The 57,671-nt window shown below is 65.6% G+C and carries 40 protein-coding genes, 1 tRNA gene and 16 pseudogenes (2 of these 57 cut by a window edge); 18 read left to right on the top strand and 39 right to left on the bottom strand.

Features of this window, described 5'->3' with window-relative positions; genetic code table 11:
• Positions 1–894, top strand: partial view of an aromatic ring-hydroxylating oxygenase subunit alpha gene (locus T428_RS0120225; RefSeq protein ID WP_025737923.1) — the 3' portion only. The gene continues 258 nt to the left of window position 1, outside the view; 894 of the gene's 1,152 nt are visible here — the last part of the coding sequence; its start codon lies beyond the left edge, outside the window; it ends in the stop codon at positions 892–894.
• On the opposite strand, the gene T428_RS0120230 is transcribed toward T428_RS0120225, so the two are convergent.
• Entirely contained in the window at positions 877–2,229 is a 1,353-nt protein-coding gene (locus T428_RS0120230; protein WP_025737924.1) for a lipocalin-like domain-containing protein, read from the bottom strand. The two genes, T428_RS0120225 and T428_RS0120230, sit on opposite strands and share 18 nt — an antisense overlap.
• A gap of 101 nt (positions 2,230–2,330) precedes the next feature.
• Here T428_RS0120230 and T428_RS29730 point away from each other — a divergent pair.
• Positions 2,331–3,803, top strand: a pseudogene (locus tag T428_RS29730) (aldehyde dehydrogenase).
• On the opposite strand, the pseudogene T428_RS29735 reads toward T428_RS29730, so the two are convergent.
• The 8 genes and pseudogenes from T428_RS29735 to T428_RS0120265 form a co-directional block, all read right to left on the bottom strand.
• Positions 3,792–4,252, bottom strand: a pseudogene (locus T428_RS29735) (MaoC family dehydratase). The pseudogenes T428_RS29730 and T428_RS29735 sit on opposite strands and share 12 nt — an antisense overlap.
• Complete coding sequence (locus T428_RS0120245; protein ID WP_025737925.1) at positions 4,249–4,722, bottom strand: FAS1-like dehydratase domain-containing protein; 474 nt, start codon at positions 4,720–4,722, stop codon at positions 4,249–4,251. Before T428_RS0120245 ends, T428_RS29735 begins: the two are co-directional and overlap by 4 nt.
• 69 nt (positions 4,723–4,791) lie before the next feature.
• Positions 4,792–5,217 (bottom strand): nuclear transport factor 2 family protein, encoded by a 426-nt coding sequence (locus T428_RS0120250; protein WP_025737926.1) that lies wholly within the window; start codon positions 5,215–5,217, stop codon positions 4,792–4,794.
• Between the two features lie 61 nt (positions 5,218–5,278).
• A pseudogene (locus T428_RS29740) lies at positions 5,279–6,809 on the bottom strand (AMP-binding protein).
• Complete coding sequence (locus T428_RS32320; protein ID WP_084298815.1) at positions 6,722–7,006, bottom strand: AMP-binding protein; 285 nt, start codon at positions 7,004–7,006, stop codon at positions 6,722–6,724. The pseudogene T428_RS29740 and the gene T428_RS32320 overlap by 88 nt, the downstream one beginning before the upstream one ends.
• A gap of 3 nt (positions 7,007–7,009) precedes the next feature.
• Complete coding sequence (locus T428_RS35550) at positions 7,010–8,005, bottom strand: AMP-binding protein (protein ID WP_281173966.1); 996 nt, start codon at positions 8,003–8,005, stop codon at positions 7,010–7,012.
• Positions 7,906–8,580, bottom strand: a complete 675-nt coding sequence (locus T428_RS35555) for an AMP-binding protein (RefSeq protein WP_281173967.1) — start codon at positions 8,578–8,580, stop codon at positions 7,906–7,908. Before T428_RS35555 ends, T428_RS35550 begins: the two co-directional genes overlap by 100 nt.
• Positions 8,577–10,520: a fumarylacetoacetate hydrolase family protein gene (locus T428_RS0120265; protein ID WP_025737927.1), complete on the bottom strand. Its 1,944-nt coding sequence runs from the start codon at positions 10,518–10,520 to the stop codon at positions 8,577–8,579. The genes T428_RS35555 and T428_RS0120265 overlap by 4 nt, the downstream gene beginning before the upstream one ends.
• A gap of 176 nt (positions 10,521–10,696) precedes the next feature.
• On the opposite strand from T428_RS0120265, the pseudogene T428_RS29750 reads away from it, so the two are divergent.
• Positions 10,697–11,812: pseudogene (locus tag T428_RS29750) on the top strand (S-(hydroxymethyl)mycothiol dehydrogenase).
• 285 nt (positions 11,813–12,097) lie between these two features.
• On the opposite strand, the pseudogene T428_RS29755 reads toward T428_RS29750, so the two are convergent.
• Positions 12,098–12,472, bottom strand: a pseudogene (locus tag T428_RS29755) (nucleotidyl transferase AbiEii/AbiGii toxin family protein); the annotation flags it as partial.
• Between the two features lie 582 nt (positions 12,473–13,054).
• Here T428_RS29755 and T428_RS32920 point away from each other — a divergent pair.
• The 4 genes from T428_RS32920 to T428_RS0120295 all read left to right on the top strand — a co-directional run bounded on the left by T428_RS32920 (position 13,055) and on the right by T428_RS0120295 (position 15,140).
• Entirely contained in the window at positions 13,055–13,726 is a 672-nt protein-coding gene (locus tag T428_RS32920) for a hypothetical protein (protein WP_156943011.1), read from the top strand.
• Between the two features lie 137 nt (positions 13,727–13,863).
• Positions 13,864–14,316 (top strand): DUF4145 domain-containing protein, encoded by a 453-nt coding sequence (locus tag T428_RS32325; RefSeq protein WP_084298816.1) that lies wholly within the window; start codon positions 13,864–13,866, stop codon positions 14,314–14,316.
• 54 nt (positions 14,317–14,370) lie between these two features.
• The gene (locus T428_RS36195) at positions 14,371–14,712 is read left to right on the top strand and encodes a DUF6602 domain-containing protein (RefSeq protein ID WP_425412059.1); all 342 of its coding nucleotides are present in this window, start codon (positions 14,371–14,373) and stop codon (positions 14,710–14,712) included.
• Between the two features lie 14 nt (positions 14,713–14,726).
• The gene (locus T428_RS0120295; RefSeq protein WP_025737931.1) at positions 14,727–15,140 is read left to right on the top strand and encodes a hypothetical protein; all 414 of its coding nucleotides are present in this window, start codon (positions 14,727–14,729) and stop codon (positions 15,138–15,140) included.
• A gap of 112 nt (positions 15,141–15,252) precedes the next feature.
• Here T428_RS0120295 and T428_RS0120300 read toward each other — a convergent pair.
• Positions 15,253–15,326 (bottom strand) — tRNA-Ile (locus T428_RS0120300).
• A 226-nt stretch (positions 15,327–15,552) separates the two neighbouring features.
• On the opposite strand from T428_RS0120300, the gene T428_RS0120305 reads away from it, so the two are divergent.
• Together T428_RS0120305 and T428_RS29760 are read left to right on the top strand one after the other, a co-directional pair.
• Positions 15,553–15,855: a hypothetical protein gene (locus tag T428_RS0120305; RefSeq protein WP_245605005.1), complete on the top strand. Its 303-nt coding sequence runs from the start codon at positions 15,553–15,555 to the stop codon at positions 15,853–15,855.
• Between the two features lie 107 nt (positions 15,856–15,962).
• Complete coding sequence (locus tag T428_RS29760) at positions 15,963–16,334, top strand: EthD family reductase (RefSeq protein ID WP_025737933.1); 372 nt, start codon at positions 15,963–15,965, stop codon at positions 16,332–16,334.
• Here the strand turns inward: T428_RS29760 and T428_RS29765 are convergent.
• From T428_RS29765 to T428_RS0120325, 3 genes and pseudogenes are all read right to left on the bottom strand, one after another.
• Positions 16,295–17,151: pseudogene (locus T428_RS29765) on the bottom strand (carboxymuconolactone decarboxylase family protein). The gene T428_RS29760 and the pseudogene T428_RS29765 sit on opposite strands and share 40 nt — an antisense overlap.
• Positions 17,152–17,167: 16 nt before the next feature.
• Positions 17,168–18,541: a TldD/PmbA family protein gene (locus T428_RS0120320; RefSeq protein ID WP_025737934.1), complete on the bottom strand. Its 1,374-nt coding sequence runs from the start codon at positions 18,539–18,541 to the stop codon at positions 17,168–17,170.
• Positions 18,538–20,055 (bottom strand): TldD/PmbA family protein, encoded by a 1,518-nt coding sequence (locus tag T428_RS0120325; protein ID WP_025737935.1) that lies wholly within the window; start codon positions 20,053–20,055, stop codon positions 18,538–18,540. The genes T428_RS0120320 and T428_RS0120325 overlap by 4 nt, the downstream gene beginning before the upstream one ends.
• Positions 20,056–20,114: 59 nt before the next feature.
• Here T428_RS0120325 and T428_RS29770 point away from each other — a divergent pair, with 59 nt between their 5' ends.
• The 3 genes from T428_RS29770 to T428_RS0120340 are packed head-to-tail and all read left to right on the top strand — an operon-like array spanning position 20,115 to position 23,135.
• On the top strand, positions 20,115–20,990 hold the full coding sequence (locus T428_RS29770; protein ID WP_036468540.1) for a carbohydrate ABC transporter permease: 876 nt from the start codon (positions 20,115–20,117) through the stop codon (positions 20,988–20,990).
• Positions 20,977–21,801, top strand: coding sequence for a carbohydrate ABC transporter permease (locus T428_RS0120335; RefSeq protein WP_025737936.1), 825 nt, complete (start codon positions 20,977–20,979; stop codon positions 21,799–21,801). Before T428_RS29770 ends, T428_RS0120335 begins: the two co-directional genes overlap by 14 nt.
• Positions 21,798–23,135 carry an ABC transporter substrate-binding protein gene (locus T428_RS0120340; protein WP_025737937.1) on the top strand — a complete coding sequence of 446 codons (1,338 nt, stop codon included), beginning with the start codon at positions 21,798–21,800 and terminating at the stop codon, positions 23,133–23,135. Before T428_RS0120335 ends, T428_RS0120340 begins: the two co-directional genes overlap by 4 nt.
• Here the strand turns inward: T428_RS0120340 and T428_RS29775 are convergent.
• The 3 genes and pseudogenes from T428_RS29775 to T428_RS0120355 form a co-directional block, all read right to left on the bottom strand.
• Positions 23,132–24,549: pseudogene (locus T428_RS29775) on the bottom strand (APC family permease). The gene T428_RS0120340 and the pseudogene T428_RS29775 overlap by 4 nt on opposite strands.
• 28 nt (positions 24,550–24,577) lie before the next feature.
• Positions 24,578–25,813, bottom strand: a complete 1,236-nt coding sequence (gene rocD / locus T428_RS29780) for an ornithine--oxo-acid transaminase (RefSeq protein WP_036468542.1) — start codon at positions 25,811–25,813, stop codon at positions 24,578–24,580.
• Positions 25,810–26,289, bottom strand: a pseudogene (locus T428_RS0120355) (dimethylarginine dimethylaminohydrolase family protein); the annotation flags it as partial. The gene rocD and the pseudogene T428_RS0120355, both read right to left, overlap by 4 nt.
• Here T428_RS0120355 and T428_RS29785 point away from each other — a divergent pair.
• Positions 26,279–26,725, top strand: a pseudogene (locus T428_RS29785) (Rv2324 family transcriptional regulator). The pseudogenes T428_RS0120355 and T428_RS29785 overlap by 11 nt on opposite strands.
• 152 nt (positions 26,726–26,877) lie before the next feature.
• On the opposite strand, the pseudogene T428_RS29790 reads toward T428_RS29785, so the two are convergent.
• The 4 genes and pseudogenes from T428_RS29790 to T428_RS0120380 form a co-directional block, all read right to left on the bottom strand.
• A pseudogene (locus tag T428_RS29790) lies at positions 26,878–28,515 on the bottom strand (sulfatase-like hydrolase/transferase).
• Positions 28,508–28,959 (bottom strand): annotated as a pseudogene (locus tag T428_RS29795) (SRPBCC family protein). Before T428_RS29795 ends, T428_RS29790 begins: the two co-directional pseudogenes overlap by 8 nt.
• 23 nt (positions 28,960–28,982) lie before the next feature.
• Positions 28,983–29,837 carry a CbiQ family ECF transporter T component gene (locus T428_RS0120375; RefSeq protein WP_025737939.1) on the bottom strand — a complete coding sequence of 285 codons (855 nt, stop codon included), beginning with the start codon at positions 29,835–29,837 and terminating at the stop codon, positions 28,983–28,985.
• Complete coding sequence (locus T428_RS0120380; RefSeq protein WP_025737940.1) at positions 29,834–31,801, bottom strand: ATP-binding cassette domain-containing protein; 1,968 nt, start codon at positions 31,799–31,801, stop codon at positions 29,834–29,836. The genes T428_RS0120375 and T428_RS0120380 overlap by 4 nt, the downstream gene beginning before the upstream one ends.
• Positions 31,802–32,000: 199 nt before the next feature.
• Between T428_RS0120380 and T428_RS0120385 the strand changes: the two genes are divergently transcribed.
• Together T428_RS0120385 and T428_RS0120390 are read left to right on the top strand one after the other, a co-directional pair.
• Positions 32,001–32,480 (top strand): MarR family winged helix-turn-helix transcriptional regulator, encoded by a 480-nt coding sequence (locus tag T428_RS0120385; RefSeq protein WP_025737941.1) that lies wholly within the window; start codon positions 32,001–32,003, stop codon positions 32,478–32,480.
• 46 nt (positions 32,481–32,526) lie between these two features.
• Complete coding sequence (locus tag T428_RS0120390) at positions 32,527–34,986, top strand: ATP-binding cassette domain-containing protein (RefSeq protein WP_051465296.1); 2,460 nt, start codon at positions 32,527–32,529, stop codon at positions 34,984–34,986.
• Here T428_RS0120390 and T428_RS34965 read toward each other — a convergent pair.
• Genes T428_RS34965 through T428_RS0120400 form a run of 3 tightly spaced genes read right to left on the bottom strand, consistent with a single transcriptional unit; the run spans position 34,958 to position 36,800 of the window.
• Positions 34,958–35,323, bottom strand: a complete 366-nt coding sequence (locus tag T428_RS34965; protein WP_245605006.1) for an esterase-like activity of phytase family protein — start codon at positions 35,321–35,323, stop codon at positions 34,958–34,960. The two genes, T428_RS0120390 and T428_RS34965, sit on opposite strands and share 29 nt — an antisense overlap.
• Positions 35,266–36,078, bottom strand: coding sequence for an esterase-like activity of phytase family protein (locus T428_RS29800; RefSeq protein WP_245605007.1), 813 nt, complete (start codon positions 36,076–36,078; stop codon positions 35,266–35,268). Before T428_RS29800 ends, T428_RS34965 begins: the two co-directional genes overlap by 58 nt.
• Positions 36,078–36,800: a VIT1/CCC1 transporter family protein gene (locus T428_RS0120400; protein ID WP_025737943.1), complete on the bottom strand. Its 723-nt coding sequence runs from the start codon at positions 36,798–36,800 to the stop codon at positions 36,078–36,080. Before T428_RS0120400 ends, T428_RS29800 begins: the two co-directional genes overlap by 1 nt.
• Before the next feature lie 106 nt (positions 36,801–36,906).
• On the opposite strand from T428_RS0120400, the pseudogene T428_RS29805 reads away from it, so the two are divergent.
• Positions 36,907–38,838: pseudogene (locus T428_RS29805) on the top strand (acyl-CoA dehydrogenase family protein).
• Positions 38,839–38,847: 9 nt separating this feature from the next.
• On the opposite strand, the gene T428_RS29810 reads toward T428_RS29805, so the two are convergent.
• Positions 38,848–40,290, bottom strand: coding sequence for an MFS transporter (locus tag T428_RS29810; RefSeq protein ID WP_245605008.1), 1,443 nt, complete (start codon positions 40,288–40,290; stop codon positions 38,848–38,850).
• A 62-nt stretch (positions 40,291–40,352) separates the two neighbouring features.
• Complete coding sequence (locus T428_RS0120415) at positions 40,353–40,826, bottom strand: LppP/LprE family lipoprotein (RefSeq protein ID WP_025737944.1); 474 nt, start codon at positions 40,824–40,826, stop codon at positions 40,353–40,355.
• Between the two features lie 339 nt (positions 40,827–41,165).
• Between T428_RS0120415 and T428_RS0120420 the strand changes: the two genes are divergently transcribed.
• Positions 41,166–45,362 (top strand): bifunctional nitrate reductase/sulfite reductase flavoprotein subunit alpha, encoded by a 4,197-nt coding sequence (locus T428_RS0120420; RefSeq protein WP_036468569.1) that lies wholly within the window; start codon positions 41,166–41,168, stop codon positions 45,360–45,362.
• Between the two features lie 101 nt (positions 45,363–45,463).
• Positions 45,464–45,682, top strand: a complete 219-nt coding sequence (locus T428_RS0120425; protein WP_025737946.1) for a hypothetical protein — start codon at positions 45,464–45,466, stop codon at positions 45,680–45,682.
• 61 nt (positions 45,683–45,743) lie between these two features.
• On the opposite strand, the gene T428_RS0120430 is transcribed toward T428_RS0120425, so the two are convergent.
• From T428_RS0120430 to T428_RS0120490, 13 genes and pseudogenes are all read right to left on the bottom strand, one after another.
• Positions 45,744–46,073: a YbaB/EbfC family nucleoid-associated protein gene (locus T428_RS0120430; protein WP_025737947.1), complete on the bottom strand. Its 330-nt coding sequence runs from the start codon at positions 46,071–46,073 to the stop codon at positions 45,744–45,746.
• A gap of 87 nt (positions 46,074–46,160) precedes the next feature.
• Positions 46,161–46,754 carry a hypothetical protein gene (locus T428_RS31380; RefSeq protein WP_025737948.1) on the bottom strand — a complete coding sequence of 198 codons (594 nt, stop codon included), beginning with the start codon at positions 46,752–46,754 and terminating at the stop codon, positions 46,161–46,163.
• A gap of 55 nt (positions 46,755–46,809) precedes the next feature.
• Positions 46,810–47,124, bottom strand: coding sequence for a type VII secretion target (locus tag T428_RS29820; protein WP_025737949.1), 315 nt, complete (start codon positions 47,122–47,124; stop codon positions 46,810–46,812).
• A gap of 106 nt (positions 47,125–47,230) precedes the next feature.
• Positions 47,231–48,373, bottom strand: a complete 1,143-nt coding sequence (locus T428_RS0120445; RefSeq protein WP_025737950.1) for an EspA/EspE family type VII secretion system effector — start codon at positions 48,371–48,373, stop codon at positions 47,231–47,233.
• 274 nt (positions 48,374–48,647) lie between these two features.
• The gene (locus tag T428_RS0120450) at positions 48,648–49,130 is read right to left on the bottom strand and encodes a CAP domain-containing protein (protein ID WP_036468575.1); all 483 of its coding nucleotides are present in this window, start codon (positions 49,128–49,130) and stop codon (positions 48,648–48,650) included.
• Between the two features lie 17 nt (positions 49,131–49,147).
• Positions 49,148–49,735 carry a hypothetical protein gene (locus tag T428_RS0120455; protein ID WP_025737952.1) on the bottom strand — a complete coding sequence of 196 codons (588 nt, stop codon included), beginning with the start codon at positions 49,733–49,735 and terminating at the stop codon, positions 49,148–49,150.
• The gene (locus tag T428_RS0120460; RefSeq protein WP_025737953.1) at positions 49,732–50,328 is read right to left on the bottom strand and encodes a hypothetical protein; all 597 of its coding nucleotides are present in this window, start codon (positions 50,326–50,328) and stop codon (positions 49,732–49,734) included. The genes T428_RS0120455 and T428_RS0120460 overlap by 4 nt, the downstream gene beginning before the upstream one ends.
• Before the next feature lie 15 nt (positions 50,329–50,343).
• Positions 50,344–51,783, bottom strand: a pseudogene (locus T428_RS29825) (MCE family protein).
• Positions 51,765–52,930 (bottom strand): annotated as a pseudogene (locus T428_RS29830) (MCE family protein). Before T428_RS29830 ends, T428_RS29825 begins: the two co-directional pseudogenes overlap by 19 nt.
• Positions 52,927–54,254, bottom strand: a pseudogene (locus T428_RS29835) (MCE family protein). Before T428_RS29835 ends, T428_RS29830 begins: the two co-directional pseudogenes overlap by 4 nt.
• Entirely contained in the window at positions 54,251–55,372 is a 1,122-nt protein-coding gene (locus T428_RS0120480; RefSeq protein WP_036468547.1) for an MCE family protein, read from the bottom strand. The pseudogene T428_RS29835 and the gene T428_RS0120480 overlap by 4 nt, the downstream one beginning before the upstream one ends.
• 44 nt (positions 55,373–55,416) lie before the next feature.
• Positions 55,417–56,445 (bottom strand): annotated as a pseudogene (locus tag T428_RS29840) (MCE family protein).
• 24 nt (positions 56,446–56,469) lie between these two features.
• Positions 56,470–57,671: the 3' portion of an MCE family protein gene (locus T428_RS0120490; RefSeq protein WP_084298817.1), read on the bottom strand. The gene runs 28 nt beyond the window's last position; the window shows 1,202 of its 1,230 coding nt (coding positions 29–1,230); its start codon lies beyond the right edge, outside the window — the gene reads right to left on this strand; the stop codon is at positions 56,470–56,472.

Consider the following 57,671-nt stretch of genomic DNA (forward strand, 5'->3'; position numbering starts at 1 on the left):
TCGGTCCGCGCCTTCGACAATGTCTGCCTGCACCGGCAGTCCCCGGTCGCGACGGGCTGCGGCACCGCGAAGCGATTCAGCTGTCCGTATCACGCGTGGACCTACGACAACACCGGAAAGCTGGTCGGTGTGCCGGGCCGCGAGGGATTCGCGGATACGACGGTAAAATCCGACTCGTTGACCGAACTCCCCGCCGCCGAGTCCGCCGGGTTCCTCTGGGTGGCACTGGACAAAGACGCCACCCTCGACGTCGCCGCGCACCTGGGGCCGCTCGCCGACGAGCTCGACTCGTGGGGCATCGGCCGCTGGTCTCCGCTGGGTGAAAAGGTGCTCGACGCGCCGATCAACTGGAAGTTGGCCGTCGACACCTTGGCCGAGAACTACCACTTCGCCACCGTGCACCGGGACACCTTCGCCACGATCGCCCGCAGCAACTGCACAGTGTTCGATTCGTACGGACCACACCATCGGTTGATCTTCCCGCTCAACGGGATCCTCGAGCTGGAGAGCGTTCCCGAGGAACACTGGGACCCGTTCCACAACATGGTGGTGATCTACGCCCTGTTCCCCAATATCGTGATCTCGGTGACGATCGCCAACGGCGAGTTGTTCCGCATCTACCCCGGCGACGAGCCCGGCAGGTCGATCACCGTGCACCAAAACTCCACGCCGCTAGACCTTTCCGAGGAATCCGTGGCTGCCGGTGCTCAAGCCGTGTTCGAGTACGCCCACGCCACGGTGCGCGACGAGGACTACAAGCTGGTCGCGGGCCTGCAGGCCAATCACAACTCGGGCGCTCGCGATCACCTGGTGTTCGGTCGCAACGAGCCGGGATTGCAGCACCGTCACATCGCGTGGGCCGAGGCGCTGGCGGCGTCAGCTGCCGCCGGCTGATTCCGCCTCGCCCAGCACGGCGATCAGATCGTCGAGAAGCGTTGCGACCGTGCCGTTTTGCACCGGACGCGTCCCGGCCAGCAGTTCAGCCGCCGACCGGCGGCGGCCGGCGGCCACCAATCCCACCAGCTGGTCGACCATCGACTGCAAGCCGGGTTCGGCGTCGGCCACGGTGGTGGCCAGCACCTCGACCAGCTCCCAGTCCCGGTACAGCGCCAGCGAGCGTTCGTTGAACGCGAAGCCGCTCACCGGCCTACCCCACAAGGTCCCCTGGTAGCGGTACGGGCCCTCCATGTACTCGATGGGCAGACCGTGCGCCGGCGCCGGCACCAGCGGTTCGCCGACCAGATCCAGTTGCAGTGTGGCGCAGGTGATTCGGTGACGGTCGGGCATGTACCGGGCTCGGGCCGGGGGGCGTACCAGGGGCCGTACCGTCTCCGGCCATTTCACATAGCTGGTGACGGTGACCTCCACGTCTTCGGCGCACTGGGGCGCGATGGCGGGGTCGGGATGGCTCGTCGTGATACCGGTGAAGGGTTGCAGCGCATTGCCATTCGCGCGGTCGAACTGGCGCCAGATGCTCAGGTCGACCCCGTTGTCGAAATTGATGGTGCGCCATTCGTGCGAGCGGGCGCGCGGGTCTCCCCCGGTTCCGCCGCCGCCCGCATACTTCCGAGACCACTGTCGGTCGACGTGTCCGGCACTGCCGGATACCTGCTCGACGGTCTCGCCCCAGCGCACTGTTCCGGTCATCGACATGCCGGTCTGGAAATACGAATACGTGTCGTTTTGGCCGAAGCATGCGATCTTCCCGTTGAAGGTCGACGCACCCACCGGTGTCGGCGCGCGCGTCGGAGTGACGACCAAGTCCAACCGCATGGATCGGCCTTGGTGGTCGCGGCCCACCAGGCTGACCCGATACGTGTAGGGCAGCAATTCGCCGTCGCCGTCACGGCACGTGGTCCACGATGCGGTGCCGGCACTGCTGTCGTAGCTGACGTCGAGATAGCCTGTGGCCATGGACATTTTGCGCCGCGCACCCGGCTCCATGTTCTTCGGCGGCATGTCGTAATCGGTGTAGGTGCCGTAGTCGCCGTTGTCGAGGTCGAACAGCGCCATCGTGTAGAAGTCGGCGACGACCGCGCCCCCGGGTCGGTTCTTGTTGAAGATCGTCAGGAACGCAAACGACCGGTCGTTCTCGACGGCCTGTAGTTGGCCGCCGATGAACCACGTATCCGATTCCTGGTCGGGATGCTCACCCTCGGCCTCGGGGAAATCCAGCTGCCTGTCGCCGGGCACCAATTGATACGGGTAACTGCGCCAATTGGTACTCATCTCGGCTTCTCTGCCACAGCGCTATCCTTATTCTTTGTTATGTTAGCGTCAATAGCGAAGTTACGGTCACGGCCTCGTCCCCGCCCCAAGGAAGTGCCCCGATGACAGAAACATCCGAACATCGGACCTACGCCGAACTGTTCATCGGAGGGCAGTGGCGCAAGCCCGCCAATCCGCAGCAGCTCGCCGTGATTTCGCCACATTCGGAGGAACCGGTCGGACACGTCCAGGTAGCCGGGCCCGAGGATCTCGACGCCGCCGTCACCGCCGCGCGACAGGCTTTCGACCACGGGCCATGGCCGCGCATGACGCATGCCGAGCGGATGGCCAAGGTCGAACAGCTGGCCGGGATCTACGGCGGCCACATCGACGAGATGGCCGACCTGATCACCGACGAAATGGGATCCCCGCGGACCTTCAGCCGGCTCGGCCAAGCGGCGGCCGCGGCGACGATGATGCATCTCGCGCTGGCGGACGCCCGCACGTTTCCCTGGACCGAACGTCGCCAAGGCGTCCTCGCTGAGGTACACCTGCGCCGGGCGCCGGTCGGGGTGGTGGGTGCGATCGTGCCGTGGAACGTTCCCCAATTCCTGATCATGCCCAAGTTGATCCCGGCCCTGATCGCGGGATGCACGGTCATCGTCAAGCCCGCGCCCGAAACACCTTTGGACACTTTATGGTTGGCCGAAATGATCGAGCAGCTTGAACTGCCCGAAGGCGTGGTGTCGGTGCTGCCCGGGGGACCGGACATCGGCGAGGCGCTGGTGCGGCATCCCGGCGTGGACAAGATCGCATTCACCGGTTCCAGCGCCGTCGGGCGCCGCATCGCCGCGTTGTGCGGCGAGCAGCTCAAGCGAGTCAGCCTGGAATTGGGCGGCAAGTCCGCGGCGATCATTCTCGACGACGCCGATATCGACAAGACGGTCGCGGGGCTGAAATCGGCCGGCCTGATTAACAACGGCCAGGCCTGCGTCACCCAAACCTGAATCCTGGTCAGCGACAAGCGTCATGACGACGTCGTCGGCGCACTGGCCGGCATGATGTCGTCGCTGACCGTCGGCGACCCGGCCGACGAGGCAACCGACATCGGTCCACTGGTCGCCCAACGGCAACAGCGCCGGGTCCAGGACTTCATCAAGTCCGGGCAGAGCGAGGGCGCACGCGTGGTGCTCGGCGGCGAGGACAGCCCGTCCGATCGCGGATGGTACGTGCGCCCAACGCTATTCACCGACGCAACCAACGACATGCGCATCGCCCGAGAGGAGATCTTCGGCCCGGTCTTGACCGTGCTGCGCTACCGCGACGAGGCCGACGCGATCCGGATCGCCAACGAGACCGACTATGGGTTGGCCGGTTCGGTGTGGACGTCCGACATTGCGCACGGCCTGGAGGTCGCGGCGGGCGTGCGCACCGGCACCTACGGCATCAACATGTACACCCTCGACATCGGGGCCCCGTTCGGCGGTTTCAAGCAGTCGGGCATCGGACGCGAGTTCGGCCCGGAGGGGCTGCACGAGTACGTCGAGCTTCAGACCCTGGTGTGCAAGGGGCAACTGCCGCCGTTAGCCGATTGACAATGAACCACTTTCGGGCAGCTGCAAGGTGAGCTCGACCGGGCAGCACAGGATGCCGTGCTGGTTGGTCACTTCGATCGTGATGTCCACCAGGCAGCGCGGCGGCTCCACCGAGGTGTCGCGCCGCTTGGCCACCGCGCGGCCCCGGCCGATCATCGTGTCGCCGGCGTAGATCGACCCAGCCAGCCGCAGTGAGCGGCGCACCACCCGGCTGCTGGGGCCGGCCCACTCGGTCGCGACGCGGTCGGCGAACCCCGCGAGGTGCATCGTGTTGAGGTAAATCGTTGGGTTACCCTGCTGTTGGCGTATTCGGGATCGAAATGGCCCGGGAAATAGTCCCACGTCGCTCCGGCGTTCTCCACCACCCGCTGGTAGCTGATCTCGTCGACCACTGCCGGCAGCTCGATGGGAACGGTGATCGCGTCCCAATTCAATTCCGCGCCGGTCATACCCGCGCCGCCGGGGTGAAGCGGAACAACGTATTCCGCGATCGGGCGACGACGGTCCCGTCCTGGCGGCGATAGGTCTCCAGCGTCTCGATGAAATGGCCCATGCCGAGTCGGGTCGTCTTCTCCGGTGACACCGACACCAACTCCTCGACACTGGTCAGCACGTCACCCTCGACGATGGGTTCGGGGAACTCGACGTCGTTGGCGGCGTTGATGAATGTAGCGCCCGGCAACGGCACTCGCAAGATCAGCGACGTCGCCGGGCGTCGGCCGCCGGGCTCCCACGGCGGCGGGATCAGCCATCCCATCAACAGACCCGGCGGTGCCAGCAGGCCTCCCCACTGCTGCCGGGCGAATTCCGGATCCCAGTAGGACCGATTGCCGTCGTGAATCATCGAGGCATACAACTGAATTCGCGCTCCGCTGACCGGCGTCGACGCGGTGCGCGGTTCGCTTGTCGCGCCGACCATGCGCAGCGCATCTTCGTACGTGCCGAAGGCTAATCGTAGCTGAGATCGGAATCCACGTATCGGTGCCGCTTACATGACAAGCGGGTGCCGGTTCGGCACCACGTCCCAGCAGAGATTGCACGAGGTGTAGTACCAGCCGCCGCGCTCGTAGATCAGCTCGTCCCGGTAGGTCCCGGTGACACGCAACGTGGTCTCTCCGAAGGCGGCGGAGAAAAGCAGGGCGACACAGCGCTGCATCGCGTGCACGCCGTCGACGGCGATCTCGTGGTCGACGGTCACTAGGCGGTGTCCTTCGCCTCCGTCGAATGCCGAGCGCAGGTCGTCGAACGCTTCGCCGTCGCGGACAAAGCTGGCACCGGAATGACGAAACGTCGCGATCCAGCTATCGCGGTCGCCGTCGGAGTAAGCGCGATTGTGCCGGGCGTTCAGGTTCAAGATCGCGTGGCGGCCGGTCGCAGCGTGCAGGAACTGCTCCTGCTGGTAGGACATCGTCATTTCTACTCGCCAGCCTCTCCCCCGAAGGAAAAAAGAACCAACTTTGTAACATCGACTTTACTTACCGCTTAACAATATATCCGTGTTGTTCTCGATCCCAGGCCTTCGAAGTTAATCCCTTGGCTCGCAATAATTCTTTACGCACCCGCCCGATAACGTTCTTCGGGAGTTCGTTGACCTGCTCGACATAGCGCGGGACGCAGAAGTACGGCATCCGGTCGGCGCAGTAGTCGAGCAGCTCGGCGCAGTCCAGCACGGCGTCGGGGCGCACCGCCACCACGAGCAGGATGTCGTCCTCCCCCAACTCGCTGGGCACCCCGATCGCCGCCGCTTCGGCGACCGCGGGATGGGGCATGACGACGCGTTCCACCTCGACCGAGGAAATGTTCTCTCCGCGCCTACGCAGTGAATCCTTGATCCGGTCCAGATACGTGAGGTTCTGATCGGAGTCGAGCCGGCCGAGATCACCGGTGCGGAACCATTCCGGATGCGGAACCAACCGCGCGTCTTGGCCGATGTAGCCCTCGCTCATCACGTGTGGGTGCCGGGGCCGGCAGGCGATCTCGCCCACGGTGCCGCGGGAACCGGGTCGCCGTCGTCGTCGACGATGCGCACGTCGAAGTTGGGATTGGGTCGACCCGACGTTCCGGGGACGCCCTCGTCGGTCACGCCCTTGACCGCTATCGGGAATGCCTCGGTCATCCCGTACATCGTGACAATGCGGCACCCGTAACGCTTTTCGATGTCGTGATAGGAACTCGCGTCGATCGGTGCGGCCGAGATGAACCGCAGTGGCAGCTGCGCGTCACGCGTGTCGGCCGGCAGGTTGCAGAGCATCGACACCATCGCGCCGGCTCCGGCGAAGCCCACGGCACCGTGGGCGCGGATGTCGTCCCACACCTGGGCGGGGTGGAACGATTGCGCCAGCACGGTCGTTCCGCCGACCAGCATCGGGACCAGCACGCTCGGCGCGGCGCTCAGGTGGAACAACGGCATCGCCGTCCACAACGCCTCCCTCGACCGCAGCTCCCAGGACGACGCTACGGTCGCCGCGACCGAGAACAAGTAATTCCAGGTCGTGGCAACGGCTTTCGACGGCCCGGTGGTGCCCGACGTGTAGAACAGCGCCCCCAGTTCGCCGGGCTTGGCGGGGTCGTCGGTACAAACGGCACCGCGCTCCAGCCGGCTTGCAAGCGAATCGTCTTGCACCACAATGTCGGTCACCGTATCCAACCGGTCGGCGATCTCGTCGAAGCGGGGGCGGCGCTCGGCGTCGGTGAGAATCACCTTGGCCGCGACAACTGCAGGGTGTGCAGCAGGAAGTCCCCTTTGTTCGCGGCGTTGACCGCCGCGCTCACCGCGCCGATCCGGGCCGCGCCGAGCCAGAAGTACACCCATTCCGGGCAGGTGCCGGTGAACAACGCCACCCCATCGCCATGACCCACGCCCAACGAGGACAGTATCTCGGCCGCCGCACCCGAGCGCCGCCGCATCTGCTCGAATGTCACGTCGGTCCCGGCGATCGACAAACCGCCCATCTCGTGTTGATGGGGTTGACTACGCCGCCACACCACGGCACGGCGAGCAGGCACTCATGGTAGCGATCAGAGTTCAAGGCGAGGATTCCGACGCGGTCTCCCGGACAAACCCCCATCGCCGTGAGGGCTGCCGCGAGGCGGGCAATCCGCTCAGCAGACTCGGCGACCGTGCGCCTGCGGTCGCGATGGATCGTAGCGATACGCTCAAGCCAGAGCCGAAGCTCCCGATGCAGCGACTGCGTCAACCACATCCGTCAGGCTCCCGCCCTCGACCATTGCCCAACGCCGTGGGCAGTCCCACTGTGCTTGATCAGCAGGTCTTTTCGGATCTTGCCGACCGCAGTGCAAGGCAGCTGCGCGACAATTTCGACCTGGTCGGGCACCTTGCCGCGGGGCAGGTGGTAGGTACAGAACTCAATGAGCTCGTCTTCATCGGCATTGTCTCGGCCATGGTTGTTCGGCACAACGAATGCCTTGATCGCCTCGTCGCGCACTTGGTCGGGGACGCCTATGACTGCTGATTCATGCACGCCAGGATGAGCGTCAATGACGCGCTCTACCTCGGCGGCGGCCACGTTCTCCCCTGCGCGTTTGATCATGTTTTTAGCTCGGTCGTGGAGAACAAGGAAGCCGTCGCTGCGTTTACGGACGATGTCGCCGGTCCGCAACCAGCCATCGGTGATCGTCTGGCCCATTGTCGCGTCGTCGGCGAGGTAGCCGGCCATCAGCGTCTGTCCGGGTATCCCGCCGATGAGTAACTCGCCGGTCTCGCCGGGCACCACGTCGCGACCGCTTTCGTCCACCACGCGGACGCGGCCAGTTTCGGTGGGCAGCCCGATGCTCATGCTGTCGGACGGCCCGTACAGGGGGTTCATCAGGGGCGGCGCGATGGCCTCGGTCATCCCGTACAGCTGCAACAACGGGCAGTCGAACCGGTTTTGAAACTGCGTGAGCTGCGCCTGGGTGATGTTCTGGGCGAAGACGGTGGCGCGCAGGCTGTTGTCGGCGTCCTCACGGAACTCCGGTGCGGCCAAGACCATCCGGATTGGCGCGGCAAACAGACTTGCGAGAGTCGCGCCGAGGCTTCGCACCTGCGCACCCCAACGCGATGCCGAAAATCGGGCCGTGACCGCGACCGAAACCACGGTGACTAGCGCCGACATGACGCAGTAGTACTGCGCGTTGGCATGAAACAGCGGCAGTACGACCAGCCAGCGATCATCGGCCCGCATACGCAGCTGACCGGCCACAGTAGAGCCGGCGACCGATAGTTGGCATGGGTGACGACAACGCCTTGGGGCCTGCTCGTAGTGCTTGAGGTGTACAATACCGCGAGAGGATCGTGTCCGGCGATCTGCGGTGCGTTGGTCGACGATACAGCTGTCGACATGTCGGCGAAGTTGTGTCGGGCGGTGATCACACGGGAAGCTGCTCCACACCAAGCGCTTTCGACATTTCGGCGTTGTCCGTCGCCGCATACCACGCCGCGGCATTGGGCATGGTCGAAGATATAGCGAAGGTCATCGGCCGTGCTATTCGGGTTCACCGGAACCATCACGGTCTTCGCGATCGCGGCTCCAAACCAGCAGGCAAGAAACTCCGGGCTGTTGTCGAGAACGACCGCGAACCGATCACCACGGGCCAGTCCCAGCGAGGTCATCAGTCCCGCTGTGCGCATGGCCATTTGGAGGACCTCGGCATAGGTGTATCGCCGCGGGTCGTCGTCGATGGAGTCGAAGATCAGAAACGGGGTATCAGGATTGCTCTCGGCCCAGAAGCGCAACGTGTCGCCGACGGTACATTCACCGGAAATGGGCAGCGTCAAAGCGACCCTCCTTGTGCTGCTTGCCATTCCGCTTGCAGATCAAACAGTTCACGGATGCCCAACTGCGGCGTCCGCGGGTCAATTTCGCGGTATCGCTGATAGACGTTGACACCGACGCGCTCGGCATCCAACCAATCGCGATACTCGCCGAGGTCGATACGGGCGGCCGCTTCCTGAAAGGGTTGTCCGGTCGTCCACGCGCAGTCCGCATAATCGGACACAAAGGTGAGGTATTCCCGCACGCTCTTCATGGCGCTGCCATCACCGACCGGGCCGTGTCCGGGGACGACGACGGAGGGATCCAGCGCGATCATGGCGTCGCAGGCCGCCACCCAATTGGCTATCGGACCGGCCCACACAATCGGAGTGCACCCAAAGAACAGCAGGTCTCCGCCGAACAGCACCCCCGCATCCGGCACGTGCACGACGCTGTCAGCGGCGGTGTGCGCCGGTCCCAGGTCATACACGTCGACGCGACGACCGCCGACTTCGACACTGAGCTGGCCCTCGAACGTCTTGTCCGCATTACGTGTGACGACGTCGCCAAAGAAGAACTGCCCCAACCGTTCCCGGAGGTACGGGGTAGTCGTCGGGCCGAAGTCGGCACTCTGGAAAAACGCGAACATCTCGGGCGCCAGCTCGTGCTCGATCGATTCGGCGGTAGCTTTTGCGGCCAGGATTCGCACCGCCGGGCCTAGGAGCTGATTCCCATGCGTGTGGTCGCCATTGGAGTGGGTGATCAGCACGTCTCGGAGGGGGTGGCGGTCGGTAATCGGCTTCATCGCCGTCAACATCTCGCGTGTCAAGCGCAAGTCAAAGAGCGTGTCGACGAGCATCGAGGCGCCCTCGCCGGCCACCAGGCCCGCGTTGCTCCAGCCGAAGCCTCCATCTGGCAGGGTCCATGCCCACACATCCGTGCCCACCTCGTGCAGACCACGGGTGTAAGGGATCAGGGCGCGCGCTCGGTTCACGCGCAGCGGCGCGGATGCGGCGTCCGGATTATTGCGCGCCGGTAGTGGTTGCGGCGCGGGCGAGGACCGCACGATTTGACGCGTCGCCCCAAGCCCCTCGACGGTCAGGGTGACGACGTCACCATCGCCCAACCAGCCGCGAAACGACCCCAAATCGTTGACGTCGAGATGCTCCAACAGCGTGCAGGTGGGCACCGTGCCGGAACCGAAAACATCACCGGGATAAAGCGTGACTCCGCGCGAAGCGAACGAAATCACTTCGGCGAAGGTCCAATCCATCGAACCGGTCGACCCTTCACCGATTACCTGCCCATTGACAGCGGCGGAAACCCGCAAGTCGAGCCTGCCGTCGCGAAGGTACGGTTCGAGTTCATCGGGCGTCACCAGATACGGGCCCAGCGTCAGGGCGCTGTCTTTGTCTTTACCCTGACCGATACCGAGTTGAAGTTCGAGTGCTTGCAAGTCGCGTGCGGACCAATCGTTGAAGATCGTGTAGCCGATGATTGCTCGTTCTGCCTCGGCCACCGACAAGTCTTTGCCACCGGCTCCAATAACCGCGGCGATCTCGAGTTCGAAGTCCTGCCAGGCGCTTCCGGATGCGATCGGCACGTCGTCATGCGGGCCAAGCACGCTCGACGGACAGGCAAAGTAGAACGCCGGGATTCGATACCACGCGTCCTTCAGGACGCGGCCGCCACCCAGCGCCTGTTGGCAGTTGCGCATATGGTCGAGAAAGCACAAACAATCGCGAATTGCAGGCGGCCGCGGAATCGGTGCCGCGAGTTCGACTTCGTCTAGCCGCACCGTGTCGCACGCGCGGCGGGCTCGCCGACCCGCTTCGGCCAATCCCCCCGTTCCACGCGAAATCAGCTCCACCATCGTCACGCCGGTTGGCAACGAATAAATACTTTCTCCAACCAGCAAGCCGACCCGGTCACCATCAGGTGTCCGATAGGTCACCCAGCGCATATAACCCACTTTCGTTCTGTGTCAGGCACCATATAGTATGTTATTTGGCATTGTAAAGTGCCGCTTGGCAGATCCGGGACGGCTGATTGGGGATCACTCGTGGTTGCGAGATGCCAAGGCGCCCATGGGTTCCCAGCCAAAGAGCGGCTGGCCGGAGACGCTAAGGAGATCACCAGATGAGCTCAACCACTCAGTCGTCTGGGGTAGGTCAGACGGTCCGGGGTGTCATTTCCCGCACCAAGGACGACGCAGTGGAGTTAGCGGACATCGTCATCCCAGACCCCGGCCCGAACGATGTAGTGGTCGGTGTGGCAGCGTGCGGGGTGTGCCACACCGATCTGACTTATCGCGATGGCGGGATCGGCGATAACTACCCGTTCTTGCTCGGCCACGAGGCGGCCGGGATCGTGGAATCGGTGGGGTCAGCGGTCACCGCGGTCCAGCCGGGCGATTTCGCGATCTTGAACTGGCGCGCGGTGTGTGGGTGGTGCCGAGCCTGCAAACGAGGCCGGCCATGGTAGTGCTTCGACACTCGCAACGCCTCGCGTCCTATGACCCTGCCCGACGGGACCTCGCTGACCCCCGCACTGGGCGTCGGCGCATTCGCCGAAAAAACCTTGGTACATGAAGCCCAGTGCACCAAGGTGGACCCCGCCACCGACCCCGCCGTGGCGCGGTTGCTGGGCTGTGGCGTCATGACCGGTTTGGGTGCAGCGATCAACACCGGTGCCGTCAGCCGCGATGACACCGTCGCTGTGATCGGCTGCGGCGGTGTCGGGGACGCAGCGATCGCGGGAGCAACGCTAGTCGGCGTCAAGCGAATCATCGCCGTCGATACCGACGATTCAAAACTGCAGTGGGCCCGCCACTTCGGCGCGTCTCACACCATTAACGCCCGCGAACAAGACCCGGTAGAAGCCATCGCTGCACTGACCGACGGTTTCGGCGCCGACGTGGTAATCGACGCCGTCGGCCGACCCGAATATTTTAGGCAAGCGTTCTACGCTCGTGACCTCGCCGGAACCGTTGTGCTGGTAGGTCTTCCAACGCCAGACATGCGCTTGGACATTCCGTTGATCGACTTCTTCTCCCGGGGCGGATCGCTGAAATCATCGTGGTACGGCGACTGCCTGCCCGAGCGTGACTTTCCCACCCTGATCAGCTTGTATGCGCAGGGTCGACTTCCGCTGGAAAAATTCGTCTCCGAACGCATCGGACTCGACGACATCGAGGCAGCATTCCAGAAGATGCACCTCGGTCAGGTGCTGCGATCGGTGGTCGTGCTCAACTGACACCCGATCCGGCCGTTGCCCTGCCGTCGCGGAGATTGTGTTGTCTCACAGTTAGATTCGTTTGGAACTACCCGTGCTCTCCCCAGGAACTCATTGAGCGTTAGGCATCGGGATCGAACGGCCGATTCTACGGGAATCCACCGAGTCGAGGCATGGCGTGATCGTAAATGTGGCGTCCGAGAGTCGAGTGAGGTCGTCGTCGAATGGACCCAAGACCACGGCAGTCGAGGCCCGGTCAGTTCGGCTTCAGACAGGGTTGACGGTCAGGCCACTGCTGCTGACCCATCACACGGCCGTCGCGCTGTCGCTACGTTCAACGAATCGCCGGATGGCCTCCGCCGCCTCCTCAACGGTGGCGGCAAGTTCGAGATGATCCAGCCCCTCCAGTGCACCCGAATAGATCGGCGGCCAGTGTGGCAGCCCGACCACGTTCGGCGGCCATGGATGCTGAGCGCGCGCTTCGAAAACAGCGATGCACGCGCTGCGCGTTAGCACGAGATCGGTATCGGGCAGCAGCCCTTCGAGGAGCTGCAAGTCCACCAAGTCGTGAGCGCGATCGTTGACTCTCGGCACTTCGAGCACGGCGGTCACAGCGTGGAGCTTCTGCGCGATCTGCCAGGGAATGGTCATACACGGCACGGAAACCGCCACGGGGAAGCCATCTGTACTTTGGCTTCGCGGTTTTGGTTGAGGCAGCAATGGGACCGGCGGGCACTGCATGATCGAGGACGCCAAGGCGCAGACCGGAAGCATGTGGCCGCTTGAGGGAGCGTTCCGGTGTGGAGACGGATTCTTATCGGCACCCGAATGTGTCGGCCACACGTTTTCAATCCCGCACAGTGTCACACGCAATCTTACTTACCCTGCCCGAAATCCGCGAAGGATCGCTCAGTCGCCCGCCGTGGCGATATGTTCGTGAAGGCGAGGACCGCAACAGCGTCCTTGGAGACGGCTGGGGCTCTATTGCGGGCGGAGGCACAGACGACCCCAAGTACGCCCACGTCCTGCAATGTGTGGTGCATTCGGAAGTCGCTGCGACAGACGACAAATCCTTCCAGACTGCTGCTACGCAGTTCGGTGATGAACTCTCCGACTGGTGGGCCTTAGTTTGCGACTGGTTGGACGTACTCACCTTGCAAGACTTCGCGGGCTTGGGTCGCGCGCAAAGGAGCATCCTGGATAATTCAGTTGTGGAGCGGCGACCCAAACGGAGTCCGGCGAGCTGGAGTCAACTATCAAGTCATGGCCGGCGGAATGAACTGGGTGGAAGTTCTTGACCGCCAACGAATTCAGATTGCGACGGATCTAGCGGCAAGCAACTCGTCACCACATGTTGAGTGGCTGTTCCTTCGAGACGCGCGTTCACTTCTGAATGCGCGCGAATACCGACGAGCCGTGATCGACTCGTGTACAGCTGCGGAATTGTCTGTGACCGCCCTCATCGACCGAAAATTCGACCTCGCAGGGACGAATCAGACTGACCGCGAAGAGAAGTTTTCAAAGCACCATGGACTCGCAAAGCTCATCGAACTTCACAACAGCTTCAGAACCGGGGAGCTCCCGAAACGCCTCTACCAGGAGGTGGGCGCACCTCGAAACAACGCCGCACACGTAGGGGCCTCATTGAGCGAGTCGGAGGCCAGGGCTGCAATGAGCAAGTCTGCTGAAGTCGTCAACATGGCCTATCCACTCAGCGCAATCGCTGCAGGAGTAGCTTGCCAGATCCAGACTCCCTCTCAATTAGGAATCCTGCCGGGAGTCGATAAAGAGCTCGTTCTAACTACGGGCAACGCGCTGCACATGAGTGTTCAAGCCCGCAGGCGCGAGAGACCACCACCGCTGCAACCACTGGCGTCCGAACAACGCGACGACATTGGTGGCAGTTCTGGCGCCGATAGTGTTCGGGGCTGGTAGCTCGGGCAGGTTGTTGAGCGCCCCGCCGTCCTCCTCAGGGATGTAGTCGCCATATACGTCCAGCGTCAACGTAAAGGTGCTGTGCCTCAGCCACTTCGACACCTGCATAAAGTGAACCCATCAGCTGGTCTAACGGAGTGGTTGTCAACGGCACCACCGCCAGCCCTGCGTCCATGCGTCTAGACACGCCGAAGATCCTCACGGGTGATGACTTGGCTGCATGGGAAGAGGTACGAGCATGTCTCTCCGTGGGCGCCAACACAGCGGCGGTGATGATGTGCCGCAAGCTATTGCTTCACATCGCCGTTAACCATGGCCTCCCCGCGAAAGATGACAATAGCCGTGCCCCGAATTCCCAAAACGCACTCGAACATCGAGAAGCAGAGGGCATCTTCGCGAAGCACATGCGGCCCTGGATCGAAAAGATAAAGAAGGTCGGTAACGAGGCCAACCACGAACTTCCCTGCACAACTTCGGCGGAAGCTCAGGACGTCGCTTTGTTTCCTCGCCAGCTAATCACGTTGGCATACGAGCTGCCGGCGATGGTTGCGGAGCACGCTCCGACACCCGACGGCTCAGAAACGAACTAGGAGCCGCGTCGCCAGCGTGCTCACGTCGCGCGGCGTAGGGTCCACAATGAACCGGTGAGTGCTATCAGCAACTTCTGGGCCAATAGCGGTGATGAACTGCGTGTCAGGTTCGAGCGAACACGGGAATCGCAAAAAGACTCCCATATCAAGGGAGGCGCAAACGAACGATCGCTCGCTCAGTTTCTCCAGGAAAATCTTGGGGCTCAGCGGGTCGCACTTAGCTCCTCCATCATCGACCCCAACGGCCGCCAATCCGACGAAGTTGATGTGGCGGTAGTCAACGAGTTTCAGCCACTGTGGACTGGCGACAGCCAGCAGATACTGATTGCGCATGCCGTCGAAGCCGTATACCAAGTTAGGCACGACTCAGCACTGAGGAACTTCGCCGAGCGATGAAGAATGCACGGTCTGTGAAGCAACTCGGACGGCACCCGGGCAAAGGCGCCCAGGTCCACGGAACACTCGAAGATTTCCCTCGATTCGTCGACCGGGTCCCATTCTTCGTCTTCGCATACGAGTCAAACGTCTCTGGAGACGCCGCGATCACGCTTGTGAAAGACGAGTTTCAAGACACACCCTGGCACGAGCAGCCCGATGGAATCTTCGTGCTGGACGACTGGGCGGCGATTAACATCCCCAACAACGACGGGGCCAACAGAGTGTGGCCGCCAGAGCGCCGAGGGCTTGTTCTACCCGGCGACGAACTCCCTTCCCTCGTGCACATGCTCTGGAATCACTACATGACGGTGCCACTCATCCAGTACTCCAAGCACCCGGTCCGGCTATACCACCCGGTTCCCGAACAACCTCCTAAAAAGGAATAGCGCCGACCTTCCCAGCCGAACAGCGTCGCCAGCCGCCGGGGCGAGGCACGGGTAAACCGACCTCGGACGCGCCTGGAACCGACCAATATCGCCTCTACCAGTCGGAATACCGTGGGGCGGGCGGGGCTCGAACCCGCGACCAACGGATTATGAGTCCGCGGCTCTAACCAACTGAGCTACCGCCCCCGGTGCTTAACGGGTACGACATTAGCGTCTCAGCTTCCAGTGCCGTCGCCAGCCGACTGGTGGCAGGCGAAAAACCCGGATCTGCGAGCTACCCAGTTCCGAATCAAGCCCCGGCCCATCGCGACGCCGGACAAGCATTGACACTCGCGACCGTGGCGAATAACGTGCCGCGATGCCGATAAGTGCGCACCCAGCAATCGTGCGCGCGGCGTGCGTGGCCTGCGCCGTGGCCGCGCTGGGGCTGGCCTTCAACGGAGCCACGGATCTCTCCTTGACCGGCTTTCCCGACAGCCACCTGACGGACTACGACAAAGCGGCACACACGCCTAAACAGGTCCTGCTGTGGGCGGAGTTCGGTCTGGCCGTGCTGTTTCTGGTTCTGGCCTTGTTGCCGATGGGCGCCCGCACGCGTGCGACCGGCTTGCTCGGCGCCCTCGTCGCGTTGGTCGCCGCAGCAGTAGTTCAATTGGTCTGTATCCCTTGGTATTTCGGGACCCACCTCGGTCTCGACAACGGAATCGGCGGCTAGTTTATGGGAGTCGGCGGGTCGGTGAAACCCGAATCCCCGGGGGTGTAATCGGAAGTAGTGTCAGGACGGCGATTCGCCCCCGACTACCGACGATGTGAGGAAATCCGTTGTCCGAAACCAAGCTCACGGTCATCTACGACAACCCCACCGACCCGGCGGCCTTCGAAGCCGCCTACGAATCGGAGCAACTCGAGGCCGCTCGACGGATACCGGGATATCTCCGGCTCGAGGCGTCGAAGGTCTGGCCGAAAGAAGACGGCAGCCCGACGCCCGCCTACCGCATGATCGCTCTGTACTACCCGACGTACGACGACGTCAGTGTGGCGGTGGCGACCCCAGAAGCGGGCGCCTTTTTCGAGGCCCTGGGCCGGATCGCCACCGGCGGCCGTACGTGTCCTGGTCTCCGACATCGAGGTGGCGCAGCACTGACCTCGAGCGGTCAGCTGAACACCGGCTGGCCGTCGACATCGAGCAGGTAGGTCTCGGTGCCTTCGGCAACCCACGGCGCGTCCCCACCCAGCGAGACCGCGATCTTATTGATGGCATTACGCATGACGTCAAGGGTGATCTCGACGGCCTGGGCCTCGGAAAACCGGACGCGCACCTCGGCGACAACGTCGGCGTCGAGGTGCGCCGGCGTCCAAATTAACCCATCTACATACTTCAGCGCTGCTTTTGCGCGATCGTCGATCAACGTCGACTGCTCGAACTGCGCGATGTCGTCGTAGAGCGTCTCCGAACCCCGGCCTCGAGCGCCCTGCTCTCCCGCACCGACTTGCACAGTCGGCCGTTGTGCGCGCCCGCCCCGCGCAACCGCACCAGCCCGGAGGTCAGCGGGTCGAGCGCGCGTAACCGTCCGACGAACGGCAGGAACTCGTCGAACACCTCACCGGACGGGTCGGTGGCGTGATCCCACTCGATCGGCCCGCGCGTCCACCCCAGCAAAGACGAACCGAGGCCCAACGCCTCTAACCCGGCCCGCACCCAGGGCACGAAGTCGGCGATGTACATCGCGACCACCACAACAAAGGTGCTGTCCCCCAACGTCTTAAATAGCAAAGACCGCTGCTCGGCGGTGATCGCGGAAACGTCGGCGCTGAACTGCTCGGCGAACTCGGCGACGACGGCCTCGGCCTCGGCCGACGGTTGAACCACCTCTACCTCGACGGGCAGCGGGGGCAGCGACATCGTCTGCACGCACACCCGGCGCACCAACCCCACCGATCGCGCGTCCGGCGAACCCAACGACACCAACCGGGTCAGCTGAGCATCTCGAACCGTAGCCGGAACCACCATTGGAGATACGTTACGACTACTGCGCCTGGCTCACCGAGGACATGTGGAAATCCGGGATCCGCAGCGTCGGCATGGCCGCACGGGTGACCCAATCGCCCCACTCCCGCGGCAGCGTCTTCTCGCTGACCCCGGCCTCGGTGGCGCGCCGCAGCAGATCCAGCGGGCTCTCGTTGAAGCGGAAGTTGTTGACCGCCGCGGTGACCTCGCCGTCCTCGACCAGGTAGACCCCGTCGCGGGTCAGTCCGGTGAGCAACAGCGTGGTGGGATCGACCTCGCGGATGTACCACAGCGTGGTCAGCAACAGCCCACGCTCGGTGCCGGCGATCATGTCGGCGAGGTCTTTCTGCCCGCCGGTCATCACCAGGTTGTCCGCGGCGACGGCGACCTTGGCGTCGTATTTGGCGGCGATGGCGCGCGGATAGGCCAGCGCGTTGATCACCCCGTCGCGGATCCAGTCGACCTGGCCGATCTCCATCCCGTTGTCGAACACCGACACCGTCTCCGAGGAACTGCTGGCCGTCACGAACGGCGTGCACGCCAGCCCCGGCGCCATCGGATCGGAGAACAACGTCAACGGCAGATCGGTGAGCCGCTCCCCCACCCGGGTGCCTCCGCCGGGCGCCGAGAACGCGGTGCGCCCCTCCTGCGCGCCCCGCCCGGCCATCGACCAACCCAGGTAGATCATCATGTCCGACACCGTCGACGGCGGCATGATCGTCTCGTAGCGCCCGGCCGGCAGCGCCACGGTGCGCTCCGCCCACCCCAAGCGCAGCGACAGGTCCTCGAGCAGCGAATCCGTAGGCACGTCAACGAAATCGGGCGTCCCGACCCCGGCCCACGCGCTGGCGTCGCCGCGCTTGCCGTTGATCTCCACCGCGCCGGTGGGCTGGGTGAAACGACGCCGCAGCCCCGTCGACGACGCCAGGAACGTCGTCGAAACACTATGGTGCGCAAAGCCATACAGCCGATCGGTGCCAGTGAACCCGCGGCTGAGCGAGTCCGCGACGCCGGCGAACACCTCGGGCCCGGTGCCGGGCACCGGGGCATCCCAATCAGCGGGCACTCCGGTATCGGCCAGCAGCGGCGCGGCATCGCCGGCCTCGGGTGCGGCAGCGGCTGCCTCTTGCGACGCCGCCACCAGACCCGGCAGCACCCGCGGATCCACCTCGGCCGAGACGACCGTGCCGAGGGAAGCGCTGTCACCCTTGCGCACAATCGAAATGACGGTGATGTTGCGGCTGTGCGAAACCCCGTTGGTGGTCATCGAATTGCCCGCCCACCGCAACGTCGCCTCGACCTTGTCGGTGACCAGCACCATGGTCTCGTCGGCGCGACCCAATTTCGCCGCCTCGTCCAACACGATGTTGACGACATACTGCGGGGTGATCATCGGGCCCCCTCGCTGACCGTGTTGAGCACGTTGACGCCCCGGAACAACGCCGACGGGCAGCCGTGGCTGACCGCGGCGACCTGACCCGGCTGCGCCTTGCCGCAGTTGAACGCGCCGCCGAGCCGCCACGTCGACCGACCGCCCACGGCTTCCATCGAATTCCAGAAGTCGGTGGTGGTGGCCTGATAGGCCACATCGCGCAGCTGGCCGTCCATGCGCCCGTCGCGGATGCGGAAAAAGCGCTGCCCGGTGAACTGAAAGTTGTACCGCTGCATGTCAATTGACCAGGACTTGTCCCCGACGATGTAGATGCCGTTATCGACGTGGCCGATCAGATCCTCGGTGGACAAGTCGTCGGGGCCGGGCTGCAGCGACACGTTGGCCATCCGCTGGATCGGCACGTGGTGCGGTGAGTCGGCATACGAGCAGCCGTTGGAGCGCGGCTGTCCCAGCCGGGGCGCGAACACCCGGTCGAGTTGGTAGCCGACGAATATGCCGTCGCGCACCAAGTCCCAGCTCTGCGCGGCCACCCCCTCGTCGTCGTAACCGACAGTGGCCAAACCGAATTCGACGGTCCGGTCGGCGGTCACGTTCATCACCGGCGAGCCGTAGCGCATGGTTCCGAGTTTGTCCGGGGTGGCGAACGACGTCCCGGCATAAGCCGCCTCGTAGCCGATCGCGCGGTCGTATTCGGTTGCGTGGCCGATGGATTCGTGAATGGTCAGCCACAGGTTGGTCGGGTCGATCACCAGGTCGGTGGGCCCGGCGGCCACGCTGGGCGACTTGACCTTCTCGGCCAGCAGCGCCGGCAGCTGGGCGAGCTCGTCGGTCCAGTTCCACACCTCGTCGCCGGCCAGCACCTCCCAGCCGCGTCCCATCGGCGGCGCCAGCGTGCGCATCGAATCGAAACTGCCGGCCGCGGGATCGACGGTCACCGCCTCCAACGACGGCATCACCCGCACCCGCTGCTGGGTGATCGCCGACCCGAAGGTGTCGGCGTAGAACGTCTGCTCCTTGACCGCGGTCAGGCCCGCCGAGACGTGGTCGATGCCGTCGGCGCTCAGCAGCCGCCCGGAGTACTCCTCGAGCACGCCGATCTTGTCGGCGGCGGGGACGTCGAACGGGTCGATCCGATAGTTCGACACCCAGGTGGCATCGGCGTACACCGGCTCGGGCGCCAGCTCGACGCGCTCGGTGTTCAGCGCCGCCAGCGTGGTGGCCACGTGCACCGCGCGGCGTGCGGTGTCGGCCGCCACCGACGGCGCCAGCTCGGCGTGCGAGGCGAATCCCCAGGTGCCGTCGACGATGACCCGCACCGCCAGGCCGACCTCACGACTGACGACCGCGGTCTCTAGCTCACCGTCGCGCAGCTGGATGATCTCGGTGTTGATGCGCTGAATGCGCAGGTCCGCGTAGCTGGCCCCGGCCGTCGTGGCCGCCGACAACGCGGCCTCCGCGAGCTCGTGTCGCGGCAGGTCGACGAAGTCGGCATCGATCCCCCGATTCGGTGTCACCGCTCCACCGTAACGACTGCGCACTCCAAACCCGTGCAACGCCCGCTTTAATTAGCTGCATGGCCGCCCGCAGTCAGCCACGATCCAGCGTGCTGGCCTATGGGCTGCTGGCGCCGAGCCTGTTCGGCGTCGTCACCTTCCTGCTGCTGCCCATCCTCGTGGTGGTCTGGCTGAGCCTGTACCGCTGGGATCTGCTGGGCCCGCTGCGTTTCGTGGGCCTGGCCAACTGGCGCTTGGTGCTGACCGACTCCGGGTTCGGCAACTCCCTGATCGTCACGGCGATCTTCGTGGCGATTGTGGTCCCGACGCAGATCGTGCTCGGCTTGGCGGTCGCCTCGATGCTGGCCCGGTTGCTTCCCGGTACCGGCTTTTTCCGGACGGTGTTCGTGCTGCCGTGGATTTGCGCGCCGCTGGCGATCGCCGTGTTGTGGCGCTGGATCCTGGCGCCCACCGACGGCGCGGTCGCGACCCTGCTGGGACACAGCATCGAGTGGCTTTCCGATCCTACTTTCGCGCTGCCGCTGGTGTCGGCGGTCGTCGTCTGGATGAACGTCGGCTACAACTCGCTGTCGTTTTTGGCGGGCCTGCTGGCCATTCCCAACGACATTCACGCCGCCGCGCGCACCGACGGCGCCAACGCGTGGCAGCGGTTCTGGCGGATCACCCTGCCGATGCTGCGCCCGACGATGTTCTTCGTCCTGGTGACCGGGATCGTCAGCACCGCACAGGTTTTCGACACGGTATACGCGTTGACCGACGGCGGGCCCGGCGGCAGCACCGACCTGGTGGCCCACCGCATCTACGCCGAGGCGTTCGGTTCGGCGGCCATCGGCCGGGCGTCGGTGATGGCGGTGGTGCTGTTCGTCATCCTGGTCGGCATCACGATCGTCCAGCATCTGTATTTCCGACGGCGGATCACCTATGACCTCGTCTAGTCGGGTCGGGAACGCGTTGATCTACGCCGGCATGATCGTCGGCGCGCTGATCACGTTGCTGCCCTTCGCGCTTGGCCTGCTGACCTCGTTCACCTCGGTGCACCAATTCGAGACGGGCACGCCGCTGCAACTGCCCCGCCCACCCACGCTGTCCAACTACGGCGACCTGGCCGGTGCGGGATTCGGCCGCGCCGCGACGGTGACCGCCTTGATGACGGCGGTCATCCTGGTGGGCCAGCTGACCTTCTCGGTGTTGGCCGGCTACGCCTTTGCCCGTCTGGAATTTGCCGGCCGCGACGTGCTGTTCTGGGTCTATATCGCGACGTTGATGGTGCCCGGGACGGTCACGGTGGTTCCGCTGTATCTGATGATGGCCCAGGCCGGGCTGCGCAACACGTTCTGGGCGTTGGTGTTGCCGTTCATGTTCGGCTCCCCGTACGCGATCTTCTTGCTGCGCGAGCATTTTCGGATGATCCCCAACGACTTGATCAACGCCGCGCGCCTGGACGGCGCCAACACGCTGGACGTGATCACCCACGTGGTGATTCCGTCGAGCCGGCCGGTGCTGGCGGCGCTGACGCTGATCACCGTGGTTTCGCAGTGGAATAACTTCATGTGGCCGTTGGTGATCACCAGCGGGCACAAGTGGCGGGTCCTCACCGTGGCGACGGCCGAACTGCAGTCGCGCTTCAACGCGCAATGGACGCTGGTGATGGCGGCGACCACGATCGCGATCGTGCCGCTGGTGCTGCTGTTCATCGCTTCTCAGCGCCACATCGTCTCCTCGATCGTGCTGTCGGGCGTCAAATGAACCGGCCTCGCTCGTCCACGCTGGCCGCCGGGGCGCTGGGACTGGTGGCGGTGCTGCTGGCCGTGATCGCCGTGCTGTTAAACTACTCCGGCGAACCACACGGCAACAAAACCGTGGTACGAGTGAGGATCTGGGGCGCCCCGATCGCCGACGCCTACCGCCAGTCGTTCGCGGAATTCAATCGCACGCATCCCGATATCGAGGTGCGGGTCGACATGGTGGCCTACGCGACGTACTTCAACACCCTGCGCACCGACGTCGCAGGCGGCAGCGCCGACGACATCTTCTGGCTCTCCAACGCCTACTTCGCCGGCTACGCCGACAACGGCCGACTGCTGAACATCAGCAAAACCTTCAGCCCGGGCACGATTGCGGACTGGGAACCGGCGGTGGTAGACCAGTTCACCCGCAACGGATCACTATGGGGAGTCCCGCAACTCACCGACGGCGGAATCGCGGTCTACTACAACGCGGACCTCCTTTCGGCCGCCCACATCGATCCCGGCCAGCTGAACGGACTGCGCTGGAATCCCGACGGCAACGACACCCTGCGCCCGCTGACGGCCCGGCTCACCGTCGACGTCAATGGAAATGCCGCGGGCACAGCGGGTTTCGACCCGAGCCGGGTTCGGCAGTGGGGTTACAACGCGGCCAACGACGCCCAGGCTATCTACCTCAACTACATCGGCTCGGCGGGCGGGGTGTTCCAGCGCGGCGACCAGTTCGCATTCGACAATCCCGAGGCCGTCGCGGCCTTCCGCTACCTCGTCGGTCTGATCAACGACGACCACGTCGCGCCGCCGGCGTCGGACACCAACACCAACGGCGACTTCTCCCGCAACCAATTTCTGGCCGGCCGGATGGCCCTGTTCCAGTCCGGCACCTACAATCTCGCGGCGATCGCCCGCGATGCCCGGTTCCGATGGGGTGTGGCGATGCTGCCGATCGGACCCGCGGGCCGCGTCAGCGTCACCAACGGCATTGCCGCGGCCGGCAATTCGGCCACCAATCATCCCGACGCGGTGCGCCAGGTGCTGGCCTGGATGGGCAGCAACCAGGGCAATGCCTATCTGGGCAGTCAGGGCGCGGCGATTCCCGCGGTGCGTTCGGCCCAGCAGGTCTACTTCGACTACTGGGCGCAGCGGGGCGTCGACGTCACACCGTTTTTCGCTGTCCTGCAGGGCCCGCGCATCCCAGCGCCCGGCGGTGCCGGCTACGCCGCCGGAAACGCGGCACTGCAAAGCTATTTCGACGAGATGTTCCTCGGCCGCGGCGATGTCGCGACCACTCTGAGGCAGGCACAGGCCGCGGCCAACGCCGCCGCGCAGCGCTAGTCCGCGTCGTTGAGCGCGCTGTGGTGGCGACGCCACACGAAGTAAAAGATCAACACCACCAAGATCCAGCCGCTGAACGCGATCCAGGTGTACCAGTGCAGGCTGACCAGAATGTAGCCGCAAGCCAGCACCGAAAGCACCGGCGTGACAGGGTAAAAGGGCACTTTGAACGCGCGCGGCAGGTCCGGCTCGCGCACCCGCAGGATGATCACCCCGGCCGCAACCACGATGAACGCGGGCAGCGTGCCGATGGACACCATGTCGGCCAGGTTGTCCAGCGGAACGAGGCTACCCAACGTCCCGGCGGCGACGGCGACGATCGCCGTGTTCGACACGGGCGTCTGGGTGCGCAGATTGATCGTCGCAAATCGCGATGGCAGCAGACCGTCGCGGCCCATCGCGTACAGGATGCGGGTCTGGCCGTACATCGTGATCAGGGTGACGGTGAAGATCGAGATCACTGCCCCCGCACAGAGAATCGTGCTGGCCCAGCCGTGATGCGTGACGTTGTCGAGAATGGTGGCCAGTTCCGCGTCCTGTTGCCCGCCGAAGGCCTGCCACGGCTGGGTGCCCAGCGCGGACAACGCGACGAGCACGTAGACACCTGTGACCGTCGTCAGCGCGGCGATAAGGGCGCGCGGCATGGTCTTCTGCGGATCCTTCACCTCTTCACCCGCCGTCGATACCGCGTCCAGGCCGATGAACGAGAAGAAGATGGTGCCGGCCGCCGAGCCGATGCCCGCGACGCCGAACGGGGCGAAGTCCTTGAGCTGGTTGGCGTCGAAGGCGGTGAACGCGATGACGACGAACATGCCCAGCACGCCCAGCTTGATCATCACCATGATCGCGTTGACCCGCGCCGATTCGCTGGCGCCGCTGATCAGCAAGAGCGCACACATGGCGATCAGGATGACCGCCGGCAGGTTCAGGTAGCCGGGGTCCGAATCCCACGGCGCGGCCGACAAGGCATGCGGGAGCTGGAATCCGAATAGGTTGTGCAGCAGCTTGTTGACGTAGCCGCTCCAGCCCACCGATACCGCGGCGGTGGCCACCCCGTATTCGAGCAGCAGGCAGGCCTCGCGACGACTTCGCCCAGCGTCGCGTAGGCATACGAATACGACGACCCGGACACCGGTACGGCCGAGGCCAATTCGGCGTAGCAGATGGCGGCGAGCCCGGCGGCGATCCCGGCGATGACGAACGAGACGACCACCCCGGGTCCGGCTTCCGGCACCGCTTGCGACAGCACGAAGAATATGCCGGTGCCCACCGTCGAGCCGACCCCGAACATGGTCAGTTGGAACGCGGTGATGCCGCGTTTGAGGTGCTCTGCGGCTCCGTCTACGACGGGCGCGCCACTCACCGGTCGGCGCCGCAGCATCTGCGCTGTCAGGCTGATCGAGCTGGCTGGCAATTGCGCCTCCTAGTGCCGGATCAGCTGATTATGCCCGCAAGACGGCCGCAAATTGGTCGATGGCCCAGTCGATTTCCCGCTCGGTGATCACTAGTGGCGGCGCGAACCGCAGCGTCGATCCGTGGGTGTCTTTCACCAGCACACCGCGCTCGGCGAGGCGCAGGCTGATTTCCTTGCCGGTGGCCAGGGTGGGCTCGATGTCGACGCCGGCCCACAAGCCGAAGCCGCGCACCGCGATCACGCCGTCGCCGATCAGATCCCGCAACCGCTGATGCAGGTGTGCGCCCAATTCGGCCGAGAGGGCCTGGAATTCACCGCGCGCCAGCATGGCGACCACCGTGGTGCCGATCGCGGCGGCCAGCGGGTTGCCGCCGAAGGTCGAGCCGTGCTCGCCGGGATGCAACACGCCGAGGATGTCGCGGTCGGCGACGACCGCCGACAGCGGAACGATGCCACCGCCCAGTGCCTTGCCCAACAGATAGACGTCCGGCACCACGCCCCAGCGGTCGCAGGCGAACGTGTAGCCGGTGCGGGCTAGCCCCGACTGGATTTCGTCGGCGATCATCAAGACGTTGTTGTCCGTACACAGCGCGCGCACCGCCGGCAGGTAGTCGTCGGGCGGAACGATGATGCCGGCCTCACCCTGAATCGGTTCGATCAGCACCGCGACGGTGTTCTGGTCGATCGCGTCGGCCAAGGCCGCGACGTCGCCGAAGGGCACCGCACGGAACCCGGGCGTGAACGGGCCGAAGCCGCCCCGCGCCCTCGGGTCCGAGGAGAAGCTGACAATGCTGATCGTGCGGCCGTGGAAGTTGTTCTCGGCGACGATGATGTTCGCGCGGCCTTCGGGCACGCCCTTGACGTCGGCGCCCCACTTGCGCGCCACCTTGAGACCGCTCTCGACGGCCTCGGCGCCCGAGTTCATCGGCAGCACCATGTCTTTGCCGCACAGCTTGGCAAGCGCGGCGCAGAACGGGCCCAGGTTTGCGGCGTGGAACGCACGACTGACCAGCGTGAGGGTGTCCAGCTGGGCGTGCGCGGTCGCGGTGATTTCGGGGTTGCGGTGGCCGAAGTTGACCGCCGAGTACGCGGCCAGGCAATCCAGGTAGCGTCGGCCCTCGACGTCGGTGATCCAGGCACCCTCGGCGCTTGCCGCCACCGCGGGCAGCGGCGAATAATTGTGCGCTGCATACTGTTCGACGAGTCCGATCGCGTTCTCCGTTTCGTTGCCGGCCAACGAAGTCTGATGGTCGAGAATCGTCATTCAAACACCTCCAATGTGCAGCACTTGACTGAACCGCCCCCCTTGAGCAGTTCGGAAAGATCGACGCCGACGGGTGTGAAACCCACGTTCCGCAACTGTGCGGTGATACCCGTTGCAGCCGAAGGCAGTACGACATGCAGGCCGTCGGATACCACGTTGAGGCCGAACACGTAGGCGTCCGCGCTGCCCACCACGATAGCGTCGGGAAACAGTGCGTGCAGCTGGTCCTGTGCCGCCGCGCTGAACGCCGGAGGGTAGAACGCGATGGTGTGATCGTCAAGGACGGCCAGCGCGGTATCGAGGTGGTAGAATCGCGGGTCGACCAGCTCCAGCGAGACCACCGGCATGCGCAGCGCCGCCGAGATCTCGGCATGTGCACGCCGGTCGGTGCGAAAACCATAGCCGGCCAACACCATTTCGCCGACCAGCAGCAGGTCGCCCTGCCCCTCGTTGACGTGACGGGTGGTGACGGGCCGGCTGGATGACACCGACGAGCGCATCTCGCCGAGCTCATCGAGCATGCGCGGGCGACCTTCGCCGAGATCGCCGAGAAGGTGAATTGTCCGCGCCGGCGGTGAAACGCCGCGTGGACCGGATGCTCGACAGTGGGGTGATCAGGGGCTTCACCACGATCGTCGACCGCAATGCGCTCGGCTGGAACACGAGGCCTACGTGCAGGTGTACTGCCACGGCACCATCGCGCCCGATCAGTTGCGGGCGGCCTGGGTCGACATGCCCGAGGTGGTCAGCGCGGCGACGGTGACCGGGACGTCGGACGCGATCCTGCATGTGCTGGCCCGCGACATGCGCCACCTGTAGTCGGCGCTGGAGCGCATCCGGGAAAGTGCCGACATCGAGCGCAGCGAAAGCATCGTCGTGCTGTCCAACCTCATCGACCGGATGCGGACCTAGCGCGGCCGCTGGCTCGCCGGGGTCCGCGAGCGTAGGGCGTATGGCCGGGGTTCGCGAGCGTAGACGCACTGCGAAATCCGGGGCTCATTCTCGCAGTGTGTTTACGCTCGCGGCTCGAACGTCTTGGCTCGAACGTCTTGGCGGCTCGAAGGTTACGCTCGCGGCCTGAACCCAAGAATGCGGCGGCGCGCGGGCCGGGGCTGGCGAGTTGCGTAGGGCCACGGCCGGTTTCGCTCCGGCACCGAATTCGCCCGGGCCTGTTTCAGCTGCATGCGCAGGTGCTGACGGAGGTCGTGCAGGTCGGGATCCGTCCAGCGGTTGACGGCTTCGATCGGGTCGACGGTCAGGTCGTAGAGCTCCCACTGGTCGTCGAGCGGCGAGGTCCGATATTCCTCTCCCCCAAGGCCATTGGCGGCCAGATGGCGAACACCCGGCTCGGTCCAGGTACCCGGATCGTCGAAGCTGCGCACCAGCTTCCACAAATGCCCCGCACCGCCGGCCTCGTCGACCCGGACCACCAGGCCCTCGAAATTGGACGCGGTGTGCGCCGGCACGCGGATACGCAGCGGCGCGGGCGGATTCGCGCCCAACTTCAGCACGCGCGCCGGGAACGAGGCGCCGTTGTCGCCGTACAGGACGCTGTCGCGAGTCATGATGTAGACGGCTCGCGTGTCGTCGACGGGCGCCCCGTCCACCACCGGCATGAGATCGCGGCCCGGCAGCGCGTGCACTTCGGAGAACGACTCGGCGAGAGTGGCAGCGACCTCCTCGACGTCGACACCCGCGGCGCCGAGCAGATCGCCGTGGTCGGCCGTGCGCACCAGGACGGCGTTTTCGGAGCCTCCCTCGGTGACGGCCTTGCGGACGCGGTCGATCGGGGCGTCGACCTCGGCGTGCAGGCGATAGTAGAGGTCGCGGTAGCGCTGCGCATTGCGCCCGTACGTCCGGTGGATTACGCGCGCCGGCCCGTAGGCGGAGTAGTAGGACTCGCGGTACGCGATCTGCGCGGCGAGCTTGGTCGAAAGGTCTTCGTCGGCGGTGGGCGCCGCGGGCACCGGCGGCGGGTCCAGCGGCGACGGCTGCACGGGACTGCGGCGCGCCCAGCCCGGGAATAACACGATGTCGTGCGGGTTGACGAAGCTGGCGACCAGTAGGAAGGGGCGCAGCGCGGCGGGGTCACCGGCACGGCGGCGGGCGTACCGGTCGGTGAGCCACGCGACGACGCGATCGGCGATCAGCGGATCGCGGCGAACACCGGCGTTGGCCAACGGCGCGCCGTGCGGCTCCGGGCCGACCCAGCCGGAAAACCCATACGGGCCAAGCGGATCCGCGTCAAGGTAGCGCTGCACCGCGGCCGGGTCGACGACGCCGTCGTCGTCGTTGGTCGCCAGCGGACGCCCGGTGTCGGGGTCGATCAGATCCGCATGCGAGATGTGCCACTTGCCGTCGTAGTGCGTGTCGTATCCGGCCGCGCGGAACCAGTTGCCCAGGGTGGGAACCTCGCCCGCGCGCAGCCAGCGCATGCGGGAATCCTCGGCCGTCTTCCCCATGCCGTCGGTCTAGGTCACCCCGTGCAAGTCCGGATACTGCCCCGTGAAGATGGTCGGGCGGCTGAGAACGCAGGCGAGCGAACCGGTGTAGTGTCGGCCGAAACTCACGCCATGGTCGTCGAACCACTTGCGCCCCTGCAGTATTCGATCACGCCAGGCGAGCACCTCGGGGGCCTCGTACGGCGGTATCGCGCGTTCCTCGTCGGTCATCACGATGACGATGTCGGGGCGGTCAGACACGTGCGTTCTCCAATCGGTTAGCGAGCCCGGCGAGCATCGAATCGGACTGTCGCGCAACGACTTGACACACAAGACGCTCGGCAAGCCGTTGCGGTAGGCGAGGCCCGATGTCGACCGTGGTGGTCAATCGCACGGTCACCGAATCGGCCGAGTTCGCCGCGAGTGTCCAGCGGTTGGCCACCCGGCGCAGCAGCGGGGCAGGCCCTCGATGTCGTAGGCGAGCGTGTGCGGCGGGTCGAACTCGGTGATGCGCTCGACGAGGGTGTCGCGTTTGACTTGGACTCGCCGCGTCGTGCCGACCACCGCTCAGCCGGGGCCCGAGCACAGGATGCACGAGTGGTCGACGTTGTCCGCCCACGAAACGATGGCCCCGAAGTCCGCCAGCACGTCCCAGACTTCTTGCACGCGAGCGGCAATGATGCGGGTGCGCTGGATCTCGGTCACGCGCTTACGCTACGCGAAGCCCGTTAAATCGGGGTGATATGCAGCATCGTCTCGACCACCACCGAGGCTGCGCCGGCCGCGACGAAGAGGGCCAGGGTCACCCAGTCCGTCGGTTTGGGCCGGGCCGGGGAGGCCGACAGCTGGCCCGCCCCGCCGCGGGCGGTGATCGCATCGCCCATCTCATCGGCGCGCCGCAACGTCACGACCATGGCCGTCGCGAGCAGGTCGATCAGTTCACGGCCCTGCTGCTGGCGCCGGGCCCGGCGCGTGGGCGGCGCCTCCTTGGGGCGCAGCCGGCGGGCGGCGTAGAGCACCTGGAATTCCTCGATCAACATCGGGAAGGCGCGCAACGCGAGGGCCAACGCCGCCGCCCATTCGTCGACCGGGATCCGGAATATCTTCAGCGGCCGGCCCAAAGTTGCCAGTGCGGGCCCGATTTCGGCGACGTTTGTCGTCCAGGACACGATCGCCCCGAGGGTGAGCAGCAGGATCGTCAGCGCGGTCATCCTCAGGAAGTGCAGCGATCCGCCCAGGCCGACGTGCAGCCCGCCCACCGACACCACCGGACTACCGCCGGCCAGCGCGGCCGTCACAAAGCCCAGCACGATGACGAGCCACAGCCAGCGTGGCATCGTGGGCAGCGCACCGCGGGGAATGTGCGCGAGCCGCACCGCCGCCACCGTCAGGCCGCCGAGCAGTCCGATGGTCACCCAGCCCGGATTGAAGGTCAGCAGTACGGCGGTGCCGACGACGACCAGAATCTTGGTGCCGGCCCACAACTTGTGCATCGCGGTATTTCCGGGCACCGGAACCAACAGCACCACCGGGCGAGAAGGACGCTTCGTCTGGGCCTTGGCCGGTGACTCGGTCGCGCTCATGCCACGCCTCCCGTCCTGGTCGGCACCGATTCCAGCACTCCGTCGCGCAGATGCAGGGTGCGCGGGCAGATCCCGTCCAGGCCGACGCTGTCATGTGAGATGATTACCAGGGTCAGACCCTGTTCACGGCGCAACCGGTCCAGCAGCTTCAGCAGGCCGCGTTGGCTGGCGACATCCAATCCGGCCAAAGGTTCGTCGAGGATCAGCGCGCGCGGTGAGCGCGCCAGCAGTCCGGCCAGCACGACCCGACGCATCTGGCCACCGCTGAGCTGGTCGATGCGCCGTCGGGCCAACGCGGGCTGCAACCCGACCAGACCCAAAGCCGCGGCCACCCGGGCTTCGTCGTCGGGCGAAAAGCCTGCTGCCGAAGCTACTTCCAGGTCGACGTGGCTGCGCATCAACTGCAGGCGGGCCGACTGGAACGCCAACGCGACCACGCCCACATGCTCATGAGTGGGTTCGCCGTCGATCAGGCAGGAGCCGGTGGTGGGGACGGTCAACCCGGCCATGATCCAGCCCAGCGTCGACTTGCCCGACCCGTTGTCGCCATGGATCAAGACACCGTCGCCCTGCTCGGCGACGAAGTTGACGTCGCGCAGGGCGATCTTGGCCCACGGTGTGCCACTGGCATATTCGTGCCCGACGCCGGCGAGTTCGATGGCTCCCGCGTCGTGCCGCCGGGCCGCCACCGCAGTGGGCAACGGCGCGTCGGTGTTTCCCGCGCGGGTGTTGTCGGCCGACTCACTGAGGTTGATCATGCGGTCGGCGGTGGCGGCCTCGTTGTCGAAGTGGGTGATGTGCACCAGGGCCGTCCGGTGCCGCTTGCTCAGTCCCGACATCACGCCCAGCAAGGCATCGCGGCCCTGCTGATCGATCATGGAGGTGACCTCGTCTGCGATGAGCAGTGCGGGTTCCCGGGCCAGTGCCGCGGCGAGTGCCAGGCGTTGCAACTGCCCGCCGGACAGACTTGCCGTGTCGCTTTCGGCGAGGTCCTCGAGCCCGACCTCACGCAGCAACCGATGCACGTCGACCGTGGCGTCCGGCGGCAAACCCCACACCACGTCGTCGGCGACCCGGGTGCCCAGCACTTGGCTCTTCGGGTGTTGCAGGACGAGTGCGGTGCCGCCGAGCTCGCCCAAACCCACTGTGCCGGGCCGATGTACGGTTCCCGAGGTCGGTCGCCGGCCGGCCAGGATCAGCATCAACGTCGTCTTGCCGGAGCCGTTGGCGCCGGTGACCGCGACGTGCTCGCCGCCCCGGACTTCCAAGCTGACCTCGGGCAGTGCGTCTTGAGCGGCCCTGGGGTAGCGGAACCGCACCCGCTCCAGTCGCACCGGCACCGGGCCGATCCGGGCATCCGCCGCCGCTTCGGTGTCGGGTGGATCCAGCTTGTGCACATCGGGGATGTCGCCCATCCGCTCCAGCAGCCGAGACAGCGCCGACCAGCCGATCAGCGTCACGACCACGACCACGAAAACCAAGTAGGGCAACACCAGCCACGGCCAGTACTGCAGCCCCTCGGCGACGTAGCGCTTCAAGGTCTCGGCGACGTTCGGCAGATGCACCCAGCGCAGGAATGCGGCGACACCGTCGACGTTCGCGGTCAGCACGCCAAAGATCAACTGCCGCAACCGAGTCAGCACCGCGAATACGGCGACCCAGGCCGAACCCCAGGCCAATCCGGCGGCCAGCGAGGACAGGATCACCGTGGGTACACCCCGGCCCTTGCGTTTGACGATGCCGCAGATCCCCCCGACCCAGGCGGCGTCGACGACCATCGCGGAACTGCCCAACCCGGAGATCAGGAAGGCGATGACCGCCGCGGCGACGGCCGAGGCGATCAGCACCCGAGGACGGAAGCGGTAGGCGAGCAGCCCCATGGGCACCGTGCCCAGCACCCCGAAGCCCTGAGCGAACGGGATGACCGCGGCGATGATTGCGGTCACCGAACAGAGCGCCCCCATCACCGCGGCCTGAGCTAATTCGTTCGGCTGCAGCGGACCTTTCGTACTGTGCCGAAGCGGGCGCGCGGTCACTTTCTCGATTGTGCCAGGCCGGTACCGGGTGTGCCCTCGCGATGGCGGCTCTTTGCTGACCCGTGACAATTCTGCGCACGGTGACAGCCGTTGGTCTCGCATAGCAAAGCTATGCAAGCATGGATACATGGACAACGTTGTCGACACCGCAAACGGCGCGCCGCAGCAGGGGCTGGGCGCAGACCTGCTCGCTGTGGTCGCGCGGCTGAACCGACTGGCTACGCAACGCATCCAAATGCCACTTCCTGCGGCACAGGCCAGACTTCTCGCCACTGTCGAAATGCACGGAGAAGCGCGCATCGGCGACCTTGCGGCGGTCGATCACTGTTCTCAACCCACGATGACCACCCAGGTACGTCGGCTCGAGGACGCCGGCCTGGTTAGCCGGACCGTCGATCCCGGGGATGCCCGTGCGGTCCGGATCCGCATCACCGCCGAAGGGCGACGCACCCTGAACGCCCTTCGGGCCGACCGCGCCGCCGCGATCGAACCGCAACTGGCGATGCTCGAGCCGGCCGACCGCGAAGTGCTGACCGAGGCGGTCCGGGTGCTGCGCCGGCTGCTCGACAATGCCGCGGCGACACCGCGCCGCCGCAACACACTGTGACCGGCCCTTCTCGGTCGACGCCCGCCGCCAGGTAGACACTTAGTCAGTGGCTTCCGCGTTCCCAGCCCCATTGCTCACTGTCTTCGTCGGCTCGAGGAGGTATGTCGTTGCCCCGGGCCGCGACGTGATCGTGGCCTACGGCGACTGGTGCGACATCCCGCTGGACCGCCTGGGCTTCTCCGCCCCGCCCCCGCCGACGCCGCAGCCCGATCTGCTGCTGCACTTTGCCGAAGCGCGCTGGGTTGCCATCGACCGAAGTCGCGGCGGCATCTTCGTCGACGGGGCCCGGGTTGCGACGGTCGACATCCGCGACGGCCAGGCGATCGCGCTGGGTGATCCGCAGCGCGGGCCACGACTGGTGTTTCGGCTTGGCGCGCCAGCCGGCCCGCCGGGGCCGCCGCCCGGTCCCCCGCAACGCCTGCCCTACCCGCCGCCACCGCCTGGGCAGCGGCCGCCGATACCACCGCCGCCGGTCCCGCCGAACCAACCCCCGCCGCCGATGCCGACGCAGCGGGAAACCCAGCGCATGCGGATCACGCCCTCGCGACAGCCGACGGTCGAGCGCCCCCTTCCGCCGACCGGACCGCCGCCACCACCTCTAATGCCGCCGATGCCGCCAGCACCACCGCCTCCCGCAACCGCCGTACCTGCGGCACCGCCCCCGCCCGCGCCCGCCGTACCTGCGCCACCGCCCGCGGAACCGCCGGTCGCACCGCCGCAACCGCCCAAAGGCCGCGGATTGATCGAGCGGATGACGACACGAAAGCTGCGCGCCGCCCGTCCGGACACCACCACCAGTTTTCGCACCGAAGAGCCGAGCACGACCTACCGGTTGCCGCTGGCGACCGGTGCCCGCACGGTCGGCGTCAACGCCTACCGGCTGGGACTCACCGCCGACGGGCACGAGGTGCTCGCGGAGGTGTCCTTCACCGCGCGTCCGGCCACACTGACCACGATCGTCGGCCCGTCGGCCGCCCGTAATTCGGCGCTGCTCGAGATCCTCTCGGGCAGCCGGGCACCCGGCACCGGGCAGGTCACCGTCGACAACCACGACGTCTACGCCGAACCCGAGGCCATGCACACCCGCATCGGGATCGTCGGGCGCGAGGAACGCATGCACCGGCGGCTGACCGTCGAACGCGCCCTGAGCTACGCCGCCGAGCTGCGGCTGCCCCCGGACACCCCGCCCGAGCATCGCCAACGGGTGGTCGACCAGGTGCTCGAGGAGCTGGAACTGACCCCGCACCGCGCCACCCGCATCGGCAAGCTGCCGCCGGAGCTGCGCCGCTGCGCGTCGGTGGCGATCGAACTGATCACCCGACCCAGCCTGCTGGTGGTCGACCAACCCGGCATCGGGCTGGACGCCGAGCAGGAAGCACGGGTGATGGCGGTGCTGCGACGGCAGGCCGACCTCGGCTGTGTCGTCGTGGTGGCCACCACGTCGCCGGCCCACCTGACCAGCTGCGACCAGGTTCTGCTGCTGACGGCGACCGGGACGCTGGCCTTCGCCGGGGCGCCCCTGCAGATCGAGTCCGCGCTGGGCACCGCCGACTGGTCCGAAGCCCTGGCACGGGTAAGCGCCGAGGCGTTCAGCGCACGACAAAGTCCCTCGGAACCGCCCGAGGTCGCGGCACCCTGGCCGCTGCAACGATCACTCAGCCTGACCCGGCAAGCCTGGTTGGTGGCGCGGCGCCAAGCGCGGCTGCTCGTCGCCGACCCCGTCTACACCTTGTTCTTGGTGGTGCTGCCGTTCGCATTGGCGGCGCTGACCCTGCTGATTCCCGGCGACTCCGGCCTGGGTCGGCCCGGCCTGACGAGCCACAACCCGCACGAAGCCGTCGAGATCCTGGCCGCGCTCAATTTCTCCGCCGTGCTGGTGGGCACCGCGCTGACCATTCGCGAACTGGTCGGCGAGCGGCGCGTGTTCCGGCGCGAGCAAGCCGTCGGGCTGTCGACGTCCGCCTATCTGGCCGCCAAGATCCTCGTCGCCAGCGCGGCCGCGGCCATCCTGACCGCGGCCCTGTTCGCCATGGTCGTCGCCGACAAGGGCCGGCCGGTGCGCGGCGCCGTGCTGCTGCAGAACGCGACCGTCGAGCTGTTCGTCAGCGTGGCGCTGACGGCCATCGTCTCGGCGATCGTCGGACTGGCGCTCTCGGCGCTGGGCAAGTCGCTGCGGGAGGTTCTGCTGCTGGCAGTGCCGGTGATCCTGGCGTCGGCACTGTTCGCCGGCGGCCTGATCACGCTGGTCGGCACCTGGGGCTACGACCAGATCTCCTGGTTCGTCCCGGCCCAGTGGGGATTCGCGGCATCCGCCTCGACCGTCGACTTGCACCGGGTCGACGGCCAGGCCGCCGACATTTTGGTGTGGACGCACTATGCGGGCTGGTGGATGTTCGACGTCATCGTGCTTGCCGTGTTCGGTGCGCTGTGGGCCGGGTTTGCCCGGTACCGGCTGCGGCCGCCGGCACCTGCGGCGACTACATCGCGAACAGCAGGAACTGAGTGATCCCCCGCGGTGAAAAGTTGTTGTCGCTGACAAAGACGACCGGCTGCCGGCCGTCGGCCAATTTCGGCCCCAGCGTGATGCCCTCGACGTTGCCCAGCGGTGACAGGCCCGGCGTCGCGGTCATGTCCACGGCCAACGACTTGACCATCGGTGTCAGCGTCACATCCGTCAGCGACGGCATGTCCAATACGTTTGTGGCAGAACCGATCTCGGCCCGGTAGACACGGATGGTCTGCGGCATCGAATCGGTCCGCTCGATCACCAGAAACGACGTATCCGTCAGCGCGACCAGATCCGAGACGCCGTTCTCGTCGGCGGGCGGCGTGGGCGGTTCCATCGGGTAGGCGTATTGCGCGGTCGGCATTCCGGTGGCGACGTCGAATTTGTGAACCGGGTCAACACCCGGTGCCCGTCGCCCGTCTCGGGACCGTCGTTGTAACCCGGGTCCTCCATCGCGGCGAACACCGACCGACCGTCGGGGGTCAGCGTCACTCCCTCCAGCGCCCGGTTGCGCCGCGGTCCGGTCTGCTGGGCGGACATGGCCAGGTTGGACGGCAAGGTGAACTGGCCCAGGTAGGCGCCGTCGAGTCCCGCGGTCCGCACCCAGGGGTCCAGCAGCACCGGGCCCTCGGTCAGCCGCTCGCCTTCCGAACTCCAATACAGCCGTTGCCGGGCGCGGTCGAACGCGATGCCTTCCGGGTCGGGCGGCACCACCGGCGGCGTGGTGTTCAGCGCCTGCGGCCGAAACGGCTGCCCCGACCGATCCAGCAGCGGACGGGTCGCGGTGAAGATAACGCCGCCAATCTCCTTGTCCGACAACGACAATTGCACGGTGTAGAACCGGGCCGGATTTCTTTCCGAACGGTCGTCGCTGATCACGTAATAGAGCTGACGCTCGGGGTCGTAGCTGAGTGCGGACAAACCGCCGATCACCGTGTCCGCGAAGGTGGTGCCAAACTCGACCTGCGCCTGACCGAGATAGGCCAGCACCGGGCGCGGCGGGCTCGGCGGAGCCGACGGGCGCGCCGCCTCGCAACCGGCGAGCAGCCAGGCGATGCAGAACCCGGCCAGCGCGAGCAGCCGCCCCGGCATCAAATGACTGCCGCCACCAGCAGACCCAGCAGGTAGGTGGCGGCCACGGCGACCCCGCCGAACAACAGTTGCCGGGTCGCCGCCCACCACACCGGCTTGCGCGTATAGCGGGCGGTCAGGCCGCCCGCGATCAACAGCCCGACCGCACCACACGCCAGGCCGACCGGCAACGACCCGTATCCGAGCAGGTATGGGATCAGCGGAACGATTGCCCCGATCGCGAACATGAAGAAGGACGCCAGCGCCGCCAGCCGCGCCGACGGCTTCTCGGCGGGATCCAGGCCGATCTCCTGCACGAGATGGAAACTGACGGCCCGGTTCTCGTCCTTGTGGATCTCGTCGGTCGCCGTGGCCGCCGTTTTCTCGCTCATGCCCATCTCGACGAGCATGTCGACCAGCTCGGCCCGCTCGGCCTTCGGTCGGCAGCGCAGGGCGCGCCGTTCGACGTAGGCCTCGGAATCGATCTGCTCGTTGGACGTGGTCACCGACGAGTATTCGCCCAGTGCCATCGAGAACGCGCCGGCCAGCAGACCGGCGATACCGCTGACCAGCGTGGTGTGGGCGCTCTCGCCGGCGGCCACACCGGCGATCAGGGCGCTGTTGCTGACCAGGCCGTCCATCGCGCCGAAGGTGGCCGCGCGCAGCCAGCCGCCGCTGACATCGGGATGGGTGTGCCCGACGTCCAACGCCGGGTTCTGGGATGGGGTGTCGGGCTGGGACATGACGACATCTAATCGCATCCCGCGCGCCCGCACGGCTGATCTCCCCGCCACGCGATCGACACCTGCGGTTTATTCCCGTGGCGGGGATGGCACGTTACCGTCGGTTATGGCGCCAGACACGACAACCATCGCCGCACACCTGCGCAACGCGTTGGACGGACGTTTCCGCGACGCGAAGAACCACACGCGGGATGGCTGACCCAGGATCAGTTCCGTCCGCACTACACGCCGAACACCGTCCTGGCCGGCGCCAAAGTGCTCGAGCAAATGAAGCTCATCGCCGCCGCGGGCATCCCCGACGAAGGCTTCCGCAAGGAGCACGGCGGCACCGGCGACGTCGGCGCCACGATCACGATGATCGAGATGCTCGCGATGTCGGATCTATCCCTGATGGTCAAGGCCGGAGTGCAGTGGGGCCTGTTCGGTGGCGCCGTCGAGAACCTGGGCACCGAGCGCCACCACGAGCCGTATGTGAAAAAGCTCATCAACCTCGAGCTGCGCGGGTGCTTCGCGATGACGGAAACCGGGCACGGCAGCGACGTGCAGGCGCTGGAGACGACGGCGACCTACGATGCCGAAACCGAGGAGTTCGTCATCGATTCCCCCACGCCGTCCTCCCGCAAGGATTACATCGGCGGGGCCGCCGAGACCGCAACGGTGGCGTCGGTTTTCGCGCAGCTGATCACCACCGTGGACGGCGAGCCGGTCAACCACGGCGTGCACTGCGTGCTGGTGCCGATTCGCGACGCCGATGGCAACGACCTGCCCGGGGTGACCACGTCGGACTGTCATTACAAGGGTGGCCTGCCCGGAGTGGACAACGGCCGCATCATGTTCGACAAGGTCCGCGTCCCGCGGGTGAACCTGCTCAACAAGTACGGCGACGTCGCGCCCGACGGCACCTATAGCTCCCCGATCGAGAATGCGAACCGGCGGTTCTTCACGATGATCGGCACGCTGATCCGCGGCCGGGTCACGGTCGGCGGCAGCGCGGGTAACGCCGCTCGCGTCGCATTGGACATCGCTACTCGATATGCGTTGCAACGCAAGCAATTCAGCGCTTCCGACGGCGACGGCGAGGTCCTGATCATGGACTACTTGGTGCACCAGCGGCGGCTGTTTCCGTTGATAGCCAAGTCATACGCGCTGCAGTTCGCCCAGAACGAGCTGGTGTCCAAGTGCCACGACCTGCAGACGTCGGACTTTCCCGACGCGGAGGAACAGCGCGAGCTGGAATCGCGCGCGGCCGGACTAAAGACGGCCAACACCTGGCACGCGTCGAAGGCCCGAAGCCTGCGGCGGCGCCGGCTACATGGCCGAGAACCGGCTGATCGCCCTGCGCGTTGACACCGACGTGTTCACCACCTTCGAGGGCGACAACCACGTGCTGACCCAGCTGGTGGCCAAGGAACTGCTGACCGCCTACGCCGACGACATCAAGAGCATGAGCCCCGTCGACTGGGTACGGTTCGCCGCCAACACCGTCGGCGAGCGCGTGATGAAACGCACTGCGGCCGAAGCGATCATGCAGACGATCATCGACGCCCGCCAGGACAGCAAAGAAGAGGCCAGCCTGTTCAACCGCGGCACCCAGGTCAACATGTTCGAAGAGCGCGAGCAATACCTGCTGTCGTCGGTCGCGCGGCGGCTACAGGGCAAGTCCAAGGAGATGTCGGAGTTCGACGCCTTCAACGCCGTGCAGGATCACGTGCTGCACGCGGCGAGCGCACACATCGACCGAATCGTGTTGGAAGCCTTCGTCGCCGGCATCGACGGCTGCGAAAACGAAGCGGCCCGTGAGCTATTGGAGATCCTCTGCGACCTGTATGCGCTGTCGGTGATCGAAGACGACAAGGCCTGGTACATCGAGCACGGCTACCTGTCGACCGGGCGGGCCAAGGCGGTCACCCGCGGCATCAACGACCGGTGCCGGGCCCTTCGCCCGCACACCCGGACGCTGGTCGACGGCTTTGGCATCCCGGAGCCGCTGCGCTACGCCGAGATGCTGCACCCGGAGAACCTGCCCGACGCCGACTGACCTACCGGTTCAACCACCGTCGACCGCATCGGCAAGGCCGCGGTCGGCGGGCACGTTCGGCGGCCGGCGCACGTATCTGACCCAGGTCAGCACTGCGGCAGCGATATAGCCGGACAGGAAGATCCAGAACGCCGGCGTCATGGTGCCGGCGCTGACATAGGACTGTCGCAGCGCCACGTTGATCCCGGCGCCGCCCAACGACCCGACGCCGGCGACGACGCCGATGACGATGCCCGAGATCACGCGAGACCATTGACGCTGCTCGGTCTCGCTCATATCCAGATGCCGGCCGCACGTCTGGAAGATCGTCGGGATCACCTTGTACACCGAGCCATTGCCCAACCCGGCCAAGGTGAACAGGGCGAAGAAGCAGGCCACGTAGCCGGCCATCGTCGCGCCGCTGACCGGCCCCGCGTGCGGATCCTCGATGGTGCCGACCGTGATCAGCGTCGCGGCGACCAGAGCCATACTGACGAAAACCGCGCACGTGACGCGGCCGCCGCCGAGCCGGTCGGCCAACCGGCCGCCGTAGATGCGCGACAGCGCGGCGAACAACGGTCCGATGAAGGCCAGTTCGGCGGCATGCAGCGCGGCCCGGGAGGTGGTCTGCCCGCCGGCCACGAAACTGGTCTGCAGTACCTGGGCGAACGCGAACGAGAACCCGATGAACGACCCGAAGGTCCCGAGATACAGCAGCGAGAGCAGCCAGGTGTCGCGGGTGGACACCACCGCCGACAAGATCGCTCGCAGCCGACCCGGCTCCACGCGGTGCTGGGCGACGTTGTTCATGAAGAACGCGGCGCCCAGACCCGCGATCAGCAGCAGGGCGAGGTATAGGCCGCACACCCAATACGGCTGCCGGTCGCCCGCGGCGGCGATGACGATCAGCCCGACGATCTGGATCGTCGGCACGCCGAGGTTGCCGACCCCACCGGCGATTCCCAGCGCCGCACCCTTGAGTCGCTGCGGGTAGAAGGAGTTGGCGTTGCTTGCCGAGGCCGCGAAGTTCCCGCCACCCAGGCCGGATAGCCCCGCGCACACCAGGTACGGCCACAACGGGAGCCCCGGATGAGCAAGCAGCACCATCGCGCCGATCATCGGGATCACCAACACGAACGCCGAGAACATAGCCAGGTTGCGGCCGCCGAAGACCGCGGTTGCCACGGCATATGTCGGCCGCAAGCATGCGCCGACCAACGTTGCGGTGGTCCCGAGCAGCAGCTTGTCGCCAGCGGAAAAGCCATAGACCTCGCGGGGCATGAACAGTGCCATCACCGGCCACAGCGCCCACGTCGCATAGCCCAGGTGCACGATCACGGCAGACCAGAACAGGTTGCGCCGGGCGATCGTCTTGCCACCGGCCTCCCAGGCCTGAAGATCTTCTGGGTCCCAGTGTGAGAGGTGACGTGACCCACCCACTCGCGTTGCCGTTCGAAGGATGTTGGCCCGCACTGTAATCCCTTCGATACCACTGCCGAATCTCGCGGAATACCGGAACTTGGTGTGCGGTAAACCTATTGGTGCGGAATCTTGCCCAGCGCTTGCAGCGTGCCGTCCGGACCGATGTGGAACTTAACGGTACCGATTCCCCTGGGACAACAGGCTTCGTCGTTCCCGGTCTGCCATCGATACTGAACCGTGACCGCATCGTTGTCGCCGTCGGGCAAAACGGTGATGTAGGGCTTGGAGTTTGGCGTCGCAGTGCCCAGCGGCCGGTCGTGGTCGAAGAATACGAGCTGCTGCGCAGTCGACTCGGTGGCGATGGTCGGGATGACCTGCACCCAATACAACCGGCAATTCTTCGTGTGCCCGCGGCCGATCTCAACCCAACTCGAACCGAAGACCTCGACGGGAATCGCGGCGATCGCCCGGCGCATGGTCTCCGCACTCGGCCCGTCGGACTCCTTGCAGGTATCCGCCGACCGCGACGCCGGCGATGCGGTTGGTTTCGCGCCGCAAGACACGGCCAACAAGGCCAGAAAAATCACAAAGTGGTGGCGCACAATGTGAGCTTAGCGAAAACTGTGAATGTCCCATTCGTTTGGTCCGAACCCCTGTTCTGCGGGGAAATTCCGAAGACTTCGCGGGTAATCTGGCGCTCATCGCGGATCAACGCTGACCTGCGGCTACGCGCTTGACGATGGATTTCTGCGGCATCTCACATTCGAGCCGCCAGCCGGTGAGATCAAGCCGTAAAACGGCGGAAACATCGGACGCCCGATGCCGAAACATCCTTGACGCACGATTTAGCGGATAGACCGGTGCGCGCTGAAGTTAGGAGGGACGTAGGCGTGGCTGCAGAGCACGGTCAAGACACCGTGAACAGCATGTGCGCCTACTGCGGCGTCGGTTGCGGCATGGTGTTGCAGGTCACAACCGATCCGGAGAGCGACTGCCGTCACGTTACGAAATCTGTTGGAAACAAAAGCCACCCGGCCAACTTCGGCCGGCTGTGCACCAAAGGCACAACCACCGCGGACATGCTGGCCGCACCGGGCCGGATGGATTCGGCTTATTGGCGCGCCGAGCGCGGCGAATCCCTGGCACAGATCGACGTCGACGCGGCGATCACCCAGTCCGCCAAGCGGTTGCGGGCCATCATCGACGAGCACGGCCCGGATGCCTTCGCCCTGTACGTATCCGGGCAGATGTCGTTGGAGGCACAGTACCTCGCGAACAAACTGACCAAAGGGTTCATCGGCACCAACCAGATCGAGTCGAACTCCCGGCTGTGCATGGCCAGCGCGGGGTCTGGCTACAAGCTGTCGCTGGGCGCGGACGGACCACCCGGCAGCTACCAAGACTTCGACAAGGCCGACGTCTTCTTCGTCATCGGCGCCAACATGGCCGACTGCCACCCGATTCTGTTCCTGCGGATGATGGACCGCGTCAAGGCCGGCGCCAAGCTGATCGTCGTCGACCCGCGCCGCACCGCAACCGCGGACAAGGCCGACCTCTTCCTGCAGATCTCGTCTGGCACCGACCTCGCCCTGCTGAACGGACTGCTGCACCTGATCGTCGAAAACGGTCACACCGACCCCGAATTCATCGCCGAATTCACCGAGGGTTGGGACGAAATGCCGAGTTTTCTCCAGCATTCCACGCCCGAGCGAGTCAGCAAGATCACCGACATCCCCGCCGACGATATCCGTACCGCCGCACGCTGGATCGGCGAAGCCGAGAACTTCGTCACCTGCTGGACCATGGGCCTCAACCAGAGCACCCACGGCACCTGGAACACCAACGCGATCTGCAACTTGCACCTGGCGACCGGCGCGATCTGCAAGCCGGGCAGCGGCCCGTTCTCGCTGACCGGGCAGCCTAACGCGATGGGCGGGCGTGAAATGGGTTACATGGGGCCGGGTCTGCCGGGCCAGCGGGTGGTGACCTCGGCGGCCGACCGTGAGTTCGTCGAGGACCAGTGGGGCATCCCCCGCGGCTCGCTGCGCACCGAGGTCGGCGCCGGAACCATCGACATGTTCTCCCGCATGGCCGACGGAAAGATCAAGGCTTGCTGGATTATCTGCACCAATCCCGTTGCCAGCGTTGCCAATCGAAAGACGGTGCTGGCCGGCCTGGAAAAAGCCGAGCTGGTGATCGCCCAGGACGCCTTCCTGGAGACCGAGACCAACGGCTACGCCGACGTGTTACTGCCCGCCGCCTTGTGGACCGAATCCGAAGGCGTGATGATCAACTCCGAGCGCAACATGACGCTGTTCCAACCCGCCGTGCCGGCGCCCGGGCAGGCGCTTCCGGACTGGCAGATCATCGCCCGGATCGCTTGCGAGATGGGCTATTCGGACTCCTTCAGCTACGACTCCGCCGAGGACGTGTTCAAGGAGATCAAGCGCTTCTGGAATCCCAAGACGGGTTACGACCTACGCGGCGCGAGCTACGACCGGCTGCGCCAGACCCCGCTGCAGTGGCCTTGCCCGCCCGACGGCAGCGACGACCGCAACCCGATCCGCTACCGCAACGACGGTGTCAGCCAGACTCAGTTGGTCCGCGAGGACGGCAGTGTGCCCAGGTTGGCGTTCGCCACCGCGAACGGGCGGGCGATGTTCTTCGCCCGCCCGCACTTGTCGCCCGAGGAGATGCCGAACGACGACTACCCGTTCCTGCTCAACACCGGACGGTTGCCGCACCAGTGGCACACGATGACCAAGACCGGCAAGGTCGCCAAGCTCAACAAGCTCAACTCGGGACCGTTCGTCGAAATCCACCCCGACGACGCCGCACGGCTCGACCTCGGCGATGGCGATCAGGCCGAGATCGCCTCGCGCCGTGGGCGAGCCGTACTGCCCGTCGTGGTCACCGACCGGGGGTGGCCGGGCAATTGCTTTGCACCGTTCCACTGGAACGACGCGTTCGGCGAATACCTGTCCATCAACGCGGTCACCAACGACGCGGTGGATCCGGTGTCGTTCCAGCCAGAGTTCAAGGCGTGTGCGGTTACCGTCACCAAGATCGTTTCCGCCACATCGGATTCCGTCGTCGCGCCCGAGCCGTCGGTGACCACCGGCACAGCAGATCCCGCAGCTACGGAGGTTACGGAAATCAGCGTGTCACAGGTTGACGCTCTCGCCGAAATCCTCGGTGTCGCAAACGAACCGGCGCCCCAGCTGGGTCCGCTGGGCCGCACCTACCTGGCCGGGGTGCTGGCCGGGCTGCGCACGGAAGCCGGCCGCCGCAACGCCGGGGTGCCCACCCTGCCGCTCAACGCCCCACTCGATACCAACACCCGGCTGTGGGTCGACGGTCTGCTCGCGGGCATGTTCGCCCGTACCGAGGCGCCGGCATCGATGCCGGCCCTGACGCCGGCGTCGCCCGCCGCCGAGGCACCGGCCGAACCGCCCCCGACCCCCGCTGCCGAAGCCCCGCCGAAGCAGGCTCCGATCGTGGTGCTGTGGGCCTCGCAGACCGGAAATGCCGAGGAGCTCGCCTCCGCGTGTGCGGCCCAGCTCACCGAGGCCGCACTGTCGGTCGCGCTGCACAGCATGGACGACTTCCCGGTGGCCGACCTGGCCGCGACGCGAGAACTGTTGGTGATCGCCAGCACTACCGGCGACGGCGACGCACCGGACAACGGCGCCGCGCTGTGGCGGGCGTTGACCAGTGAGAGCGCACCGCGGCTTACCGACACCCGCTACGCCGTGCTGGCCCTGGGTGACTCCAACTACGACGACTTCTGCGGGTACGGGCGCAAGCTCGACGAGCGGCTGGCGGAGCTGGGCGCCACCCGCATCGTCAACCGGGTCGACTGCGAACCCGACTACGAGGACGCCGCCGCGGGGTGGATGAGCGGAGTCATCGAGGCGTTGCGGCGCACACCCACCCGCGTCGGTGCACCGGCGCCGGCCCCCGCCACGACCGCGCCCCGTCCGGCACCCCGCCCCCAGGCGCCGGCGTACAACAAGAAGCGCCCGCTGGTCACCGACATGATCAGCAACATCACCCTCAGCGGTCCGAAATCGGCAAAAGACGTGCGGCAGATCGTCTTCGACTTGTCCGACGAGACCGCCAGTTATGAAGCGGGCGATGCGCTCGGGGTGTGGCCGCGTAACAGCGACCAGCTGGTCGACGAATGGCTGGCCGTCACCGGATTGAACGGGCAGACCCCGGTCGAGGTCGGCGAGCACGGTCTGATGTCATTGCGCTCGGCGCTCACCGAGCGGATCGAGATCGCCCACATCAGCCGGGACCTGGTGCGGTTCGTGCAGGAGCGCACCGGCGATCAGCAGCTCGCGGAGCTGCTGAAGCCGGAAAACAAGACCGCCCTGAGCAATTGGTGCTGGCGGCGCCAGGCCGTCGACCTGCTGGCGCAGCTGCCGGTCTACGCGTCGGCCCACGAGTGGCTGCGGGTTCTCAAACGCCTGCAACCGCGGCTGTACTCGATCTCGTCGAGCCCCAAGGAATGCCCGGGCGAAGCCCACCTGACGGTCTTGCCGGTGCGCTACAACTACCAGGGCGTCCCGCGCCGCGGGGTGTGCTCGACCTACCTCGCCGACCGCTCCCCCGGCGACCGGGTCGCCGTCTACCTGCAGCCGTCGAGCAATTTCCGGCCGCCGAGCGAGTCGGACACGCCGATGATCATGATCGGCCCGGGAACCGGCATCGCGCCGTTCCGCGGCTTCCTGCAGGAGCGCCGGGCCCTCGGTCACACCGGCCCCAACTGGCTGTTCTTCGGCGAGCAGCACGCCGAGACCGACTACTACTACCGCGACGAGATCGAGAAAATGCACGCCGACGGACTGCTCACCGAGCTGGACCTGGCGTTCTCCCGGGACCAGCAGGAGAAGGTCTACGTCCAGCACCTGATGCGCAAGCGTAGCGCGCAGCTGTGGAGCTGGTTGCAGGACGGCGCGCAGCTATATGTGTGCGGCAGCGCCGATCCGATGGCCAAGGACGTCGACTACGCGCTGTGCGAGATCGCGGCCGAGCACGGCAATTTCGACCTGGATGCGGCCAAGGACTACGTGCAATCGCTGAGCGCGAAAAAGCGCTACCACCGCGACGTCTACTAGCAAGCCGTAATACGGCTGAAACGCCGGACACCCGTGGCTGAAACATCGCCGTCGCACCATGTGCTCAACAACTGGTGCGTACTCGACGAAGGGGTGTCCGGATGGCAAGTGACGACTACCCGGGTGACCAGGAATTGCCGGCGGGACAGGTCGCGTGGGCGGGATTGCCCATCAACCTCGATTTTGCGTTCTCGCCCCTGCAGCGCGACAAGGTCTACATGCAGCACCTGACCCGCGAGCGCTGGCGCGCGCTGGGGAACCAGGCCCGCGACTTCGACGTCGTCGCCGAGTACGGTCCGCTGGACGCCGAGGCGGGCTAACTCGCTCAAGCGTGTTGGCGGTGACGAATAAGAGGTGCAACGCCCGCCGAAATCGTTGCCGCTACCGCGATTTCGCTTCGCCAGCGCCCAACATGTCTTTCAGGGAATCGGCGGCGTGGCCCAACAGTTCAACGAACCGCTGCTGGTCGGCTTCGATGGCGGCGGTCGCGTCGGCCTGCGCGTTGAGTATCGCCTCGTTGATGCGCCGCGCCACCGTATCGGCGCCCAGCCGAAGGAGTCCGTCTTCGATGCGCAGGCCGGCAAGCCGCTGGCGCCCATCGAGAGTCACGACAACGGTTTTGGCTGCGTCGGTGCCGTCGAATGATCTGGTGTTGAGTTGGTGCAGCTGTTCGTCCACGGCCGACCCAATGTGCTGAGTCTGCTGCAACACCTCATCCAGCAGCGATCTCGGTGCTCATGGGCCGTCCTTCCGCTAGGGGAGCTTGCGTCGTGGGTCGATGAATAGGTTGCCATGCGATCAGTCATCGTGGCTGGTGTAGCGGGTGGCGAAGGCTTCTGCCTCCGCCTTGACGGCCTCTTCCGGCGGGGTCAAGTCCAGGGAGCGAGGTCCCAGGATGGCGGCCAAGGCCCCATCAACCCCCAACCCTTGCCCCTTCATGCTTTCGAATAGCAAGTTGTGCAAAACCGACGATGCCCTCTGACTGGCCACGCCCGGGACGAGTATCTCTGCTGCGAGCTCCGACTCGGTCATGCTCACCACATGCGGTGACGGCGCGACCTTTTGGATCTTGCCGTCCATGAACGCGGTTACCACCACGGTCTCGGGACGGTTGGTCACCGTGGTCCGTTCCCAGTGAAATTCGTCCTGCGCCTTGGGGTCCGCGGTCTCGCCACTGTCGCCGTGCCGTCTGTCGGTGGTGCGTCCGTAGTCTGAGGGCTCGGCCTGTTCGTCGGCGTGCCAAGTGTCGGTGGGCGACTGCTCGCTGGGCTGGCGGCCCGACTCGTCGTCGTAGTCCAGAACCGCGCCGCTTTCGTAACCGGACTCTTCGCCGAAATCCAGGGCGTCGTGCATGCCGCCGCCGGATTCGTCGCTACGGTGTGTGGTGTCCACTATGCCGCCGTTCCTTCTGGGCCTTGAGCGGCTTTTGTGATTAGGCGAAACACGGTCAGCCGCCCACCACTTGGCGGTCGATAACTCCGCGGGCCGCTTGATCGGTCGCAACATACGCGGCGGCGGCATCGCGCAAATCCTCAGCCAGGGCCGCGGATACCATTTTCATCGTGTTCCCGGCGTTGCGCCGCACGCTTTCGCAATCCGTCATTGCTTGCGCGGTATACCCACAGATGGGGCCATAGTCATACCACAATTGCTCGGCAGCCCCCTCGACTGCTTTCGTCCCGGACTCGATCTCTTCTGCGGCTCGGTCCTGCTGCTTCGCCAAATCCGTTAGATACGGGGCATTAATGCCCAACTCCGTCATGGATTTCCTCCTCGACACTCGCTTTTCCACTGGCCGCAAGTTGACTGGGGCGGCATTAAGAAACGCGCCCAGCCAAACCTGGCGCCGGCGCCGATTTGGTGACGTCTCAAGCCACGATGGGTGCGCGTTCTGCTCTCTCGGAGCCCGCGGCAGCCTCGTCCTGCGCGACGACGCCTCCCGCGGACGCCGGCGACTGAGCCGTCGAGTCGACCGACTGCGCGGCCGGCGTTGACGCTCGGGATGGGCGGGTCACCGCCTGGCTCCCGGCGGGCATCGGGTACCCCGGTGGGATCCGGGTCTGCGACTCGCCTTCGGAAGCCGGGCCGGAATTGCCCCCAACATAACCGCTTTTGACAATCGCGGCGCGATCGGCAGTGCTTTCGGCGCCTGCGACCCGGGACGCGTGCCCGCCCGAACTCTTGGATACCGTCGCCGCAGCGGCGAACGGGGCAGCTGTGTTGAGGCTGTCGAACTGGCCCACGGTGGTCTGTGAGGCAGAGGCCATTGCGGCCTGACCGATCATGCCGGGGCGAACCGCTTGTAGCGATGCCGCCGCCGCGTCGCCCAAATCGCGGTATTTTTCGATGACCGCGTTTATCGCGTCGGCGTTGTCTTTCGATTGATAGATCATGTCAGAGACGATATCGAGGCTTTTCGCCACGGCGGCCACAACCGCGGCTAGTTGGATCAGCTGTGATCGCACTGGGTCCGACACAAAAAGGAGGGAACATATGGGGATCATGAGGGTAAGACCAGTCTGTTCCCAGCCGAGATTCACGTACGACCTTTTGACCTGCCGGGACTCCGCGGCCAAAATCGCGGTAATCTCGGCGTCATGCTCGGACATTTTCGCCGCGCGACTCGCCTGCAGATCACTTTGCTCGTTATAGGCGTCGGCCGCGTCGCCGACCCATCCACCCCACGCCTGCGTAGCGGCGGCCGCAAGTGATTCACCCGCTGCATCGAAGTCGCCCTTGGCGCTGTTGAATTCTTTTCCGCTGTCGGTCGCCTTCATGTAAAGCAGCTGCAGGGCCATGATGTAAACGATGCCCGCCCAGAGGATCTTCGTTTCTACTTTAAACGCTTCCTGGTTTACTTTACTGCCCCTGTACCGGTAGGCCGCGTACGCGAGGAACCCACCCGAATTTATTAGGCCCTGTACACCTTTTTCGTAGTCCCCTTGCGTGAAAGCGGGAATCGACCCAACGGCCGCGAAAGGCCCCTTTGCCCAGTCTGATATTTCAAGCATGACCGAGTTCTCCTACGTCGCTGTTAGCGCGGCATGATGGCTAACAGGTAGGTTAGCAGGATAGCGACCGCTCGCCATGCGCGAATTTGGCAATGCGCCAGTGGATTTCGTCGCCAACACGCGCACGCAACCATGCCGTCACGGCGGACTCAACTCGTGTTCATCTTCGATTCTTTTGCACCTTATTCCGGCCGGCCTGCGTCCGGGGTGGCCGTCTGGTAGCCCTTGACGCGCGTTCACGACTTACGTCGCCACCGCGACCGGGGTTCTCCGGCTAACGCGTCGGCAGCGCGGGTTGACCGTAGACGGCGACCACGACGGTGCGGTCCAGGCTGTTGTCCGACCACACGCCGATATTGGTGTTGGCGCAATCGCGGATGATGGCCATGTCGTCGGGGTTGTAGTACCACTGGTTGACCAATTCCAGACTGCTGATCGCGATGGCCGGATTGATCGCCACCGTCTCGGCGGCCTTGCCGCGGAATCCGGCGGCATTTGCGCGGTCCTGCGGCGAAGATCCGTCGGATCCGATGTCGCCGTTGATGTTTCGGTTGTTGATCATGTCATCGGCATGCCATGGGGCGGCCAGTGTCAGCGCATTGTTTCGGATGACGTCGTTGGTGCAGCCCGCCTGATGCTGCAGCGTGTAGACGGCGGAGACGACGGCGCTGTTGAGGCGTTTGTTGTCGGCGTGCGCCGACGGGGGCGCCCAGCTGGCCAGCGTCGACGGCAGCGCGACGACGACCAGTAGGCGCATCCACCCGCTCACCTGAATCACACCGGGTCGAACCGCGAGACAAGCCAATGGCCATTGACCTTGTCCAGGGTCACCTTGATGACCGGCTGAGTATCGGTGGGGGCACCGTCGCCGATCGTCACCGTCTGGTTGACGAACAACAGCGCCACCGCATGGTTGTCGGTTGCCGAAACCGGCGATGCCGCGCTCACTTTGGCCACCGACGAGATGTGCTTTTCCTTCGCCCCCGGGATCACGACCTGGCGGATCAATTCTCCGTAGGCGTCCTTGAACTCGCCGGTCAACCGCTCCCGTGCCGCGCCCAGATCTTTGTCGGCCGAATCCGGGTGGTACGACAGCAGCGCGGCGGCGTCATCGCTTGCCGCCCGCACGGATTCGGTGCGTGCGGTGGCCAGCCCGTCGGTGGAGCCGGCCACCCACCGGAAGTAGCCCGCTCCCACCGCCAGTAGCAGCGCGAGTGCCGGCATTACCCCGTACGCGAGCAGCCGCGACCACGGGACCCGCCGCAGTTCGCCTGCGATGTCGACCTCGGCGGATTCTGTTGTGTCCTCGACGATCTCCTCGTCGCGGATCTGAGCCGTGGGTTCTTCCTTGAGCGTGGTCATGGCACGAACACCACGTTCGACACCTTGGCGTCGTCGCCGACCGAGCGGCCCTCGATGCGCATCCGCCATTCCCGGGGCGCTTCTTCACCACCGGCGGTTCGCGACTTCACCGCGACTGCCACCAGGACCTGCGCCGAGTCGCCCCGCTGGGACTCCAGACCGGCATCGGTCACGGTGCCTTCCGATTTCGACTGTGCCGCCTTGACGACCTCGATGAACGGCTTGGCCCGCTGCTCGACGTTTTCGCGGAAGGCCCCGGTGGCCAGATCGAGGATTCGCTGCACGTCGGCATCGACCTGGGTGTAGTTGATCGTGGTGTGGTTCACCGCGCCCTGGCGAGCCACCTGGACGAATTGCTCACGCTGGGCTTGGGCTTGGCGCTTTTGGTAGGCGGTGTATCCCAGCCAGCCGGTCAACCCGGTCAGCAACGCAACGACGGCGGCGCCGGTGACCAGTGCCGCGCCGGCGCGGGACAGCCGCGGAGCGCCGACCCGCCGCCGCCAGCGGGCGAACCGGCGTGCAGTCTCGTCGGCTTCGTCTTCGACGGCGTCGCCGTCGGGAGCCGTTGGCTCAGTGACTTTTTCGTCGGCCATGTTTCTCCTTCATTGCTACCCTGGCGGCACCAGAAGTGACTGCCAGTTTTTGGCACGCGGATGCGCCAGGTCCGACTGGGTGTAGCGCTTTCCGTCGGGACCTATGTAGTCACCGGTGGCCGGGTCATAGGTGGTCACGGACAGCGGCGGGGTCCACGGTGCCGTTCCTCGCGGCGGTGGCAGCCGCGGGTCCTGGCCCGGCGGGTACATCGGCACGCCCTGGCCCGTCGTGGTGGCGTTGGGGTCGCCCTTCCAGTTGTAACCCTCGTTGAGCGGCACGTATTCTTCGTCGCTTTCGCACAGCTCGACGGTGGGGGCGCGCTTCCACGGCTTGGCCTCACACGGAATGTTGCGCACAACACTTACATTGAGCTCCAAGTCCTGCGGCAGCCGGCAGAACAGGTCCGCCGCCGGGCGATCCGGAGTGTCGACGCTGGCCGGTGACCGACGCTGTTGCGGGGGCAGATACCCCGTCGTGCACGGCGGCGGCAGGTTGAGGTTGAGGTTGAAGTCCAACTGCGCGCCCCGATACTCCTGCTTGGTATTTGAGCTCGGCACGATGATCGCCGCCATGGCCGCAATGCCCTGCGGGAGCAACACCAGCAGTTGTTCGATGTCGTGGCGGTAGACGACGGCGATGTCGCCGAGGCTGACCAAGTTGGCGAACAACACCGACAAGGCCGGCGACACCCGGTCGAGCAAGGCTCGTCCCTCTTCGATCCCGGAAGTGCCGTGCGTCAGCAGATCTCGCACCGCCGCGTCCTGGGCCTTGAACTGTGCCATCAGGCCGACGTCCGGCTGGCCCATCTGGCGATCGCGTCGGAGGTCTGCACCTGTGAATTCAGCACCGCCGGGGATTGGTCGATCAACGCCGCGAGCGGGTCGATGGTCTGGGCGCCCGCGGTGGCCAATGCGGTTGAGCCGTCGACTATTCGGGCCAGCTCGGGGCCAAGGCCGCCGACCGCGCGGCTGGTCTCGTCGATCACCGTGTGCAGGTTGTCCCGTGGAATCGCTTGCAACGCACGGTTGGTCATGTCGAGTAGGTGCCCGATGTCGACGGGCACATCGACGTGGCCGGCCGGTATGACGTTACCGTCCCGCAGTGCCCGGGACTGCTCGCCGTCGTGTCCCTGCTGCGGCGTCAATTCGATGTATTGTTCCCCGACCGCCGAACGGCTGTGCACCGAAGCCTGAACATTTGCAGGCACCTTGACGCCGGACCGCAACGCGAGCACCGCGCGCACTCCGGTGGCGGTGACGTCGACCGACTTGACCTGGCCCACGTCGGTGCCGCGGTAGGTGACGACCGAGGTTTGGTACAGACCACCCGACCGCGGCAGGTCGACGGTGACGTTGTACTCCCCGATCCCGAACAACGTCGCAGGAAGCTTCATGGAGTTGAATGCCATTGCGCCACAAGATCACGGTCACCAGCGTCAAGACGGCCAACTGGATTCAGGTCCGGCGATTGAGGCGCAGCATTTAGTACCCCCGAAGTGGTAGGGGTAGGTCAGCGGATTGCCGCCGGTGACGGGGCTGGGCTGCATGCCGATGGTGCGCCCCACTGCAGTTCGAGTTGGGTGAGGTTGCCTTCCCATCGCGAACCGGTGAAGATTCCTTGGTCGATGCGGCTCAAGGTCAAGTCGACGATCAGCGTCAGGTTCGCGTAGTCGCCGCGGAACCAGTTCCGCACCGTCGACGCCGGCCAGGGGTAGGTCGTCAGGCCGTCCAGGCCTCTGGTGAGCGACGGGCCCGCATCGGCGAGCGACCGCAGTACCGGTGCGATGTTGCGCAGATTGTTGACCAGAGATTCCCTACTCTGGTGAATCGTGTCGGCCGCGATAGCGCTGAACTTGCCGACCTGGTCGATCGTTTCGGCGATCTTGGTGCGCTCGGCCGACAATACGGCCAGCGCCTTGGGCACTGTCATCAGCGCCTTGTCGACGACCGGGTCTTTGGCGGCGACCTGCCCGGCCAGGACGTTGACATTCTCGGCGGCGGCGATGATGTCGTCGGTCTGGTCGTTGGTATTGGCGATGAACTCGTCCAGTTGGGTCAGCAGGCTGCGCATGTCGTTTTCGCGTCCGGCGAACGCCTTGGCCACGGCCTGGTTGATCTCCTGCAACTGCCCGATTCCCCCGCCGTTGAGCAGGATTGACACCGAGGCCAACGTCTGCTCGGTGCTCGGGTACAGGCTCGCCCGGCTCAACGGGATCACCGAGCCGTTTGTCGGTTGGCCGACGGGCGGCTCATCCGTGGGCGGTGCGAGCTCGATGTGCATCGAGCCGAGCAGGCTGGTCTGGCCCAGCTTGGCGGTCGAATTGGCCGGCAGGCGGACATCGCCGTTGATCCGCATGGTGACCAGCGCGTGCCAGTCCTGCAGCTCGATGTTGGTGACGTTGCCGACATTGACGTCGTCGACCCGAACCCGGGTGTTCTGCTGAATGATCACCACGTCGGGCATCTGCGCCTGGATCGTGTAGGCGCCGGGCCCTCCGCCGGAGGTGCCGGGCAGGGTGAACGAATTCAGGCCGCACCATCCGCATCCCGACAGAGCGGCGACGCACAGCAGCCCGAGCATCGCGGCGACCGCGCGTCTCATGCGGGTGGGCCCGTCGGCAGCATCAGATTGCGCAGCACCTCGGTGGAGCTCATGCCGGCGCTCGGCGGTGGTGGCGGCTCGGCCGGCGGAGGTGCTGCGTCCACCAATGGTGCCGCGTCGGGCGCCGGCGGGGTTGCCTCAGGGGGCGAGTAGCCGGGCCGAAGCCAGTTCTCGCTGTAGGTGATCTCGTTGGGGCGGGCCTGTGCCCCGACGAACGGGTTGATCCCCGCCGGAATGTAGTTGTAGATGCGGTTCTTGATGATCGGGTTGATGTACTGCAGGCACAGCTTCGAAACCCGGGCCAGACGGGCGCGGGACGCGGCTTCGATCGAGCTGCAGATGAACTGCGGGATGTCGGCGAAGTTGTTCAGCGCCAAGATGCCGGTCATCGCGCTCTGAGCGGGTTGTAGATGTTCAGGACGTTCTGGAACACGGTCGGGGCGATGTGCAGGATCTGCTTGATGTCGCCGCGGCTGTCGTTCAGCGCGGTCGTGATCGAACCGAGCCGGTCGAACGTGACACCCATTGTCTCCCGGTTCTCGGCGAGGAGGCCGCGGACATCCGCCAATGCACCGTCGAGAGCCTTTAGCGCATTGCCGATTTCGTTGGGGCTATTGGTCAGCACCGTCGTCACGCTGGCCAGGTTCTGGTTGAACGCGGCCAGCAGGTCGCTGCTGGAGTACAGCGCGGACACCAGCAGCTGCAGATTGCGCACCGTGCTGAAGATGTCGTCGGCGTGATCGCCGAGCGCCGAAATCGCCTGGGACAGCTTGATCGCGGTGTCACGCGCGGTGTCGCCCTGGCTGCACAGGTTGTCCGCGGCGGAGTTGACGAACTCACCGACGGAATTCGCTCCTCCCGGACTGCTGGGCTGCAAGGCCTCGGTCAGCTTTTCCAGCTGCTTGCGGAAGTCGTCCCATTCGACCGGAACCGCGGTGCGGTTCAGCGGAATCGACGCGCCGGGGGCCAGTTTGCGCCCGCCCGAATATGCCGGGACGAGTTGAATGGCTCGCGCCGTCACCAGCGACGGCGACAGGATCGCGGCGCGCGCGTCGGCCAGTATCGGGTACTGCTTGTCGACGGAGAACGTCACCTTGGCGCTGTTGGGCAGCGGCTCGATCTTGTCCACCACACCGACGGCGACGCCGAGGATGCGGATCTCGTCGACGACGAACAGGCCGTTGGACTCCGTGAAATACGCCGAGTACGTGTTCTTTTCGACGCCTATCCACAGCTTCCCGGCGACCAGCACCGAGGCCGCGGCCAGCGTCAGCACCAGGCTGACCGCGGCGATCTTGCGAAGGGTGTCTCGGCTCATGTTCATGGCCCGTCGAAATCGTGCGGTGAGGGCGGCGGGATGGTGCGCACCGGCGGTGTCGAGGGCGGCGGTGACGGAGGCTGCGACCAGAGCGGGCCCGGCGCGTTCTCCGGCGGCACGGGTGGCGTCCCGGTTGGCGGGTCCACCGCCTCCGAGGGCAGCTTCTGGTCGGGATCGAGGAACCGGTCGTACATGTCCGCGTCCAGGACCGGCCCGCCGATCTGGCCGGGGATCAGGTTGGCCACATAGGCCTTGAAAAACGGGCCGGAGCCCAGGCATTCGCCGAACGACATCGCATACCGCTTGAACTTGGGCAGGGTCTTCTGGATGTCTTCCTTGCGGTTGTCCAGGATTTCGAGCACCCCGTTGAGCTTGTCCAGGGCCGGCTTGAGTTGGCTCCTGTTGTCATCGACCAGCGCGGAAATCTGATGCGACACCGCGGTCAGGTTGTTCATCAGGGCATCCAGCGAGTCGCGTTCGTCGAGCAGCGCCGCCAGCAGCGCATTGGAATTGGCGACCAGACCGGCGATCTGCTGGCTGCGCTTGCCGAGCACCGTCGACACCTTGTTGGCATTGCCGAGCAGGTTGCGCAGCTGCGCGTCGCGATCGTTGAGGGTGTCGGAGAACCGGGCCACACCTTCCAGTGCCGGATGCAGGTTGGGCGGTGTCTCCTTGAAGGTGTCCGCCAATGTCGTTAAGGCCGAGTACAATTGGACGGTGTCGAGGCCGCTGATCGTGGTGGTCAGGTCGCCCAGCGCGTCGGGAAGGTCATAGGGCGAGTGGGTGCGTGACAGCGGAATGGTGCCCGACAGGTGACCTTCCCCGCGCGGGGTGAGCTCGAGCATCTTCGCGCCGAGAATCGTTTCCGTCTTGATCGCCGCCTCGGTGCGCTCACCCAGCTCGATGCCTTGGCGGACGGTGAAACCGACCCGAACCTTGGTGCTTTCCAATCGGATGTCGGAAACACGGCCGACTCCCATCCCGGAAACCCGGACTGTATTACCTGGTTTGATGCCCCCCGCCTCGGAAAAATATGCGGCATAGTCATCCGTGTTCTTGACGAAGGGCAGCTTGTTGTACTGAAAGGCGACGATGGTGATGCAGGCCAAGATGGCGGTGCCCATCAGTCCCAACGCAAACGGGCTTCGACGGCCTGGTGGCCGCACTCTCATTGGGGCGTGCACCGCCCACTGGGCTGGCCCAACAGTTTGACGAAGATCGGGTTGCCCCCCTTGCCGTTGAGCTTCAGCAGCACCTCGCAGAAGTAGAAGCCGAAGTAGTCACCGTTCAGCCCCTGACGAGCCAGCACCTGATAGATGTCGGGCAGCTCCTTGAGAAGATTGTCGACGTAGTCGCGGTCCGCGAGCACCTGTGCGGACATGCGGTCGGTCTGGTGCACCACGTCCTTGATCGGCTGGCGCGACTGGACCAGCAGATCGGCGACCGAACCGGCGGCCGCGTTGACATACGCCAGTCCCGTGGAGATGTCGTCCTTCCGCTGCGCCAAGCCCTCCACGAGCTGGGCCAGCTTGTCCAGGCCGTCGGAGAACTCGTGGTCGCGCGCGGCGAAGGTGTGCAGCACGGTGTTCAGGCTGGCGATCAGCTCGCCGATCAACTGGCTGCGACCGGCCAGCGTCGAGGTCAGCATCGAGGTCTGCGACAGCACCGAGGCCAGGGTTCCGCCCTGCCCCTGGAAGATTCGCAGCAACTGACCGGACAGCGCGTTGACCCGATCGGGATCCAACGCCCGGAACAACGGGCGAAAACCCCCGATGAGCGCGTCGAGGTCGAGGGCCGGCGAGGTTCGCGCCAGCGGAATCGTCGATCCCGGCGGCAGCGCCGTAGTGGCCCCGGGGCCTCTTCGAGCGCGAGATAGCGGTCACCGATCAGGTTTTCGTAGCGCACGACCACCTTGGTGCCCTCGGTGAGCCGGATCGCCTTGTCGATCGCGAAGCCGACAGTGACCGTACCGTCGCGATGCAGGGTGAGGTCGCCGACCTTGCCGACCTCCACGCCGGCGATACGAACGAAGTTGCCGGATTTCAGCCCGGAGATGTTTGGTGAAGACCGCTTGGTACCCGGCGCGGTCCTCGAAGCGCGGTTGCCCGAACAGCGCGATCAGCGTGAAGGTGAACAGCAGGCACACCACCGTGAAGATCGCGACCCGCGCGATGATGCTAAAGAGTTTGCGTCTCATGTCGGAGGCTCCCCCGCGCCAGAATTAGCGTGGCGGTTCGGGAGGATTTTTCGTGGTCGAGAAGTAGTTGGCCCACCAAGGGTTTCCGGCGGCGACGTTGGTGCGGATCTCGTTGGGCGCCGCGCCCCAGCCGGTGACCAGCGCGCGCACCGGGAAGTTAGCGCTCGGGTCGGGTAGCGACCCGCAACTGGGTTTGCCGCCCGGGCCGCCGGTGGCGTTGACCTTCGGCAGGTGCTTCGGGAACCGGTACGGGTCGTCACCGAAGAGCAGCGCTGCGTCCAGGATCACCGAATATCCGTATCCGCCCAGCGCATCTCGTCCGCCGTGGTCGACGTACCACTGGGCACTTTGGAACAGGCATGTGTAGGTCGGCGAGTACTTGTCGAACAGGGTCAGGGTTGGGTCAAGCAGGCTCATCGACCGCATGATGTTGGGTTCGTTTCTGCCGACGACGTTGATGCCGGTCTGGCTGAAGCCGATCGCGGACAGCAGCAGCGAGTCCAGCGACCGCTGGTTTTCGGTGAGGGTGGTGCTGGTGGTCGTCGCGGAGTCGAGGACTGACAGGATGTCCTGCACCGCTCCGGAATAGACGGCAGCAATCTTGCCGAACAGCTGCCAGTCGCGATGGATGGTATCCATGCGCGGGTTGACGGTCAGCAGGATGTTGTCGGCATCGGTGATCGCCTGTCCGAGACGATCACCCCTGCCGCGCACCGATTGTGCGAAAGCCGACAGGATCGCGTTCAGCTTGGCCGGGTTGAGCGCCTGGACCACGGATTGCAGGTTCTGGAAAACCGTGTTGACTTCGACGGTGACATTGTGTGAGCGCACCACCGCGCCGGGCCGCAACGGGGTCCGGCTGGCCCGGTCGGGCACGATCAGGTCGACGTACTTGGATCCGAACGCGGTGGTCGACTTGATCTCGGCCTCGAGGTTGCTCGGCAGAAACTTGAACGGACCCGGGTCCATCCTCAGCTGCAACTGAGCCGCTTTCACGTCGGTGCCGATCGAGGCGACGGTGCCGATCGGTACCCCGCGCAACTTCACCTTGGCGCCCGGTTCCATCACCAATCCGGCCCGGTCCGACACCAGCGTCAGCGGGATGAAGTCCTGGAATTTGCCGGAGAACGCCCCGGCGGTCACCGCGATCAGCCCCGCGACCAGGATGAACACGGTCGGCGCCCACCAGATCGGGTCAATCCTGCTGCTTCGCACTCGGTTTGGCC

Source organism: Mycobacterium genavense ATCC 51234 (assembly GCF_000526915.1).
In the GTDB taxonomy this organism is placed as follows: Bacteria; Actinomycetota; Actinomycetes; order Mycobacteriales; family Mycobacteriaceae; genus Mycobacterium; species Mycobacterium genavense.

Bases quoted from the DNA above. Each gene is read 5' to 3' on its own strand.
- T428_RS0120230 (WP_025737924.1), bottom strand. From the start codon at position 2,229: ATGAGTACCAATTGGCGCAGTTACCCGTATCAATTGGTGCCCGGCGAC.
- T428_RS0120245 (WP_025737925.1), bottom strand. From the start codon at position 4,722: ATGGTCGGCGCGACAAGCGAACCGCGCACCGCGTCGACGCCGGTCAGC.
- T428_RS0120250 (WP_025737926.1), bottom strand. From the start codon at position 5,217: ATGACGATGTCCTACCAGCAGGAGCAGTTCCTGCACGCTGCGACCGGC.
- T428_RS32320 (WP_084298815.1), bottom strand. From the start codon at position 7,006: ATGTGGTTGACGCAGTCGCTGCATCGGGAGCTTCGGCTCTGGCTTGAG.
- T428_RS0120265 (WP_025737927.1), bottom strand. From the start codon at position 10,520: ATGCGCTGGGTGACCTATCGGACACCTGATGGTGACCGGGTCGGCTTG.
- T428_RS32920 (WP_156943011.1), top strand. From the start codon at position 13,055: ATGGCCGGCGGAATGAACTGGGTGGAAGTTCTTGACCGCCAACGAATT.
- T428_RS0120320 (WP_025737934.1), bottom strand. From the start codon at position 18,541: ATGATCACCCCGCAGTATGTCGTCAACATCGTGTTGGACGAGGCGGCG.
- T428_RS29770 (WP_036468540.1), top strand. From the start codon at position 20,115: ATGGCCGCCCGCAGTCAGCCACGATCCAGCGTGCTGGCCTATGGGCTG.
- T428_RS0120335 (WP_025737936.1), top strand. From the start codon at position 20,977: ATGACCTCGTCTAGTCGGGTCGGGAACGCGTTGATCTACGCCGGCATG.
- T428_RS0120340 (WP_025737937.1), top strand. From the start codon at position 21,798: ATGAACCGGCCTCGCTCGTCCACGCTGGCCGCCGGGGCGCTGGGACTG.
- rocD (WP_036468542.1), bottom strand. From the start codon at position 25,813: ATGACGATTCTCGACCATCAGACTTCGTTGGCCGGCAACGAAACGGAG.
- T428_RS0120375 (WP_025737939.1), bottom strand. From the start codon at position 29,837: ATGAGCGCGACCGAGTCACCGGCCAAGGCCCAGACGAAGCGTCCTTCT.
- T428_RS0120380 (WP_025737940.1), bottom strand. From the start codon at position 31,801: ATGGGGGCGCTCTGTTCGGTGACCGCAATCATCGCCGCGGTCATCCCG.
- T428_RS0120385 (WP_025737941.1), top strand. From the start codon at position 32,001: ATGGACAACGTTGTCGACACCGCAAACGGCGCGCCGCAGCAGGGGCTG.
- T428_RS34965 (WP_245605006.1), bottom strand. From the start codon at position 35,323: ATGGAACCGCCCACGCCGCCCGCCGACGAGAACGGCGTCTCGGATCTG.
- T428_RS29800 (WP_245605007.1), bottom strand. From the start codon at position 36,078: ATGCCGGGGCGGCTGCTCGCGCTGGCCGGGTTCTGCATCGCCTGGCTG.
- T428_RS0120400 (WP_025737943.1), bottom strand. From the start codon at position 36,800: ATGTCCCAGCCCGACACCCCATCCCAGAACCCGGCGTTGGACGTCGGG.
- T428_RS0120420 (WP_036468569.1), top strand. From the start codon at position 41,166: ATGTGCGCCTACTGCGGCGTCGGTTGCGGCATGGTGTTGCAGGTCACA.
- T428_RS0120425 (WP_025737946.1), top strand. From the start codon at position 45,464: ATGGCAAGTGACGACTACCCGGGTGACCAGGAATTGCCGGCGGGACAG.
- T428_RS29820 (WP_025737949.1), bottom strand. From the start codon at position 47,124: ATGACGGAGTTGGGCATTAATGCCCCGTATCTAACGGATTTGGCGAAG.
- T428_RS0120445 (WP_025737950.1), bottom strand. From the start codon at position 48,373: ATGCTTGAAATATCAGACTGGGCAAAGGGGCCTTTCGCGGCCGTTGGG.
- T428_RS0120450 (WP_036468575.1), bottom strand. From the start codon at position 49,130: ATGCGCCTACTGGTCGTCGTCGCGCTGCCGTCGACGCTGGCCAGCTGG.
- T428_RS0120455 (WP_025737952.1), bottom strand. From the start codon at position 49,735: ATGACCACGCTCAAGGAAGAACCCACGGCTCAGATCCGCGACGAGGAG.
- T428_RS0120460 (WP_025737953.1), bottom strand. From the start codon at position 50,328: ATGGCCGACGAAAAAGTCACTGAGCCAACGGCTCCCGACGGCGACGCC.
- T428_RS0120480 (WP_036468547.1), bottom strand. From the start codon at position 55,372: ATGGGCACCGCCATCTTGGCCTGCATCACCATCGTCGCCTTTCAGTAC.